A 57,671-nucleotide genomic window follows, 5' to 3' on the forward strand; every position below is an offset into this window, starting at 1 on the left:
ATTCTCTTCGCCGGTATTGATGTGCCAGTCGGCGACTTCTTCGTAAATCGTATTGGTGTCGTTGACAGTATTGGCTTGTTGCTCTGACATCTGGTTACCTGCCATTTCTGGATGGTGATTTATATATTAGTATTTTCTGATATTTGTTTGTGATAAAAAAGCCGACACCGGGTCGGCTTTTCATCCTTGATCAGACGATCAATCCTGTTTGTTGTCGTCGCCCATCTGCTTCATGATTCTGTAGGCAATCACACCAACCACAATGATGGCAACCACCACACTGGCGATAGAGCCAATCACAACTGCATCAAATCCCATCTTGCTTCCTCCTGAGGAATTTAACATGGCCCTGATTCAAGTCAGGGCCATTATTCTCTAACTACTGACCACCACCAAACTGGTGAACATACACAGCCAGTTTTTTGATTTCAGTTTCTGTCAAACGTTGGGTTTCAGTACCGTCGTATTCCGGTTCTTCTTCCCATTTCAGCGCTTCCAGCTTCACTGCCAGTTTTTCATTCCAGGCAGGCATCACTGCAACACGGGTTTTCGGATCGGAAGGATCGTTCACACCGTGCAGTATGGTGTAGCGAATTTCTTCCGGTTCGCCCGAGAAACGCCAGATCTGATCGGTCAGATTGGCAGAACCCAGCGCGTGAATACCTTTAGCATCAGCACCATGACAACCGACACAACCTTTTTCATTGAACAGTTTCCAGCCGGCTTCAGTGGCTTTGCCTTCGGCAGCATTCACCACAAACTGAACCAGACCATCCACTTCTTCGGGTTTGAGCGTATCTTTGTGCGCCATCATCATGCCCTGACGGCCTTTGGCCAGGGTTTCTACGATGGTGTTTACATCGCCACCATAGAGCCAGTCATCATCAGCCAGAATCGGATAGCCGGAACCCGGAGCCGGAATACCACCGGTGCCGTGGCAGGCGGCGCAGTTGTCACCATAGAGCACTTTACTAGAACCGACTGCATAGTTACGCATGTCCTGATCAGCCAGAATTTCTTCTGCGGTCATGGCTTCCAGTTTTTCTTCAAATGGTGCCCGTTTCGCCTCCACTTCAGCCAGGTTTTCCTTGTACTCCTTGATCATAGTCCAGCCCAGCAGACCTTTGGTGCTTTCGTTAATCAGCGGCAGCGAAGGATAGAGGATGAAATATACCAATACCAACAGACCGCTCAGATAAAGCGCGTTGGTCCACCAGCGCGGTGGGGGATTTTCCAGCTCTCTGATACCATCCCATTCGTGTCCGGTATCAGACACTTCATTAGGATTCTTTTTGTTATCAGCCATCTTTTTTCTCCGAATTTGTCTCGTCGTCGTCATCCAGCGGCATGGAACGGTGGGACTCAATTTTGTCTTTATTTTTCGGGTTCAACACCCAGAAATAGAGTCCCACCATCAGTAGAAATATCACTACTGTAAATACCAGGCCGAACCAGTCGGTTCCAGTCATCGCGCTCCAGTCAGTATGAAAATACTCTTGAAGTTTACTCACGATAATCTCTGCCCGGCTCAAATTTCACCATGGTACCCAGCACCTGCAGATAGGCCACCATCGCATCCATTTCAGTTTTGCCTGCGACGGCTTCTGCAGCCCCCTGGATCTGCTCGTCGGTATAAGGCACACCCAGTGCTCTCATCGCGCGCAGACGTTTTTCCATACCTTTGCCATCAATCGTGGCGTCGTTCAGCCATGGATAGCCAGGCATGACTGATTCGGGCACGACGGAGCGGGGATCTTCCAAATGCTGAATATGCCAGTCATCGGAATATTTACCACCAACACGGGCCAGATCAGGACCGGTACGTTTGGAACCCCATTGGAAAGGATGATCGTACTTGGACTCAACCGCCAGTGAATAATGACCGTAACGGTCCTTCTCATCACGGAACGGACGCACCATCTGAGAGTGACACAAATAGCAGCCTTCACGCTGATAGATATCACGACCGGCCAGCTCAAGGGCTGTGTACGGGCGGACACCTTTCAGTTCTTCATACTCCGGAAACACATCATCTTCAAACGTCGTATCCAGATAGAACAGTGGGACGATTTCAACAATACCGCCTACCGAGACCACCAGGGCTGTTGCCAGCACCAGGGCCCAGATATTTTTTTCCAGTTTCTCCTGGAAGGTAACTGGTTTATTAGAATTATGATCAGACATTCCAGTCTCCTTAAATGTTAGCCGCAGTCGCCATTTCGACAGACGGCTTGGCAATCGCGCGACGGATAGTCACGGTAACGTTAAACAGCATAACGCAGGCACCCAGGAAGAAAATCAGGCCACCCACTGCACGCATCGCATAGTAAGGATGCATCTGGGCGACTGATTCGACAAAGGTGTATGCCAGGTTGCCGTATTCGTCATAGGCACGCCACATCAGACCTTGCATGATGCCGGAGACCCACATGGCGGTAATGTAAACCGCAGTACCGATGGTTGCCATCCAGAAGTGAATATTGACCAGACGGACTGAGTACATAGTGGTTCCCCACATGCGTTCGACCATGTGGTACAGCGCACCAATCGATACCATGGCGACCCAGCCAAGTGCACCCGAGTGTACGTGACCGATAGTCCAGTCAGTGTAGTGAGACAGGGCATTAACTGTTTTGGACGACATGACCGGACCTTCGAAGGTCGACATCGCATAGAAAGCCAGTGACACGATAAGGAAACGCAGAATGTAGTCGGTACGGAGTTTGTCCCAGGCACCACTCAGAGTAAACATACCGTTGATGGCACCACCCCAGGAAGGAATGATCATCGCCAGTGAAATCGCGGCACCCAGCGAGCCGGTCCAGTCTGGCAAAGCAGTATATTGCAGATGGTGCGCACCCAGCCAGACATAACCGAATACCAGTGCCCAGAAGTGAATCACTGACAGACGATAAGAATAAACCGGACGGTTAGCCTGTTTCGGTACGAAGTAATACATGATGCCAAGGAAGCCCGCAGTCAGGAAGAAACCCACCGCGTTATGCCCCCACCACCACTGAATCATCGCATCCTGAACACCGGCGAAAATGGAGTAGGACTTGAACAGTTCAACCGGAATCGCCAGGCTGTTGACCACATGCAGATAGGTGATCATGATCATCATTGCCAGGAAGAACCAGTTAGCCACATAGATGTGGGAAACCTTACGGATCGAAATGGTCATGATGAAGTTGAAGGTGTAGGCCAGCCAGACAGCAGCAATCAGAATATCGATAGGCCATTCCAACTCAGCATATTCTTTGGATTGTGTGTAGCCCAGCGGCAAGGTAATCACCGCAGCGAGGATAACCAGATTCCAGCCCCAGAAGGTGAACCAGGCAAGTTTGTCACTCCACAGGCGGGTACTACAGGTACGTTGTACGATGTAATAAGCTGTCGCCATCAACGTTGAACCACCAAATGCAAAAATAACCGCATTGGTGTGCACCGGACGCAGACGTCCGAAGCTGATATAAGGATTGTCGAAGTTCAAAACCGGCCAGGCCAGTTCCGAAGCGATATAAACACCGACACCGGTGCCGATGACCAAGTAGACACACGCCATATAGGCGAACCACTTGACCACCTGATAGTTATACTGCTGTTGTTCCGCTTGCATAGCGACCACACCTTCTCTCTTTGGAAAACTCTCTCTCAGCCCCATTATTGTTTTGTAGAGGCTAGGACCCTTTTCATTACGCCTTTATAAATAAAGCATGCTGAATTTTACCTGAACGAGCACTTTTTCATGGAGATGATCCTTTGATCTGGATCAATCATTCGTTAAATGCCTACTCATCTATGGCAAATGCCTTATTTATTCTGCGTAACCGCGAATTTTCCTAAGAACCATCTGGGTGGTCAAGTTCTGACCATCTTAAAGCATGGCACTTCATGCTATGGCGCTAAATAAAACAGTGACTTAGCCGCATCGCTTAAGAAAAAATCAATGAATAATATCGTGGCTTTGAGAGATGTTGCGGACGAAGTGCGAAGCGGATCACAGCGCGTCAAAACTGACGGCCAGCAGTACCCTGCGTTGTTCACTCACCAGTAAGTTGAATGTGCGGCAGGCCGCACCGAGATCCATAAACTCGACACCGATCTGCGACTGCATAAATTGATGGGCAATTTTGTGGAATTCAATACAGAGACCGGACCCGGTCGCAAAGAGAATAACTTCCGGATCCAGTCGCTTGAGGTCGGCCAGATGTTCTGCCGATATATTGACTATCTCCGTCACCGGCCAGTCAGGAATGAGCTGGTTCCGGGTCAGGATGAAGTTCGACTCGATGGTTTCAAGCCGGTTTTGATCTTGGCGACGAATGACCACATGGTCATTATCATAACTGTGGATTTGGTTATATTCAGTAACCGCTTCCTGGCTCAGTTTCATTTCTGCTATTAATAACCGGCCGCGTCGTTAACACGGTCACGAAGTTCTTTGCCAGGTTTAAAGTGCGGAACGTACTTTTCGTCCAGTTTTACCGATTCGCCACTTTTAGGGTTACGACCGACACGAGGTGGTCTGTGGTGCAGTGTAAAACTGCCAAAACCGCGAATCTCGATGCGATCACCTCTGGACAGGCTGTCACTCATTTGTTCGAGAATCAATTTTACGGCCAGCTCAACATCGCGATAATTCAGTAGAGATTGTTTGTCAGATAATGCTTCGATCAAATCTGATTTGGTCATGTCTTTATTGTTCCTGGAATAATGCGCCAAACACCGATGTTAAGAGGGGTATAAATCCGTTGACTAAAAAGCAGCACACCCGGCCGGAGCCGGGTGCACCTGATACAGTCAGATATTAATTATCTTTCTGATCCATTTGCTCTTTCAGCAGATCACCCAGTGTGGTGTTGCCTGAAGTGACGTTGCTGTACTCCTTGACAGCTTCTGCTTCTTCCTTCTCATCCTTGGCTCTGATAGACAGCGTCAGGGTGCGATCTTTACGAGACATACCGGTAAATTTCGCTTCCACTTCTTCGCCTACAGCCAGGACTTTACTGGCATCATCAATACGCTCACGCGCGATGTCAGCGGCACGGATGTAACCTTCGACACCTTCAGCCAGTTCCACAGTGGCGCCACGTGCATCAACGGCACTGACGGTGCCTTTGACGATGCTGCCGCGTGGATTTTCAGACAGGAATGAAGAGAATGGATCATCCTGCAATTGCTTGATACCCAGAGAGATACGCTCACGTTCAGGATCAATTGCCAGGACAACGGCTTCAACCTCATCACCTTTCTTGAAGTCACGAATCAGTTCTTCATTGTCTTCTTCCCAGGAGATATCTGACAGGTGAATCAGACCGTCAATACCGCCTTCGAGACCGATGAAGATACCGAAGTCAGTGATTGACTTGATGGCACCTTTCACCTTGTCACCCTTGTTGTGAGTCATTGCAAACTCTTCCCAAGGATTGGCTTGGCATTGTTTGATACCCAGTGAGATACGACGACGTTCTGCATCAATATCCAGCACCATGACTTCAACTTCATCACCCAGAGAAACCAGCTTGGATGGGTGAACATTCTTGTTGGTCCAGTCCATCTCAGACATATGAACCAGGCCTTCAACGCCATCTTCGATTTCAACGAAGCAGCCGTAATCAGCGATGTTGGTCACTTTACCGTGGATACGGGTGCTGTTCGGATAACGGCGTGCGATGTCTTTCCAGGGATCGTCACCCATTTGTTTCAGACCCAGAGAAACACGCTCACGCTCTTTATCAAATTTCAGAACCTGAACTTCGATTTCGTCACCGATGGCAACCACTTCAGATGGGTGTTTGACACGTTTCCATGCCATATCGGTGATGTGCAGCAGACCGTCAATGCCGCCCAGATCAACGAAGGCACCGTAATCGGTCAGGTTCTTAACGATACCTTTAACGACTTTACCTTCTTCCAGGGTTTCCAGCAGTGCTTCACGTTCGGCACTGTTTTCTTCTTCCATGATCGCGCGGCGAGAAACAACGATATTGTTGCGCGGGCGATCCAGTTTGATCAATTTGAATTCGAGATCTTTACCTTCCAGGTGGGAGGTATCACGGATAGGACGAATATCAACCAGAGAACCCGGCAGGAACGCACGGATATTTTCCAGATCGACTGTGAAACCACCTTTCACCTTGCCGGAAATCATACCGGTCACGGTCTCACCCGCTTCATAGGCATGTTCCAGTTTGGTCCATGCTTCCGCCTGTTTGGCCTTATCACGTGATAGCTGAGTTGCACCAAAACCATCTTCCAGGGATTCCAGTGAGACATCGACCAGATCACCGATAGAAACGGTCACTTCACCGTTTTCATCCATGAATTCTGAAACCGGAATCGCGCCTTCAGATTTCAGGCCGGCATTAACCATAACAACATCAGGACCGACATTGACTACCGTACCGGTAACAATCTTGCCTGGTTGCATGGGGGTTGAATTTAAACTCTCTTCAAAGAGATCAGCAAAGCTTTCGCTCATGTTAGTTATCCTTGACCTTGCTTAGAGATAACAAGATCACCAAAAGTTATCACCTGCGACATGCAGGATCGTTAAAAATCCCAACCGGCATGGCCGACCGGGGCCCTCAATCACACGTCAGTGCAAAATGCGCTGACTTGTTCGAATACCGCATCAATTCCGAGTTCGGTAGAATCAAGAATAAGCGCACCTTCAGCCGGCCTCAGCGGGGCGACCTCGCGTTCACTGTCTCGTCTGTCACGCTCGGAGATTTCTGCGATCAGATCAGAAAGGTTACTCTCAATTCCTTTCTGTTTCAACTGCTTATAACGTCTTTGCGCTCTTTCCTCAGCGCTGGCGGTTAAAAAAACTTTAAATGGCGCATCCGGAAACACCACGGTGCCCATATCGCGGCCATCGGTCACCAGACCGGGCATTTTCCTGAAATCGCGCTGACGCTGCAACAAGGCGCTGCGAACCGAAGCAATCGCCGCCACTTTTGAGGCCGCGTTGCCCGCCTCTTCACTCCGGATAAGAAGGCTGACATCTTCACCTTCCAGCAGCACTTTGAGTTCTGCATTATCAAAGTCAAAACGTACATCCAGCTGTTCCGCCAGCCTGGTCAACGCGTTCTCATCAGCAAGATCCAGCTTATGTTTGATGGCTGCCTGTGCCAGCACCCGGTAGATAGCGCCACTGTCGAGATAATGCCAGCCGAACTTGCGGGCAATCATCTGGGCGATAGTGCCTTTACCGGAACCACTGGGACCATCAATCGTCAGGACCGGGATATTACTCATCAATTACCTCAATATTGAGGCCGGCTTGCGACGCCAGTTCGACAAAGCCAGGGAAGGAGGTTGCCACATTGGCACAGTCATTAATCTGAATCGAACCGCCTGCCTGCAGCGCCGCAACAGCAAACGACATGGCAATACGGTGATCGCCATGACTATCCACCTCACCACTGCCGATGATGCCACCGTTGATGACAATACCGTCCTCTGTCGGCTCGGCATCAATGCCCAGCGTCTTTAAACCGTCAGCCATGACCTGAATACGATCACTTTCCTTGACCCGTAATTCCTCTGCACCGGTCAGGACTGTCTGGCCCTCGGCACAGGCTGCCGCAATAAACAAAGCCGGAAATTCATCAATGGCCAGCGGCACCTGATCTTCAGGGATCTTAATGCCTTTGAGTGGGGCATATTTCACCCGAATATCAGCCACCGGTTCACCACCGGTTTCCGCTTCATTCATCAGCGTGATATCGGCCCCCATCTGTTTCAGTATGTTGATCACACCAATTCGGGTCGGGTTGATACCGACATGTTTCAGGGTCACATCACTGCCAGGCGCGATAGCAGCAGCCACCATAAAGAAGGTGGCTGAAGATATATCGGCCGGCACATCGATCCGGGTCGCACTCAGTTTCCCGCCGCCCTCGATCGAGACGGTGCTACCTGATTTTTGCAGCGCATATCCCATACCGCCAAGCATGCGTTCAGTATGATCGCGGGTTGGTGCTGGCTCAGTGACAGACGTTTTGCCTTCTGCGTACATGCCGGCCAATAGCAGACAGGATTTGACCTGGGCGCTGGCCATCGGCAAATTGTAATCAATGCCTTTAAGCTGTCTGCCACCGTGAATTTTCAGTGGCGGTTTACCTTCGTTGGTTTCAATTTCAGCACCCATCAATGACAATGGATCAGTCACCCGCTTCATCGGCCGGCCTGATAAGGATTTATCGCCGGTCAACGTCACATCAAAACTTTGTGCTGCCAGCAGGCCACTCAAAAGCCGCATGGAAGTGCCGCTGTTGCCCAGGTATAAATCCTCATCCGGGGCTTTGAGCCCTTTCATCCCGACACCGTGAATGGTGACCCTGCCCTTATCCGGGCCGATAATATGAACGCCCATCGCACGGAACGCAGCCAGTGTGGCCAGCGCATCTTCACCTTCCAGAAAACCGCTGACTTCCGTGGTGCCTTCTGCCAGTGCACCCAGCATAATACTGCGGTGCGAAATCGATTTATCGCCGGGAACACGCAGCTCACCGCTGATCATGCCGCCCGGTTGGACAATATATTTTTTGTTGTTTTCGCTAGACACGGTTGCTTGTGCTCTCAAACTTCGCTGTTATCGATTAAATCAGGATCGGCAAAACGGGTATCACGGGCTTTTTTGGCGCGCGAAAAAACGTCAATCAGATAATCACCGTCGCCGTCACGAATCGCTTTTTCAATCCGGTTCATGCCCTGATGATATTGTTCCAGCAGAGCCAGGATCGCCTCACGGTTACCCAGACAGATATCGCGCCACATCACGGCATCACTGGATGCTATCCGGGAAAAATCACGGAAACCGCCGGCCGCGTAACGCAGCACTTCATCGCAATCATCACGCTCGGCCAGCATGCCCACCAGATTAAACGCCAAGACATGCGGTAAATGGCTGGTTGCTGCTAATACGGTGTCGTGATGCGCCACATCCATTTCAAACACTTCGGCACCAGTCAGCTGCCACATCGCCTTCACCTTCGCCGTGGCGGCGGAATCCGTCTCCGCAACCGGGGTCAATACAATCCGGTGCGCCTGATACAGTTCCGCAAAAGCAGCCGATGGCCCACTTTTTTCGGTGCCGGCTATTGGATGACCTGGTACAAACTGGCGAAACTTACCACCCAGAGCCTGCCTTGCCGCTTCAACGACCTGGGACTTGGCGCTGCCGCCATCAGTGATAATCGCTTCTGGATTCAGGTGTTCAGCAATGCCTTCGAATACCTCGGCCATCGCGCCCATGGGCACAGCGACAAAAATCATATCGGCATTGTCGACAGCTTCGGCCAGAGAGCCTGCTGCCCGATCAATAATCCCCAAATCCAGTGCCTGATTTCTTGCCGCTTCACTGCGGGCATAACCGACCACTTCATTCACGGCACCCTTGTTTTTGAGTGCCAGAGATAGTGAGCCGCCGATGAGACCCACACCGATAATTGCCAGTCGGTTAATCATCAGCCGCGCCCCAGAACACGGGATAAGGCTTCAAGAAAGCGCTGGTTTTCCTGTTCAAGACCGATGCTGACCCGCAAATGCTGGGGCAGACCATAGCCTGCTATCGGCCTGACGATAACCCCTTCATAGAGCAATTCGTCATAGACTTCAGCCGCATTGGTATGCACGTTAACAGTAATGAAATTGCCTTTAGACGGAATATATTTCAGTCCCATTTTGTCAAATTCGCCTGTGAGTTGTAGCATTCCGGTCTGATTCACTTCCCTTGATTGCTGCAGATATGACTCGTCACCCAATGCGGCTACTGCGGCAGCCTGCGCCAAACTGTTCACATTAAATGGCTGACGGATACGGTTTAATAGATCGGCGATTTCCGGATGTGACAAGGCATAACCAACCCGTAACCCGGCCAGGCCATAAGCCTTGGAAAAGGTCCGCGTAATGATCAGGTTGTCGAAACTCTGCAACCAGTTAACTGAACTTTCCGTCTGTTCGAGATACTCAACGTAAGCTTCGTCCAGCACCACCAGAACTTTTTCCGGCACTTTATCCAGAAAAGCCTGGACTTCTGCGGACTCAATCCAGGTACCGGTAGGGTTATTGGGGTTGGCAATAAAAATCAGTTTGGTGCGTGGCGAAATCGCCTTCAACATCGCCTTGAGATCATGACCATAATCTTTCGCCGGTGTGGCGATACCAGTCGCACCAATCGCCTTGACTGCCAAGGGATAGACTGCGAAGGCATGTTCAGAATAAATGACTTCGTCGCCATGGCCGGCAAAAGTCCGAGCCAATAGCTCCAGTACATCATTGGAACCATTACCCAGCGTAATTTGCTGAGGCGACAGGCGCAGTTTTTCCGCCAGCGCCATTTTCAATGTGTAGCCATTGCCATCAGGGTAACGCGTCATCTCTTTGGAAGATTTGGCTACCGCCGCCAGTGCTGCCTTCGATGGACCCAGCGGGTTCTCATTCGAGGCCAGTTTGATGACATCATGCACACCATACTGGCGTTGCAGTTCTTCGATGGGTTTACCCGGAACATAAGGCTGCAGATCAGCGACGCCGCTGACTGCGAGATCACAAAAGCTCATTGGGGCTCCGTTTTGCTTCTGAAGCTGTCAAAGATCAGCAGGACTGCACCGACACATATCGCCGAGTCGGCAATATTAAAGGCCGGCCAATGATAACTGCCATAATAGACATCAAGAAAATCGATCACATAACCGTGGACAAGCCGGTCAATCACATTACCAACTGCACCACCCAGAATCAAAGCCAGCGAAGCTGCCTCGAGCTTGGCGTGGTCCCCCAGGCGTTTGAGCCAGATGATCAGCACCGTGCTGATCGCCAGCGCCAGAGCCACAAAAAACCAACGCTGCCAACCACCGGCCGAAGCCAGAAAACTGAAGGCGGCGCCATAGTTATGTGCCAGTGTCAGGTTGAAAGATGGCAAGACCGCGACGGTCTCATGCAAATCCAGCCAGCTCAGCATCAGCCATTTGCTGATCTGATCCAACACGATGACAACAGCGGACAAATTAAGCCATTTCAACATAGTGTCAGGCAAACTGGCGCTGTTCGCCAGCCCCTTCAATATTATCAACACAGCGGGCACAAAGTTCGGGATGATTCGGGTTCTGACCTACCGACGGCACCTGATGCCAGCAACGGTCACAGCGGGCATAAGAAGAGGCCACGATCTGTACAGCTAATCCCGGCACACTGGTCTCGACCGCATCAGCCGTCTTCTCCGCGGCGGACTTGAGGTAAGCCGCTGAGGTAATCAATACAAATTTCAGTTCATCGCCCAGTTTATTCAACTTGCTGAATAAGCCTTGCTCAGCAAACAGGGTCAGCTCAGCCGTCAAACCGCCTTTAATATGACCAGCGTTTCGCTGATTTTCCAGTTCCTTGGCAACCGCATCACGGACAGCAAAAACCTGGTTCCAGAAAGTCAGATCAAAACCTGAATCCGCATCCAGCGGCGCCAGTTGCTCATACCAGCTATTAAGAATCACCGACTCATTACGCTCACCCGGCAGACACTCCCACAGCTCATCAGCAGTAAACGTCAGGATAGGGGAAATCCAGCGCACCAATGCTTCGATGATGTGATACATCGCTGTTTGTGAACTGCGACGGGCCAGGCTGTCAGCCTTCATCGTGTACTGGCGGTCCTTAGTAATATCCAGATACAGACTGCCCATTTCATTGGCACAGAAGTTATGGACTTTCTGATAAATCAGATGGAACTGATAATTGTCATAGGCTTTGAGAATATCCTGCTGCACCTGATAAGCACGATCCAGCGCCCAACGATCCAATGGCAGCATATCGGCACTAGCCACCGCGTTTGTGGCCGGATCAAAGTCGTTCAGATTCGAGAGCAGGAAACGCGCGGTATTGCGGATACGGCGATAAGAGTCAGCGGTACGTTTCAGGATCTCATCTGACACATGCATTTCACCGCTGTAGTCGGTGGCGGCCACCCAAAGGCGAATAATATCGGCCCCCAGATTGTTCATGACCTTCTGCGGTGCGACGACATTGCCCTTGGATTTGGACATCTTCTTACCTTGCGCGTCCACAGTGAAACCATGGGTCAGCACAGCCTTGTAAGGCGCGGCATTCGTCGTCGCCACCGACGTCAGCAACGAAGACTGGAACCAGCCGCGATGCTGATCACTGCCTTCAAGATAAAGGTCCGCAGGCCGACGCAGATAATCACGGCGCGCCAGCACACAGGCATGCGACACACCGGAATCAAACCACACATCCAGCGTATCGGTGACTTTATCGTAGTCTGCCGCCTCGTCTGCCAGCAGCTGTTCGGCATCCATTTCAAACCAGGCATCGATGCCTCCCGCTTCGACGGTTCTGGCCACCTGCTCGATCAGGCTTTCTGTTTGCGGATGCAATTCACCCGTCTGTTTATGTACAAACAGTGGAATCGGCACGCCCCAGGTACGCTGACGGGAAATACACCAGTCGGGACGGCCTTCGACCATGCCTTCAATTCGTTTCTGCCCCCAGTCCGGCATCCATTCGGTATCAGCAATCGCCTTCATTGCGGCCTGACGCAGACCATTCTGATCCATGCTGACAAACCACTGCGGTGTGGCACGGAAAATAATCGGTGTTTTATGTCGCCAGCAATGTGGGTAACTGTGCTGAAGATCCTGGTGCGCGAGCAGAGCGCCCTTCTCTTTCAACAATTCAATCACCTGCGGATTGGCCTTGAACACCGACTCGCCGGCAAACAACGGCGTATCAGGCAGGAAGCAGCCGTTACTGCCAACCGGGTTATCGACTTCCAGCTTGTATTTGAGGCCGACGGTGTAGTCATCCTGACCGTGACCCGGCGCAGTGTGCACCGCGCCGGTACCACCATCACTGGTGACATGATCACCCAGAATTACCGGCACCTGGCGATCATAGAACGGATGTTGCAGTAACAGGCCTTCGAGCTGTTCACCTTTGAGCCTGCCGATCACATCGCCTTCAAGTTGATAGCGTTCCAGTGCTTTTTCATACAGGGCTTCGGCAATCACCAGGCGTTCATTGGCGGTTTGAACGACCACATAGATCAGTTCCGGATTCAACGAAACAGCCTGATTAGCAGGAAGGGTCCAGGGCGTCGTGGTCCAGATAGGGAGACTGACAGCGCCCTCACCGGTCACACCGGATGCCTTCTCAAAAGCTGCTGTATCAATCAGCTCAAAGCGGACATCAATTGCCGGTGAGGTTTTGTCTTCATACTCCACTTCAGCTTCTGCCAGCGCCGAGCCGCAATCCACACACCAGTGCACCGGCTTGACACCTTTATGCAAGTGGCCCTGTTTGATGATTTGACCCAGGGTGCGAATGATATCGGCTTCAAAACTGAAATCCATCGTCAGGTAAGGATTATCCCACTCACCCAATACACCAAGGCGTTTGAAGTCTTCGCGCTGGCCATCCACCTGCTTGGCCGCATACTGGCGGCAGGCTTCGCGGAACTCCTTGGCAGAGACTTTGACGCCCGGTTTGCCGACTTTCTTCTCAACATTGAGCTCAATTGGCAGACCGTGGCAATCCCAGCCTGGGACATAAGGCGCGTCATAACCACTGAGGGTTTTGGACTTGAGAATAATATCCTTGAGAATCTTATTAACCGCATGGCCGATATGAATGTCGCCATTCGCATACGGCGGACCATCGTGAAGAATAAACTGAGGACGGCCTTTGGCCTGCTCTCGCAGTTTATTGTAGAGGTCGATTTCCTGCCAGCGCTTAAGAGTTTGCGGTTCGCGGTTGGGCAAACCCGCCTTCATCGGAAAGTCGGTTGCAGGTAAATTCAGTGTGTGTTTGTAGTCGGCCACAAGCTTCCCGTGATTCTCGAAAAACCAAAAGCGGTAATTATACGGATTTTTTAATGGGCTGTTGAGCCATCGCTTGATGATATAAGGATTTATTGTTCCTTCCCGCTTATGCAAGGCCGTCGAATTGCAGTAGAATATCGGCCTTGTAACGTCTGAGTTTTCGAGCAGAAATTTTATGGCCACATCGGAAAAGCTGATTATTCGCGGTTTGACGCAGGACGGCGGCAAATTCAGGCCCAGTGACTGGGCCGAGCGCTTATGCGGCGCGGTGGCCTCTTATGGACCGGGTAGAAGAATTATCTTTCACCCCAATGTCAGACTGGCTTCGATTGACGGCGTCAAATGCGTGATTATTGACGCTGTCCTGGAACACAAAGATGAGATGCTGTTTGATTTTCTGATGGATTTTGCGCGGGATAATAAACTGCAGACCGAGCGCACCAGCGAATACTCGACCGACGAGGAGTAAACGCGCCTACTCCCCCTGCTCGTGTTCGGCATCCGGCCAGTTCTGAATGTAGTTTTTCAGCAGCTTGTTTTCAAATTTGGCCTTATTCAGCAACTCTTCCACAATATCAGTGATTGACAACATGCCTTCCAGCTTGCCTTTGAAAACAACGGGCAGGTGTCGGATATTATGGTCAACCATCATATTCATGCACTCTTCCAGACTGTTATCCGGCTCGCAGACATAAGGATCGGGGGTCATGGCATCGGCGACGGTGACCGGACTCCACATGGCATGTTTCTGATGCAGGATATTGAGCAGATCGCGCTCGGACAGAATCCCGACCAGTTTGCCGCCGTCATCGGTCACCACCAGGGAGCCGATACGGTGTTCCATCATCAAGGTCACTGCCTTGTCCAGCGAATCCGAAGGGGATAAGCCAATGACCGGCTTACCCTTGTTCTTGGTGATCGACCTGACTTTCATCCGTTCGTCCCTTTCAGCAGAGTGCCTGTTGCTATTCTGCTTGAGTTCAATCTACAAGTGCAAGTGTTCGCCGCCCATAATTCAGGCGGCCATCAAAACGGCTAAAGATGTTCGCGGGTTGCGCGGAAGTCGATATCCGGCCAGCGTTCCATGGTCAGGTCCAGATTCACCCGTGTCGGAGCAATATAAGTCAGGTTACCTGAACCATCGTAGGCCAGATTGGTGGAGGCTTTTCTCTTGAATTCTTCCAGTTTACGTTCATCATCACAGTAAACCCAGCGGGCGGTATGAACCTGCACCGGTTCATAGGCACATTCGACGTTGTACTCGCCCTTGAGACGATGCACAACAACATCAAACTGCAGCACACCCACCGCGCCCAGAATCAGATCATTGTTGTCCAGCGGACGAAACAACTGGGTAGCGCCTTCCTCGCTGAGCTGCTGCAAGCCCTTAAGCAGGGCCTTGTTTTTCATTGGGTCTTTTAGCCGGACGCGACGGAACAGTTCCGGTGCAAAATAAGGAATACCGGTGAATTGCAGAGCCTCACCCTGGGTAAAGGTATCGCCAATCTGAATGGTGCCGTGATTATGCAGCCCAAGAATATCGCCCGGCCAGGCTTCTTCTGCCTGTTCGCGTTCAGCCGCCATGAAGGTCACCGCGTTAGCGATGGTGACATCCTTGCCGATACGGGTCTGGTGCATTTTCATGCCTTTGCTGTATTTGCCCGAACACACACGCATGAAGGCAATCCGGTCACGGTGTTTGGGGTCCATATTCGCCTGGATTTTGAACACAAAGCCGCTGAACTTTTCTTCTTCGGCTGATACTTCTCGGGTTTTGGTTTCCCTGGGTTGCGGCGCCGGTGCGTACTCGACAAAGGAATCCATCAATTCGGTAACGCCGAAGTTGTTCATCGCCGAACCGAAAAACACCGGCGTCAGTTTACCGGACAGGAATTCGTCCAGATCAAACTCGTGACTGGCACCCCGCACCAGTTCAATTTCATCGCGCAGATCCTCGGCCATATTGCCGAACAGTTCATCCAGGCGCGGATTATCCAGCCCCTGAATGATTTCACCGGCGTCTTTAGTGTGTGGCTGGAACAGATGCACACTGTCATTCAACAGGTGGAAGATGCCCTTGAAGCCTTTACCCATGCCAATCGGCCAGGTAATCGGTGCACACTGGATGTTCAGAATCGTCTCGACTTCATCCAGCAGTTCAATCGGCTCGCGGCCTTCCCGGTCCAGTTTGTTGATAAAGGTCAGGATCGGTGTATCGCGGAGACGGCAGACTTCCATCAGTTTGATGGTGCGCTCTTCGACGCCTTTGGCGCTGTCAATCACCATCAAGGCCGAGTCGACCGCGGTGAGGGTCCGATAGGTATCTTCGGAGAAGTCGGCGTGCCCCGGCGTGTCGAGCAGGTTAACGATGCGGCCGTTGTAGGGAAACTGCATCACCGACGAGGTTACCGAGATGCCCCGCTCTTTCTCCATTTCCATCCAGTCCGAGGTCGCGTGCTTGTCCGTTTTGCGCGATTTGACGCTACCGGCCATCTGAATCGCGCCACCGAAATACAGCAACTTTTCGGTCAGCGTGGTTTTACCGGCGTCGGGATGCGAAATAATCGCGAAGGTTCGCCGCTTACTGGCAGCTTCTTGAACGGGACTGGACATGAATAACAGCTCTACATTAGAAAACGGTTTGCCGCACAAAGTCGGCAAACCGCATATTTTCACCCATATTCAAGGCTGAAACAATCAGCCCGGTGCTCTAGGCAGCATCCGCCTCACGGCTGGCCTGCAGCTTGATGGCGATAAACTTGGATGTCGGGGTAAAGGTTTTGTCACCGACACTATCCAGTGGCACCAAAGGGTTGGTCTCCGGATAGTAGGCCGCCGCCTGACCTTCAGGGATATCATAACTGAGCAAGATAAAGCCGTTGACACGACGCTCCTTGCCATCACCCCAGAGAGAAATCAGATCCACTTTCTGGCCGGGTTCAAGACCCAGCTTGCGGATATCGGCTTCATTGGCAAACACCACATCACGCATGCCATAAACACCCCGATAACGGTCATTCATACTATATATGGTGGTGTTGTACTGGTCATGCGAGCGCATGGTCTGCAGTATCAGATCCGGCTTGTCGCCCTTGGCAGTGATATCGGCATGGATCAGATGCGTTGGTAAGGCATTGGCCTTGAAATTCGCTTTGCCGCTGTCGGTGTACCAGATGCGGTCCCGCGCGTTGTTGCCGAGGTAAAAACCACCGGGCAGGTCAACGCGTTCATTAAAGTTGGCAAAGCCGGGAATGGTGTCATCAATCAAATCCCTGATACGGCTGTAATCCTCCACCAGCCAGCTCCAGTCGACCGGGTACTTGCCGAGAGTGGCTTCTGCAATACCGGCAACAATAGCGGCTTCCGATCTAAGCAGTGGTGAAAACGGCTTCAACTGACCATAGGAAATATGCACCATGCTGAAGGTATCTTCTACGGTCACGCCCTGCTTGCCGTTTTTCTGGTAGTCGATTTCGGTTCGACCAATACAGGGCAGAATCAACGCCTGTTTACCGGTAATCAGGTGACTGCGGTTAAGCTTGGTCGACACATGCACGGTCAGGTCGCAATTTTTCATTGCAGCGTAAGTACGCGGTGTATCGGGAGCCGCCTGGACAAAGTTACCGCCCAGACCAAAGAAGACCCGGGCCTCGCCCGACTCCATGGCAGCAATGGCCTTCACAGTGGTATGGCCATGATGGCGTGGTACTTTGAACTGAAAACGTTGCTCCAGTGCATCCAGCAATGAAGCCGGCGGCTGTTCATCAATGCCCATTGTGCGGTCGCCCTGCACATTACTGTGGCCCCGAACCGGCGACAGACCGGCACCGGGTTTACCGATATTGCCGCACAGGAGTTGCAGGTTGATAATTTCCTGTACTGTCGCCACCGAATGCAGATGTTGAGTCACGCCCATGGCCCAGCACATAATGACCCGCTCAGCCTTACGGTACATATTCGCGGCAAGCTCAATATCCTGGCGGCTCAGTCCGGACTGATCTTCAATCTGTTCCCAACTGGTGTTATCGACTTCCGTCAGATAATCGTCGAGGCCATTGGTGTGTTCGGCGATAAACGCATGATCAAACACTGCCGCTTTGTTTTGCGCCTGCGCTTCGCGTTCCCACTGCAACAGGAACTTGACCATACCCCGAATCGCCGCCATATCGCCGCCCAGCGCAGGGCGGAAATAAGCACTGGTGGTCGGTTCGGATTCATTGGTCAACATTTCCAGCGGGTTCTGCGGATGCTGAAAACGCTCCAGCCCCCGTTCTTTCAGTGGGTTAAAGCAGATTACTTGAGCACCGCGCTGAACAGCCTCACGCAGTGGCTCGAGCATGCGAGGATGATTGGTGCCCGGGTTCTGTCCAATCACAAAAATGGCATCAGCTTCGGCAAAATCTTCAAAGGTGACGGTGCCCTTGCCCACGCCGATGCTTTCCGACATACCAATACCACTGGCTTCGTGGCACATATTGGAACAGTCCGGGAAGTTGTTGGTACCGAAAGCCCGCACAAACAACTGATACAAAAAGGCAGCCTCATTACTGGCACGGCCGGAAGTATAAAACTCGGCCTGATCCGGTGATTCCAAGGCGTTCAGGTGCTTGGCCACCGTCTCGAAAGCCTGTTTCCAGGTGACCGGTTCGTAATGATCGGTTTCCGGATTGTACTGCATCGGGTGTGTAATGCGTCCCTGTGATTCCAGCCACCAGTCATTCTGCTCGAGTAACTCTGTGTTGCTGTGAGCAGCAAAAAAGGCAGGGGCGACCCGGCGGCTAGTGGCCTCCCAGTTTACCGCCTTGGCGCCATTCTCACAGAACTTGATGAAATGCTTTTCCGGTGTTTCCCCCCAGGCACAACCGGGACAGTCCAGGCCATGATCCTGATTGGTTTTCAACATGGCGCGGATGTTTTTTATCGCATTTTTACTACCCAACCAGTTACGGGTCACACTGAGCAGTGCTCCCCAGCCTGCGGCTGGTCCGTTATATGGCTTGTAATGACTCACAGGAATACGTTCTCCGAGACGAAGCAAAACAGGCACAGCTTTTCCTGACCTTACTGAAAACAATCAGCAAAGCACAGGCGGCGTTGGCCTGAAAAATTAAAAAATTGAGAGATCAGAACGGCATGTTCTGCATGATGAAACAGACTTTTGCCTGTCATCCTTCTGATCATTGCGATCACGACATATTATAAGTTTCCCGGCGGTGAACATCAATATGCACCACAGTGCAAAATCGATAAACCACGTTATTTCGCCAGCTAACTGTTAATTAAGTTATACATTTTAAATCAATTAACTACGTTATTTTATCTTTATATAAAGATTGTTTAATGAAAGATAAAAAGCTAGACTGAAACAAGTCTTTAATAACAATGCCACATCATGAGAAAAAATAACGCACCGGATGATATCGATGTCATCACCGAACAATGGCAGGCCCGAGGGCTTGAAACGGATTTCACCGCCATGCAGATAGCAGCCCGCCTGCTGCGATTGAGCAAGACGCTGGAAACACGGATTGGAACCTTACACGCACGCTTTAACCTTAAACCGGGAGAGTTTGATGTGCTCGCCGCATTGAAACGATCCGATGCAGACGCACTGACACCTTCTGCACTTTATCAAAGCATGCTACTCAGCTCCGGTGCGATGACCAGCCGGCTGGATCGGCTGGAAAATAAAGGGCTCATCACAAGAACCCACTGCACCCGGGACCGGCGCAGTGTGAAAGTGTCTCTCACTACACAGGGGAAAGCACTGATTGAACAGGTCGCGCCAGCACATTTTCAATTACTCTGCACCCTGCTGGCAGGGATGACTGATAGCGACAAAGCGCAGTTTGCCAATTTACTGAAAGGTTGCCTGCAACTGATTGAACCCCGGACTGCAACTACGGAATGAATTCATCTCAACCTGATATCCGCTCGCTGATTCTGTTTCTCGCCGCTTTAACGGCGATGACACCGCTGGCTATTGATGCCTATCTGCCGGCCATGCCCGAAATGTCAGCATTTTTTAATGTCAGCATTCATGACACTGAGTTGTCCCTCAGTCTGTTTCTGGCCGGCTTTGCTGTCGGTCAGATTGTAGGAGGTCCCTTTTCCGACCACTTCGGCCGCCGTGCTGCCACGGGTATCGGCATCAGCCTGTTTTGCCTGGGGACGCTGGGAATTATTTTCAGTCCGACCATGGAATGGGTCTGGGCCTGTCGTGTACTGGAAGCCTTTGGCGGTGGCCTCGCCGTAGTGAACTCGGCCGCGGTAATACGGGATTTAAGTAAAGGCCAGGAAAGCGCGCGTCATCTGTCGAATATGGCCATCATTATGATGCTGGCCCCCCTGCTGGCCCCCCTTATCGGCATGTTGCTGTTGAAGTTCAGTGGCTGGCGGCTGATTTTTGACTTCCTGCTGGCTTACGGACTCATTATCGGCAGCACACTGTTTTTCAAGCTTCCCGAAACCCGGCGCATCGGCAACGAGAGGCCCAGTGCTTTCAGACGCTACAAAATGGTTCTCAGTAATCGCTTTGCTGTGGGGTTTATCTTTTCTCAGTGTTTTGCGCTAGGTGGCATGTTTGCTTTTATCACCGGCTCTCCAGCAGTGTATATAGGCTATTTCGGGGTCAGCGAAACGGTGTATCCGTTTCTGTTTGGTATCAATGTGGTCGCCATGATGCTGTTTAACCGGCTTAATCTGCGCCTGTTGCACAAGTACCGGCCCCAGCAGATCCTCAGTGTGGGGCAGACAGGCCAACTGCTGACAGCCTCATTGCTGTTGCTTTATATCAGTCTCAGTCCGGCGCCTTCGCTCATTATCGTCATTCCACTGATTATTGTGTTTATCGGCATTATGGGTCTGATTGTTTCCAATGCGACCTCAAGCACCGTGGAATACTTCCCGACCAACAGTGCGACCGCAACAGCTTTGCTCGGTGCCTCCGGTTTTGCCACCGGCGCCGTCAGCGGCTCTCTGGTCGGTATTCTGGGTGATGGCACACCATGGCCAATGACCCTGGTGATGTTCAGTTGCGCATTAACCGCACCTTTGCTGCGCTGCTTGATGCAGTGTGGTGCAGCTAATGAGGAAGACGCAAAGACTAGCCACTAATTCTGGCACGGTAATATTGATAAAACTGTTTCGCGGTGCGGCCACTGTGACTACCCCTTCCCATCGCATACAGTCTCGCGGCTTCGTGGAGTTGCTGCTGATCGATCTCTAGCCCGGCGAACAGGGATTCAACAATCGCGAAGTAGTTCTCCCAGTTGGCCGGATAGAAGGACAGATTGAGTCCGAACCGATCCGATAAGGCGAGTTTATCTTCGAGGCTGTCAGCATAATGCACTTCACCATCAACCAGGCCACTGAGCTGATTTTCCGAGCGTTTTTCCGGCAATAGATGACGACGGTTGGAAGTCGCATAAAGACGAACATGCTCTGGTGGCAGTTCCAGTCCGCCTTCCAGCAGGGACTTGAGCGGTTTGTAGGTCGACTCCCCTTCTTCAAAAGATAAATCATCACAGAAAACCACAAACCGAAACTGATTGTCGGCCTCTTCCAGTGAGTCCAGAATTTCCGGCAGATGACCGACCTCATCTTTATCCAACTGCAACATGCGCAGTCCATCACTTGCCATTTCATTCAACATGGCTTTGATCAAGGAAGATTTACCGGTGCCGCGTGCACCCCATAACATCGCGTGATTGCTGGTCTTTCCCTGAATAAAGTGCCGTGTATTATCCAGTAATGCCTGTTTCTGTTTGTCGATGCCTTTAAGTTCTGCCAGCCGGACTGGATCCAGCCGTTCTACCGGTTTCAGCTTCTGACTGTGACTACGCCATACCGCAGCATAATATTGATGCCAGTCAACACGCATAAAGACCTCAAACATGAATATAAATGTCTTAGCATAGCATCGACGAATACGATTTAAGCGATTGCCATCAAAAAATGAATGATTTGCGCTCAGATGAGAGCGTAACAAGGCTTTTGTGACGTCCCTAAGTTTTTGATTGGGACTGAAATGCAATACACCACCGGGCGTTACCCCGGTGGTGTGATGATTTTTTACAGTAAACCACTTAACAGCGGGCCGGTTGATAATGCCGAATCACCTGAAGCTGAGACTTCGGCATCCGCATCAGCACTGGCGCTGCCACTCACATCCAGCAATCCGCCTGTCAGGCCATCGGCAGTATCAGTCACCGTACCCAGTACTTCAGTCCCTGGCAAAGCACCACCTGTCAGTCCACCTACAGTACCGGTGACAGTATCAATAACGCCAGTGCCCGGCAGTTCACCACCAGTCACACCGTCCACAGTACCCGTTACTGTACCCAGTACATCTGTACCCAGCAGGTCCCCACCAGTGACGCCAGCAACGGTGTCATTGACGGTACCGACAGCATCAACACTTCCGACCAGACCAGTCGCAGTATCAACAGTGGCATCAACCAGACTCACAGAGGTATCAACGGCACCCCCGGCCAACACTGTCACGTTATCGACAGTATCGGAGGCCAGGCCAGTCGCACCATCAGTAAGACCACTGACACCAGCCACATCCTCAACGCCGCTCAGAGCACCACCGGCAACGGCTTTGGTCTCCTGAACCACCGTACCAGTAAGGGCGACGGTGTCATCTGCTGTTGTCTTAACAACCGTTTTGGTTGCTTCGACTTTTGACACGACACCTGCTACGCGGTCTTCAGCACCAATTAAGGATTTAGTGTCACCGACTGCACCTTCAACGATGCTGACGGCGCCGCTCACGGTATCTTCTTCACCAGTCAAAGCGACGACACCGGCAACGGTTTCTTCGGCAACGGCTTGCGTGTCAGCCACTAAACCGGTTGCCGCCTGCTTGCCACCTGCAACCGTGCCTTCAACAGCAGCAACGACATCATCCGTTGGCAGTCCACTATCCAACTCCACCGCAGAAGCGGTAAAGGACAGGGAAAGTCCTGCAGCAATAAGACAGGACGATAAAATACTTCTTTTTTGCATCTCTCACTCCTCATTTCTCAACTTAGCCATGAGACATCATGACCGGTGCACAAACACCAATTCCGTTTTTAACATATCTACGCTACAAACAAAACGAAAATACGGAATAATGAGAAACTGTTGGCTGTTTTTTTCTGAATATCAGAATTGCCAGCGAAGCTTGATGTTGTAAATCGGGCTTCGGTCCCCCGTTTCAAAGTGGGCATCCCCCAATGGCTTGGCATACTCCAGTCCCAGCGTGTAGGTATTCGTGTCCGTGATATCAATACCAGCTGCAGCAGACACCAGTTCCTGTTCTATGTCGCTGGCGCGGAGTTCAGTGCGGGCCACATCAAACACGAGGTAAGGTTCTATGCGTTTGATAACCCGCATGGGGATGGCTTGCAGGTATCGTAACTCCAGTTCCCCTGCCATGCCTTTATCCCCCTGTGCCTGACCATCGGGATAACCACGGCCATATCGGGGACCACCATAACGAATCTGCTCAGCGGACGGCAGGATATCGTCAGACCAGAATAAATTGGCCTTGGTCTGCACCCGCCATTTCGGGCTAATCATATATCGCCAGAGACCATCCAGCCTGACGCTATTGAAATGAATCGTCTCGCTGCCCGAGCGGGTGCCATTGGCATCGGTGATACTGTTTTTACTTTTACCAAGTTCAATACCCTGCTTAATACTGCCGGATAGGCTGAAGATCTGGCGAGTTAACTGTTTAGTCCATACCGTATTCAGTTCCAATGCGGAATAGCGCAGTTCCTTCTCTATTTCCACGGCCTCCCCCAAACCATCCTCGCGCTGCAATTCATAAAGCGCTTCCTCATCCAGATATTGCAGATTGCTGCCAATCCACCATGAGGATTTTTTGGATAAATGCAGTGGATATTTCACCCCGGCCCGCAGCCTGTCACGATCTTTGTTTTCCTGATAATTCAACGGAATATCCGCTACAAAAATTCGATCATCGCCTTCACTTTCAAAGTGATTGCCGGCTACTTCCAGCTTTAGTCCATCAGTTCCCAGGTCCTGCTGATAATTTAGCGCATAATATTCTTCGACAGTATCGTTGGGGAGTAAGGTTGTCAGCGTTAATTTATCGCCATAAGCCGTTAATGAATTAAATGTCACACCGGGTAAAAGCTTGAGTTCTTCATGCTTGCTATCATCGAAACCAAGCGAAGTCTCGAACCAGTCAGCACTGACTTCCTCCACCCGCACCGTTGTCGCGCCCCCCAGGGTCTTGGGCTTCGGCACACGGATTTTAAACTTGTAGCCCGGGGTCGCTTCAATCAGACGGACATAACGCTCAAAAGTCCTGAGCGTGAGCGGTTTTTCTCCCTCCATCCGCGCTGCCAGTTTTTCTACCCTTAACCTGACGTCTTCATCTGCTATAACGATTTCTTTACGGGCGATATAGCCTTCAACCAGCACAATGGTTAACACGCCGGAGGCGGTGTTCTGTTTGGGCAAAAAAGCAAATGATAGGGCGTAACCGGCTTCTTTGTAGCGCGCCGTAATAGTTCGCAATACAGCAACAATCTCTGCTTTGGTCACATCCTGGCCGATAAGGGGCTTCACCATTTCAGCCAATTGCTCCAGAGAAAACACGGTGCCACCCTGAAACTGGATTTTTTCGACTCTTACCGTATCGACCTGCTTTGCCGTGCTCAGGCTCTCATCTGCCGGTAAATCAATCTCTGTTTTCTCTTTTTCAATAAATTCCTGCCCTGCCTCATCCACAATAAAGGGCGGTTCCACTGCCCAGACAGAGCCTGTTATCAATAAGCTGAAAAAAAGTGTCTTTGTTAGCATTGATTTCATCATTAACCTGGTCTTCCGTGAAACAAAAGAATACTTAGGCAAAAAAAAGGTGTGGCAACAGGGACCATTGCCACACCCAGTGAGGCTATGAGGCTCAACAAACTGTGCCTTCACTCTGTTTGATAGCATCGCAAGCAAGGCGGTGAGAACAGCTTGTTAACGCAATCTTCAATGTTCGCCTGTGAATGATTAAAGAACGCCTCCCAGTATCGGATCCAACAGCGCATCATCGACTTGATCGACAAGACCATCATCACTGCCATCACCGCCGCCAGTATCAAGCAAGCCACCGGTGACGCCATCGACCGTATCAGTCACACCGCCAAGTAAGTCATCACCGCCGGTCAGACCATCGACTGTGTCTGTCACACCGCCAAGTAGCTCATCACCACCAGTGAGGCCATCAACCGTATCGGTAACCGTGCCGACTACACCATCTGTGCCACCCAGCAGGCCGCCCTCATCACCGGTCAGACCATCCACCGTATCGGTGACTGTGCCGACAATACCTTCAGTGTCACCCAGCAAACCACCTTCACCACCGGTCAGACCATCAACGGTATCGGTGACTGTGCCGACAACACCATCTGTGCCTCTCAATAGATCACCATCACCCGAGCCAGGCACCGGCAAGCCACTGGTATCCAATAAACCTGCCAGATCAAACAGTTCGCCCTCACCGGTTTCACTAACTGATAAAATGCCACCGGTATCGATGACAAGTTGACCGACACCTTCAACAGTGCCACCGACCCCAGCTAATACCGCATTATTTTCGTCTTCAAGATCATTGCCCAACACGACGACCGCTGTGTCGGCTTCGGTCAGTATATTGTTGGCAATAGGCCCCACAACCAGTGCTTCACCAACCACTTGCGTTGTGCCACCAATATTGCTGACCAGTGGTCTGACTACAGCGGTCAGTTCAGTTGTCAAGCCGCTTAAATGACCATCTTCCTGGGTAAATGCCACGGTCAGCGTCTCTCCTGTTTCGGTGACTACTCCGCCCAGTGAATCTACGCTGCCACCTAACTCTGTCAGCAAACCGGTAGACTCATCAATTTGAGCAAAAACCGGTAAAGTGTTCAGACTCTCGACAGTATTTCCGGTAGAAGAAACGGCCTCACCGGTTTCAGACACAGCACCTGAAACGCCAGCCAGCGTAGTACCGATGGCATTGTCATTCTCGCTCAGTGAGCCAAGCCCATCACTCAGGCCATCTCCAATACTGCTCACTGCCTCACCAGTGTTACTCAAAATTTCACCGGTACCACTGGTCACTTCACCAGTTCCCAGTATGTCTATCTGGCTCACAGTGCCGCCCAGTGTTGTTACTGTTGTCCCCACACTGTCAACAATACCACCACCATCATCAACCAAAGTTTCGACCCCTGTGGTGGTACCGTCACCATCGCCACCGCCGCCACCTGTGTCGCCACCACCGTCGACCATCTCACCGCCGCCAGTGTTTTTGACTGATTTACTACTACTGCCGCTACAACCTATTGCTAAAGATAAAAGCAAGCCTATTGTTATGATTTGAGCTAATTTCGTTTTTTGCATCTCTCCACCCTCTACAAAGGATTAATTACTCCATTAAAACGAATATTTGATATATTCGATACCTTCATTGGCGATAATAACGAAAACTTTAGCAATATACTAACTGTTTTTCCGTTTTGTGAGATAAATCACATTTCGTTTAAATTCATAGGAACATCAGATTTATAAGTAAAAATGCTATGCCACTGAATTCAAGGCAAAAAAAAGCCCCGGCTATTTAGCCGGGGCTTTTCTGGTTTAGCTGATTAGCAGATCAATCAGTCTTCGGCAGTCTCATTAACCGCTTTCATGCTCAGGCGAATACGTCCCTGACGATCCACTTCCAGGACTTTCACTTTGATCATATCGCCTTCAGACAGCTTGTCACCGACATTCTCAACGCGTTCTTCAGAAATCTGTGAGATATGCACCAGGCCATCTTTACCCGGCAGGATAGTGACGAAAGCACCGAAGTCCATCAGTTTGGCAACACGACCTTCGTAGATTTTGCCAACTTCCACTTCTGCAGTGATGTCTTCAATACGGCGCAGGGCAGCCTGACCGGCATCATAATCTGCAGAGAAGATCATCACGGTACCGTCATCCTGAATATCAATGGTAGCACCGGTTTCTTCTGTAATGGCACGGATTGTGGCACCACCCTTGCCGATAACATCGCGGATTTTCTCTGCATTGATCTTAACGGTAATGATACGTGGCGCAAATTTCGACATCTCGGTACGATGCGTGGAAATAACGGCATTCATCTTGTCGAGAATGTGCATACGGCCATCGCGCGCCTGTGCCAGTGCAGTACGCATGATTTCTTCGTTGATACCTTCAATCTTGATATCCATCTGCAGCGCGGTCACACCTTTTTCCGTACCGGCCACTTTAAAGTCCATATCACCGAGGTGATCTTCATCACCGAGGATATCAGTCAGTACTGCATAACCGTCTGTTTCTTTAATCAGCCCCATGGCAATACCGGCAACCGGGGCTTTAATCGGCACACCGGCGTCCATCAGTGCCAGACTGGTGCCGCAAACAGAAGCCATAGAGCTTGAGCCATTTGACTCGGTGATTTCAGAAACCACCCGAACGACATAAGGGAACTCTTCGGCTGTTGGCATCACCGCAGCGATACCACGCTTCGCCAGTTTACCATGGCCGATTTCACGGCGTTTCGGTGAACCGACAAAACCGGTTTCACCAACACAGTATGGCGGGAAGTTGTAGTGCAGCATGAAACGGTCACGATATTCACCTTCTACCGCGTCAATCATCTGTGCATCACGTTCCGCACCCAGAGTCGCAACCACCATTGCCTGAGTTTCACCTCGGGTAAACAGGGCAGAACCATGGACACGCGGTAACAGCGTTGTTTCTACAAAGATAGGACGCACGCTGCTGGTGTCACGACCATCGATACGCGGTTCACCGGCGATGATTCTGCCACGAACCAGTTCTTTCTCCAGTTTAGAGAAAACATTCTTGACCTGTTCTTCAGTCACCTCTGACTCTTCGGTCACCAGCGCTTCAACAGCCGCACTGCGGACCTTGCTCAATTGATCCAGACGAGCCAGTTTGTCACTGATGGCATAGGCTTCTTTAATGCCTTCATAAGCCTGTGCTTTAACTGTGTTGTAAAGTGTTTCGTCTTTCTCCGGCGCAGTCCAGTCCCAGGCAGGTTTGCCGGCTTCAGCCTGCAGTTCCTTGACCAGGTTGATAGCGGTCTGCATTTGTTGGTGGCCGAACATAACCGAGCCCAGCATGACTTCTTCAGGCAGTTCTGAAGCTTCTGATTCCACCATCAACACAGCGCTTTCAGTACCGGCAACAACCAGATCCAGGGCACTGTTGTCTAACTGTGCTTTAGCAGGATTCAGAACATATTGACCATCAACGTAGCCGACTCGGGCCGCACCCAATGGGCCGTTGAATGGGATACCGGATATAGCCAGTGCCGCAGAAGCACCGATCATGGCAGGGATATCAGGATCAATTGCCGGGTCCAGTGCGACCACAGTGGCAATGACCTGAACTTCATTAAGGAAGCCTTTCGGAAACAAGGGACGCAGCGGACGGTCGATCAAACGGGAAGTCAGCGTTTCTTTCTCGCTAGGGCGACCTTCACGTTTGAAAAAGCCACCAGGAATTTTACCGGCAGCATAGGTCCGTTCCTGATAGTTAACGGTTAAAGGAAAAAAATCCTGGCCGGGAGAGACTTCTTTTTTACCGACCACAGTTACCAGTACCGATGTTTCGCCAAGGCTGGCAATAACGGCACCGCCTGCCTGACGGGCAATTTTTCCGGTTTCCAGACTTAGCTGGTGTTCACCGAATTGAACTGTCTTCTTTACTGAGTTCACTCTTCTTTCCTTATCTTTCTTCATTTTCAGTCCCGAACCTGTTCCGGCACTGATTAAAAACGACAAACTGTATAAACGAATATGCCCCTGAAACTGCAACAGCTTCAGGGGCATATCTTATATCTTCAACCCCGGCCTCTGAATGGCGATTGTGGGTCGTTGCATATAATCGGTCACTAGCTTCAACTTAGCGACGCAGGCCTAATTCAGCAATCAGGGCACGGTAACGCTCGATATCGGTTTTTCTCAGGTAATCAAGCATTTTACGACGGCTGCTGACCATTTTCAGCAGACCCTGGCGTGAATGGTGATCGTGCGCATTGGTTTTGAAATGATCTGACAGATTGTTGATACGTGCAGTCAGCAGGGCAACCTGGACTTCCGCAGAACCTGTATCACCTTCAGAACGTGCGTGTTTGCTGATAATTTCTTTCTTTTGCTGTGCAGAAATTGACATTGAATACTCCAACTTTTTGCGGCCTTATGGGCTCGCAGTTAAATTCTGAACTGTTCCAGCCGATCTCAACCAGAACAGCCAACCCTTCAAGAGCTGCGAATTTTACCGACATTCTCGTTGCTAAACAAGGAGAACGTCATCAAACCGCAGCGACAAATAAACGTTTTGGCTTGACTACACCATCTGGCGACATCTCGCCCAGGCCCATAAATTTCTCATTCTGGTCAAACAGGCGCACATTTGCGCATTCATAGTTCTGTTCGACCTGAATTGACTGACCAAAGCTCAGCGTTTTACTGGCCGCTTCGTCCAGATTAATCACTGGCCAATCCGGCAAAGCATTTTCCGCGGCTTCCAGTTGTTCATCAAGCGCAGCCAGTTCGCCTGCTTCACGGCTTTCTGCCAATTGTTCAAGACTGACCGTATCGCTGAGCGCGTAACCGGCGACTCTGGTTCGCCGCAGCATGGTAACGTGGCCACCGGTGCCCAGTTTGTGGCTGATATCTTCAACCAGGGTACGAATATAAGTGCCTTTGCTGCAAAGTACTGACAGGGTGAAACTGTCCTGATTGCAGTCCAGCAATTCAATTGCATAGATTTGTATGCGGCGCGCCTTGCGCTCAACTTCTTTGCCCTGCCGGGCCAGCTTGTAGAGGGGCTGTCCCTGATATTTAAGTGCGGAGAACATCGGTGGCACCTGATCCTGCTCGCCGATAAATTCCTGCAGAATCTGCTTCAGTGCTTCTTCATCAAATTCGGGAACTGGCTGTTCGTCGATGATTTTGCCATCGGCATCGCCACTGTCTGTCGTCACACCGAGTTTGCAGGTCACCGCATATTCCTTGTCGGCATCAAGCAAATAACCCGATAACTTGGTCGCTTCCCCCAGGCAGATAGGCAAAACACCGCTGGCCAGCGGATCAAGACTGCCGGTATGACCGGCTTTTTTCGCATCAAACAGGCGTTTAACCTGTTGCAGTACATGGTTGGAACTGTGACCACTGGGTTTGTCGACAACCACAATACCTGTGATGTCACGTCCTTTTTTATTACGTCTTGCCATACTGGTTAAGATGAATCAGTCGTCTTCCTGACGGTTGGACGCATTGGCCCTGGCAATCAGATCATCCATTTTAAAGCCCTGCTCCAGGCTTTTATCATAGACAAACTGAAGCTCAGGAATATTACGCAGCTTGACCCTGCCGGCCAGGCCACGACGCAGATAACCGGCAGCACTGTTGAGCCCCTTGATACATTCTGCCGCATCCTGTTCAGACTCAAAACCGTTGAAGCGTGTCACGTAAACCTTGGCGTACTTGAGATCAGCGGTGACATCAACATGTGAAACGGTGGCCATACCTACCCGTGGATCCGAGACCTCACGCTGAATCATCAGCGCGAGTTCGCGCATAATGACTTCACCAAAACGATTTGTTCGACTGTATTCTCTTGCCATTATAGTGTTGGCTTAACCTCAACCCGTTCGTAGACTTCGATCTGGTCCCCCGGTTTGACGTCCTTGTAGTTCTTGACACCGATACCACACTCGACACCGGCATTGACCTCATTGACGTCATCCTTGAAGCGGCGCAGCGATTCCAGTTCACCTTCATAAATCACGACGTTATCGCGAAGGACACGAATCGGATTGTTACGTTTAACACTGCCCTCAAGGACCAGGCAGCCCGCGATGTCACCGAATTTCGGTGAGCGGAAGACATCGTCCACCCGGGCAAGACCGATGATCTCGTCACGGAACACGGGTTCCAGCATACCGGTCATTGCCTTGGTCACGACATCCAGCAAATCATAGATGATGCTGAAGTACTGCACATCGAGGCCTTTCTCGGCGATCACTTTGCGGGCAGCATTGTCTGCACGCACGTTAAAGCCGATGAGAATCGCATCTGAGGCCGCGGCAAGCTGGGCATCAGTTTCATTGATACCACCGACACCGGAGCCGACAACACGGACTTTTACCTTATCGGTAGACAGTTTCTGCAGCCCTTGACTGACCGCTTCCACAGAACCGTGGACATCCCCTTTGATGACAACATTCAGGGTTTTTACATCACCCTCTTCCATCTTATTGAACATGTCATCCAGTTTGGCTGCCTGTTGTTGCGCCATTTTCTGTTCACGCGCCTTGGTATGGCGGAAATCAGCAATTTCACGAGCGGTTTTATCATCCGGTGCCGCCTGCAGTTCATCACCCGCTGCCGGTGTACCTGAAAGGCCCAGCAACTCAACAGGGGTAGACGGACCGGCCTTGTCGACCTGTTCGCCCTTTTCATTGAACATGGCCCTCACGCGACCATATTCCTGGCCGACGACAACAATATCGCCTTTGTTCAAGGTGCCTTGCTGTACCAATACGGTGACAACGGTACCACGGCCTTTATCCAAGCGTGCCTCAATGACAGTACCGTGTGCAGGACCGATTTCAGGGGCTTTCAGCTCCATAATCTCAGCCTGCAGTGAAATGGCTTCCAGCAGATCTTCGACACCTTCCCCCGTCAGGGCTGACACTGGTACAAACTGCACATCGCCACCCCAGTCTTCAGGAATAACTTCGTGATTGGCCAGTTCCTGCTTAACGCGGTCCGGATTGGCTTCCGGTTTATCCATCTTGTTGATGGCCACAATAATCACCGACCCAGCCGCCTTGGCGTGCTGAACCGCTTCAATCGTCTGCGGCATGACACCGTCATCGGCAGCGACCACCAGAATAACGATATCCGTGACTTTGGCACCACGAGAGCGCATTTCGGTAAAGGCGGCGTGGCCGGGAGTATCGAGAAAAGCAATTTCGCCGCGGCTGGTTTCGACGCGGTAAGCACCGATATGCTGAGTGATGCCACCGGCTTCACCTGAAGTCACTTTGGTGCGGCGGATGTAGTCAAGTAATGAGGTCTTGCCGTGGTCGACGTGGCCCATGACGGTCACAACCGGTGCACGGGTCACAGATTCACCCAACTCTTCATCAGAAACCTGCAGGGCTTCTTCCACCACATTTTCGCGGATCGGCTTGGCCACATGCCCCATCTCTTCAACCACGATAACTGCAGTATCCTGATCCAGCACCTGGTTGATGGTGGCCATCGTACCCATGCCCATCAGGGCTTTGATGACTTCTGCAGCCTTGACTGACATGCGTTGAGCCAGCTCTGAAACATTAATCGTTTCAGGGACATTCACCTCACGCACGACCGGTGCAGTTGGTTTCGAGAAACCATGCTCCTGATCCCGGACCGAAACCCGGCCGCCGGACGCCCCTTTTTTCTTCTTGCGACGACCGCCTTTACCTTCACTCACGTGCAGTTCTTTACGCTCGAAATCATCGTCTTCACGACGACCACGACGGCCTGACTTGCCACGTTCATGCTTGGCTTCGGCATCTTTCGTTTTGCGGGCGGCCGCTTTCTGTTCTTTCGCCTGCGCTTCTGCAGCTGCTGCTTTGGCTTCTTCTCTGGCTTTTTCCAGCGCTTCCTCTTCCTCGCGTGCTTTACGCTTGGCTTCCAGCGCTTTCTCAGCTTCGACACGGGCCAGGTTGGCTGCACGACGCTTGGCATCAGCCTCTTCCAGCTTTTTATGTGCCAGTTGTGATGGGGTCAGCTCTTCTTCTTTCTTTTTACCTTTGGCAGCCGGCTTTTTAGCTTTCGCCTCGGCTTCCAGCGCTTTTTGCTCTTCTTCTGCAGCACGTTGCGCTTCTTCGTTAGCCTTATTCTCGGCTTCAATAGCCGCAGCCACTTCTGCCGCTTCCTGTTCGTCCAGCTGTTGTTTCAGCCGCGCAGCTTCTTCCTGCTTACGCTTGGTTTCCTGCAGGCGCTGTTCTTCCTGTTTTGTCACTTCAGCGGCATGTTCTTCTGCGGCTTTCTGCTTCAGCAGATCTTCGGCTGCACCACTCGGCTCAGTATCACTACGTTTAACGTAGGTACGCTTCTTTCTGACTTCGACGCTGACACTCTTGCCACCACGTGCGGCACCGCCCAACTTGATTTCGCTGACCGATTTACGCTTCAGTGTAATCTTTCTCGGCGATGAGGCATCGCTGTCTTCTGCTTTGCCATGGCGTTGCTGCAGAAACTTGAGCAAGCTTTGTTTTTGCTCTTCCGTAATCAGATCATCAGGCTTTGAGACGTTAATCCCCGCTTCATTCAGCTGCTCTACCAATCGCTCAGCTGTGATTCCGACTGTGCCAGCCAGGTCTTTAACCCTCATGTCACTCATTGGTTACTCCCCTGCATCTGTATTTTCGTCTGCAAACCATGACTCTCTGGCTTTCATGATCAATGCTGCAGCTTGCTCTTCGTTCATACCACCGATTTCGACCAGTTCATCAACGGCCAGCTCTGCCAAATCGTCCAGTGTGGTTACTTTATTACTGGCCAGTGTCAGCGCCAGATCACGTGTCATACCTTCCATATCCTGCAAATCCTGACTCGGCGCTGCAGATTCCAGTTGTTCTTCACTGGCAATGGCACGGGTTAACAGAACATCACGTGCTCTTGAGCGCAGTTCAGCCACAATATCTTCGTCAAACTCATCGATGTCGAGCATTTCCTGTTCAGGCACATAGGCGACTTCTTCCAGAGAGGAAAAGCCTTCCTGTGCCAGAATCAATGCAACATCTTCATCGACATCCAGATCCGTCATAAAGGCCTGGATCAATTCACCGATTTCGCTTTCAGCTTTCTGATCCGCCTCTGACGCAGACATCACGTTCAGTTCCCAACCGGTAAGCTGGCTCGCCAGTCTGACATTCTGACCACTACGGCCGATGGCCTGTGACAACTGTCCATCTTCAACCGCGATATCCATGCTGTGTGCATCTTCATCAACGACAATCGACAGCACTTCTGCCGGTGCCATCGCATTGATGGCGAAACGTGCCGGGTCCTCATCCCAGAGAATAATATCAACCCGTTCACCGGCCAATTCATTCGTTACCGCCTGAACCCGTGAACCGCGCATGCCAACACAGGCACCCACCGGATCAATACGTGATTCTTTGGCTTCCACGGCGATTTTGGCACGCAGGCCCGGGTCACGGGCCGCGCCTTTAATTTCAATCATGCCATCACTGATTTCCGGTACTTCCAGGGTGAACAGTTCAATCAGCAGTTCAGGTGCAACGCGGCTGACAATCAGCTGCGGACCACGGCCTTCAGGGCGGATTTCTTTGAGATAACCACGAATACGATCACCGGCCCGGAAGGTTTCCCGTGGGATCATTTCTTCACGTGGCAGGAAGGCTTCGGCGTTGCCCCCCAGATCCAGCGTCACGTTGCCGCGGTCGACACGCTTAACGGTGCCGTGAATCATCTGCCCGACTTTTTCACGATATTGTTCAACGACCTGGGCGCGCTCGGCTTCACGGACCTTCTGAACAATGACCTGCTTGGCGGTTTGCGCCGCGATACGACCGAATTCAACTGATTCCATTGGTTCCCGGATATAGCCACCGACCTCAGCTTCCGGGTCTTTTTTCTTGGCTTCTTCCAGCGTAATCTGGGTTTCTTCGGATTCCAGTTCTTCTTCGTCTTCGACGATTAACCACTGGCGGAAAGTGTCGTAGTTACCGGTGACGCGATCAATTCTGACAGCCGCATCCAGTGCCATGTCATAACGTTTGCGGGTCGCCATCGCCAACGCAGCTTCAATTGCCTGAAAAATGACTTCCTTGCCTACGCCCTTTTCGTTGGACATGGCATCGACCACCAATAAAATTTCTTTGTTATTCATCACGCCCCCAGTGGATTACGCTGCAAACTAATCCAACCCAGTTTTCTATTATTAACCGACAATAATACGCTTTTTTCAGGCAACAAGTCTTGCTTTACCCAACTTTGCCAGTGGCAATGCGTAGACTTCGCCATCCACTTCAATCAATATTTCACCGTTTTCAAATCCCTGAAGCACACCTCTAAAATTACGTCTGCCGTTTACCGGCAATTTCATACTTATTTTTGCTTCCACACCGGCGAAACGTTCAAAATCCCGCGCTTTGAACAGGGGTCTGTCAAAACCGGGCGAGGAAACTTCCAGCAAATAGGCTGAACGAATCGGTTCCTCAACATCGAGAATCCCGCTCACCTGATGACTGACACGTTCGCAATCTTCGATGCTGATGCCTTGTTCGGCGTCAATATACACCCTCAGAATGGGATCAGGACCGCCCTGGATGTATTCCACCCCAACCAGCTCGTAGCCAAGCGTCTCGATAGATGACTCGATTAATTGTTCAACCTGATCGGTAATGGCCATAGTTGTCTCTTTACACCTGGAAACAGAATCAAATCTCCAGAAAAACAAAAACCCCTTGTAGGGGCCCGGAATATACAAACATTGTGTTATGCGGGCGTTGCCAGTCCCGCTCTGTCTCGAGTCAGCGCAACGAGTAATTCCCGATGCCTGTATCACTGACTTCCCAGAAAGCACAGAATAGTAACAAAACCAGCAGTTAACAGCAACTAAAACCCGCTATGTATCAGTAGGCTTGCGCTATGGCGTCCAGGAATAAAACCCGGACAGGGGCGGGATTGTTTCCTTTTACGCGCAACCCTGAAACTCGCTTGCATTACTCCCTGTCATTTTGACAGCAGTTATCTACTCGCCCGGAGAAAAAATGTTCAGCCGAATTCTTCTTGTGATTTCATTCATGCTGGTTCCGGTTTCAATTATTCAGGCCCAGTCACCGGAAGCGGATCAATTCATTAAATTTGTCAGTGAAGCAGACGCCGATAGCCATAGTGACTGCAATCAACGTGGCGGCTTACGGATTTTTGTCGTCAACCAGCATCCCAGCAACATTATTGATATCCATATTGATCGCTATTTCTCTGATATCAGGCAGGGTGGCCGCTCCATGCTTGCACTCGGAAACGGTCACAAACTGGCTCTGGGATGCAACATTGTTATGGACAGTCCTCAACACTGGGCGCTTGTCAAAGCCGAGTTTATCAGTCCTGAACAGGCTCAACAGCGTTACGGTGTGGTCTATTAAACTAAACTGTCAGCCTGTGGTGACAAAGCATCGACAACTAAAGATTCCATGATGCCATTTGCCGGATGCAATCCTGATTAAGTCTTTTCGCTGCCTCGCTGGTACCGGATTCAGTATAACAACGTAATTCGGGCGCGTTACCGGAAGGCCTCATATGGATGACATCCTCATTTTCCAGTGAAATTCTGACGCCATCCGTCACATCCACCGACACCGGTCTTGAAATAAACGGGAAAGCTTTTTGGATATTATCCCTGTCCTGTGGCCAGTCACCACTGCTGAATTCGGCGAGTTTGTGCTGACTGAGCGCCGTCGGGAAACTTTTTAAGCGATCACTGTAGGTGTAGCGTTCCGGTAAAGTCTTAACTAACCCGGATAACGTCAAGTTTTTCTCGAAAGCGGCCATCATGACCGACAAGACCACGATCATCGCATCTCTGGTCGGCAAGGGCGACAACGTCTTGCCATCACGTGTGACTTGGGTCTGCTGGAGAAATCCGCCATTGGCTTCATATCCGACTACATCAGCAGATGCTGCTGCCTGCTGTGCTTCCTGCATTGCTGTAATCACAAATGGAGAGCCGATTCGGGTTCTGATCACTCGCTTGAAGAGCTGGCTTTTCTCAACAGCACTATTGCAGCTCACCGGTGTAACCACGGTGTCTGCCTTGAGGTAGGCTGCACACAAAATGCCGACAATATCGCCCCGCAGCCACTGACCATGTTCATCGCTGATTAAAGGCCTGTCACCGTCACCATCGGCTGATACGATGCAATCAAAACGCTGCGATTGAGCCCAGCGACTGGCTAATTCAATGTCTTCTGGCCGAATAGCTTCGGTATCAACCGAAATAAAAGCCTCAGAGCGACCCAGAGAGGTCACCTTCGCACCCAGTTCTTGCAAAATGGTTTTGAATACTTCCCTCGCAACGGAAGAATGCTCATAAAGGCCGATATGTTTACCTTTGAGACAGTGCCTGGGAAAAAACGCCGTATAGCGTTCTACATAATATTGATAAGCCGCCGGCGCGGCTGCCGGTATCTGCGCCGGCGCTGACAAATAGCCCGAATCATCGAACAGTGTGGCGTCGACATCCACACATTGCTGCCTGATTTCCGCCTCATCCTGTTTCAGGATCTCACCCCTGGCTGTATTAAATTTAATCCCGTTACGATCATCCGGGATATGGCTGCCAGTGACCATAATGGTCGGCATTGACTGGCTGATCCCATGCAAGGCAATTGCCGGCGAAGGAATCAGGCCGTAATAAACAGGCACAAAGCCCATCTCACGACATGCAGTCACAGCGGCATTGATAATCCTTGGCGTACTCTTACGCAAATCACCAGCAATGCCTACCTGTCCACCCGGTAAGAGTAACGACTGTTGCGCCATATACTGCAAAAAGGCCGATACGTAGCTAAAACAGACCTGATCTGTCATGTCACTAACCAGGCCGCGCACGCCGCTGGTTCCGAAGTGGACACCACTGTCATCCATTAATGTTTCAATCTTGATATTCATGCCCTGCTTATTCAATTGCGATGGTAGTTGTCATCAAACCGGATAATGTCATCCTCACCGAGGTAGCTGCCTGATTGTACTTCAATGATCTCCAGCGGAATTTGTCCCGGATTATGCAAACGGTGTTTTTTACCAAGGGGAATATAGGTCGATTCATTTTCAGTCAGTAAGGTAACTTCTTCATCACAGATCACCTGGGCCGTACCACTCACCACAACCCAGTGCTCGGCACGATGATGATGCATCTGCAATGACAGTGAAGCCCCGGGTTTGACACTGATCCGTTTCACCTGGAAACGGTCCCCGTTATCTATAGAATCATAGTATCCCCAGGGGCGATAACATAGTCGATGATTCTCGGCTTCTGGGCGTCCGGCCTGATTCAGGCTTTGAACAATATTTTTCACATCCTGTGTTTTATCTTTACTCGCCACCATCACCGCATCGGCTGTTTCCACCACGACCACATTTTCCAGACCCAGCACGGAAACCAGCCTGCATTCGCTATGAATGTAGGAATTGCTGACTTCATCCAGAATGACGTCTCCCCGGGTCACATTATTATTCTCGCCCTGTTGTTCACACTCCCACAGAGAGGACCAGGATCCGACATCACTCCAGCCGGCATCCAATGGCACAACAATAGCGTTATCGGTCTTTTCCATCACCGCGTAATCGATAGAAATCGCACTGCATGCTTCAAAGGTTTCCTGATCCAGCCGGATAAAGTCCAAGTCCGGTGTCGCCTGATTCAAAGCTTCACGACATGCAGCCAGGATATCCGGTGAATATTTTTCAAGTTCCGCTAGCAGCGTGGAAGCTTTGAACATGAACATGCCGCTGTTCCAGTAATAATTACCGGACGCTACATAGGTTTGTGCCGTATCGAGATCGGGTTTTTCAACAAATGCTTCAACACGGCTGACCACATCTTTTTCACTGGCCTCGATGTAGCCATAACCGGTGTTGGGATCCGTCGGAACGATACCGAAAGTCACCAGATGACCTTTATCTGCCTCCACTTTGGCAGTATCAATAGCAAGATGAAAAGCCTCAATATCGCTGATGATATGATCGGCTGCCAGTACCAGCAGAATGGGATCATCCCCCTCCTGAATGGCCTGTAAAGCGGCAATCGTGAGTGCCGGGGCTGTATCTCGTCCCACCGGCTCCAGAATGATAGTTGCTGACGAAACTCCAATTTCATTCAACTGCTCTGCCACCATAAATCTGTGCTCGTTACTGCAGACGACTGTCGGTGGCGCTAACTCACTGACTCCATTCAAGCGCATCAGCGTCTGCTGGAACATGGTTCTGTCACCGAATAATGCCAGAAACTGTTTAGGCTTGTGCTTGCGGGAAAGCGGCCACAATCGTGTGCCGTTGCCGCCTGACATGACTATTGGAATCATAGTTACTCCTGTTAATTTAGCCTCTAAACCCTGTATCTGAAACTGGCATTAGTCATTCCCGAACAAGTCGCGCGTATAGACTTTGTCAGCAACGTCTCTGATTTCCTCGACCATGCGGTTTGCAATAATGACGCTACTGCGGGCTTTAAACTCATCAAAGTCCCGAATCACTTCTGAGTTGAAAAAGCTGTCTTCTTCAAGCACGGGCTCATAGATAACCACCTCGACCCCTTTTGCCTTGATACGTTTCATGATTCCCTGGACAGAAGAAGAGCGAAAATTATCTGACCCCGACTTCATAATTAAGCGATAAATACCGACGACGCGAGGTTTCAGTTTCAGAATACAAGCAGCCACATGATCTTTACGCGTGGTATTGGCCTCAACGATGGCGTGTATGAGGTTGTTGGGTACATCCTGATAGTTGGCCAATAACTGCTTGGTATCTTTAGGCAGGCAATAACCGCCATAGCCAAAAGAAGGATTGTTGTAGTGATCACCGATGCGTGGGTCTAAGCAGACACCTTTGATGATCTGTCTACTGTCGATGCCATTGATTTCTGCATAACTGTCCAGTTCGTTAAAGTAAGCCACCCGCATCGCGAGGTAGGTATTTGAGAATAACTTCACCGCTTCTGCTTCGGTAGACTCTGTAAACAGAACAGGAATATCCTTTTTCACAGCCCCCTGTACCAGCAGATCAGCAAAGCCAGTCGCCCTCGCTGATGACTCCCCTAAAATGATGCGTGACGGGTACAGGTTGTCATGCAACGCCTTGCCTTCACGCAAAAACTCCGGTGAAAAAATAATATTATCAGTACCGAATTTCTGTTTGATGCTTTTGGTGTAGCCCACCGGCACGGTTGATTTGATTATCATCACCGCAGCAGGATTGATCGCCATAACATCACTGATAACGGCCTCAACCGAACGGGTATCAAAGTAATTCGTTTCAGGGTCGTAATCGGTCGGCGTAGCAATCACAATATAATCCGCATCGTAATAAGCCTCATGCTTATCCAGCGTAGCCTTGAGGCTGAGATGCTCATTGACAAGAAAATTCTCTATATCCGCATCTGAAATCGGTGACTTTTTTGCATTAATCAGTTTCACTTTTTCGGCTATGACATCCAGTGCCACAACTTCGTTATGCTGTGCTAATAACACAGCATTCGACAGTCCAACATAACCCGTACCTGCTATCGCTATCTTCATAAATGACTGTTCCTGTTAAAAATACAGAGGGGTTCAGTGGATGCTTCTGAGCCAGTCACTGGCAGGAAAATCCACTTAGGAAGAAATCAAATGCAAGGGTATCAGTACGAAAATTTGAAAACTTTAGAACGCAGCAAAAAACCGCGTATTTTTTGAAAATTATTGTGTTTCGAACATTTTATTGAACATCGGCAGCAATAATTTATTGCCATGTTCATTGAAATGGTCTTCATCCGTAACTATCGGCAATCCCTGGATTATCCCTGGGCAAACACCGTTGTCGCACAGGTAGGGGATGGGATCGAGCAAGGCTACATTGCACTGTTCGCTGGCGCTATCCAGCGCTCGTAACACAATGTTATTTTTATCATGGTAAGCATCCAGAGAAATTGCGTAATTTCTCATTTCTCCATAAAAAAGTAATTCTCTTGAGGCTTCCTTGGCAACATTGTGCCGCTGCTCAGGTGTCGGTTTCATGACAAACAAGGGTCTGTCTGCAGCAAACTCACAATAGGTCTCGACAAAGGCATTGCTGACCTCGTTTATAAATAGGGGGTCATCACTATTTTGATAATAAGTGTCAAAATAAACAGCGGGCTTTTTTTCTTTTGTGGAACCAAAAATGAAAGAGAAGCGGTTAATCACAATCATGGGAATTTCTGCAGGGTAAGCGTTCAGCTCCGACTTCACCCAGGTCACAAAATCAGCACACTTATCATTGGGATAAATCTGCAACCACTTAGCCAGCTTAACGCCAGCTAAGGTGGGGCAACTATCATGATAATAATGCGCTACCCCCATACCATGACGCTGTGCGGCTTCAGCAATCGCCGTCACCTGCGCCGTAGAATGGCTGTCTCCAATCACAATAGCGCCAATGTTTTCTTTATCACCATAGAGGCAGCCCGGCATTTCTTCATTGAATGAGGGTAGTTTTTCACACTGAAATCGGTTTTTGTTCTCTGACTGAAATGCGATGGTCTCTATCCTGTCATCAATACGTCCCTTGATTTGATGGCTGGTTAGATAAATGGCCACCGCACTCAGCATGACAGTAATTGAAAAAATCACTACCACTTCCCGCTTCAGCGATAAGCCGGAAAAGATTTTCCGCGTCGGTGCTTCTATAAACTGGTATGAGCAGTGAGCCAACACCACACTCGCTAATAAGGCAAGCCAGACTGCTGCTGCATTGGTTTCCAGTGACAAGAAATAAAGCAACACGATGGCAGGCCAATGCCACAGGTAGAGCGAATAGGAGCGATCACCCAGCCATTGGAAAACCACATTTTTTGTCATCATGGACTGCTGATTATTGATAAAGATCAGTAATGCGGCTCCGCTGACCGGTAATAAAGCCCAGTAGCCCGGCCACAACACGTGCTCATCAAGAATAATCACGCTGGCCAGAATCAAAGCCCAGGCCAGATAAAACAGCAGTTTCTTGTCCCGGTAGCGTTGTATGTCAGGCCATATTTCAGGCGTCAGATAAACCAGTCCACCGGCAAGCAGTTCCCATCCCCTTGATGGCAGGAGAAAAAACGTGGGAATGGGATAAAGGTGAACAACCACAATGTTGAGCAACAAAGAGGACAAGAACCCCAGCAACACCAGGAACCAGAGCACTTTGGCCGATGTTGTGAAGGCCCTTATCGCCAAGAGAAACAGCGGATAAAGAAAATAGAACTGAGCCTCGATGCCCAGTGTCCATGTATGCAGCAGCCACTTCTCAAAAGCACTGGAATCGAAATAGCCTGAGTGATCCCAATAATGAATATTGGAAATGAATGCCAGCGCTGCTGCCACCTCTTCCGAAAGCTTTTGATAATCCGGCGTCGTCAGGAAAAACCAGCCCAGCAATAGCAAGACGCTGACCAGAAATAACAGTGCCGGCAGGATGCGTCTGACCCTGGACATGTAGAACTTGCCGAGCGAAAACTGACCGTTCTTATTGCCGCCAAGAATGATGGATGTCATCAGGAAGCCGGAAATCACAAAGAAAATATCGACGCCGGCAAAGCCGCCGGGCAGTTGATAAGTGAACGGCAGATGATAAAAAACGACGGCAATTACCGCCCACGCCCTCAGTCCATTGATATCTTCCCTGAATGGCACTTTACTGGGTAAATGCTGCAAAGATTTAAACTCTGAATACGATTCTGAATAAAAAGATCGGAATACCAATGACATAGCGCCTGAACAGGCGCTTGGGCTCTTTCAGAAGCCGGTATAACCACTCCAGAGAGCATTTTTGTACCCAGGCGGGCGCCCTTTTGAAACGTCCAGCCTGAAAATCAATGATGGCGCCGCCACAAATGATCAGACCTCGTCCCTGCAGTTCCTGTTTAATTCTCTCTGCCAGAATCTCCTGCTTGGGCATGCCCATCGCCAGCACGATCAGACTAAAGCGTCCGGGTTCGATATGATGACGGAGAAAACTGATGTAGGAATCGAGCGAATGAAAGCCATCCTTGGTGGCTTTGATATTTTCACCAATCAGCTTGTGGCTGCCCTGCTCAAGCCAGGGGGACTGAGTCCCCAGTACAAAGCAGTCTGTACAATCGGTATTGAATCTGTTGACCATTTGCGGAATCAAGTCGGTACCGTTCAGGTTCGCCCCCTGAGGCATGGAGAAGTATTTCAAAGCCAGACTGATGCCGATACCGTCTCGCAACAAATAGTCCAGATTCAGGAAAGCATCAAAGGTCGACCGGTCCTTCAACATCAGGTTGAATCCATGCTGATTGAGAAAACCCACCGTTTTGAAATCAGCCTGTGCCTGAAACTGCTGCTGCAAATCACTTAGCAAAGCTTCCGCGTTGTCATAAATTGCCAGTTTCTGCAGAATTTGCTGCACTGGCACTGTTGCAGGAGAATCAGTTTGCATAACCATGTACGATGCTCCTCGCTACCGATTTCCAGGAAAAGCGCTCGGCAAATGTTTTTGCCTTGTTTTTTTCTTCTTCAGACCATTCCCTTATCAGCGTCAGATAGCCTTTTTCAAAATCTTGCTGTTCATAGCTGAACAGCGTGCCGACACCGGACTGCTGGACAAACCCTTTGAAGGAATCCGGCGCACTCGACAAAATCGGCACCAGACCATAAGACATCAACTCAATAACACTGAGCCCGAAGCCTTCATACTCCGACGCACTGACCACAAAGCGTGATGAGGCTATATGATGCAAAATTTCTTCATCAGGGATATTGAACAGCAACTCGACGCGATCTTCCGCATTCAATGCCGTGACCAGCTTTTCCAGTTGCCCGGCATCGCCCGTCGCACGGTTGCCAATAATTCTGAGCTTGCTATCGGTGCCATCAATACGGCTGAAGGCCTCGATAAGCCAGTCCAGCCTTTTATTGCTGCTGAGACGACCGAGATAAACCATATCATTACTGTCAGCAGCCTGATTGGCCTGCCCGAATTTCTGATAGGCCACGCCATTCTCAATCAGCTGGCAACCTGCTCTGACCTGCTCAAAAAGCTGCCTGTCATTGCTACTGATGGTGAACACCACATCAACCGGCTTTAAGGAAAAACGCGTAATCGTTTTGAAAAACAGCTTTTTCAGTGCCTGTTGCTGCGGCGTGTGGAAAAAGCCGCCGTGAGTGGTTAAAACCAGCTTTGATTTCAGCAATCCCAGGCGTTTGAGTAAAGACAGGTAGTCAATAAAGAAGTCCACCGCATGCACATGAACAATATCGAATTCATTCAGTGAGTTCAGCGGAAACCGGCTGATGGGATAACGTTTTGAGCCCAGCCAGCTGAACCTTTTCACGGGCAGATCTTTGATAGTCGCTGCCGCTGGAAGCCTTTCTCCGGTTTGGAAATTGCTGTTGAGCGTGTAGATAACCACCTCGTGGCCCATGCCCTTCTGTTCTGTCGCCAGGTTCAGCACATAATCTTCAAGCCCGCCAATGCTCGGCGCGAATTGACGCACAATATGCAAAATTTTCATCGACCCTTTTCTCCGGAAAATCGTCATCTTTTGGCTGGAATGCGCTTTGGCGTGAGTCTAATCAGACATCGCAGCGCTCACTGCCGAACACACCACAAAAAAACCGCTTCAGTGATTTATCAGGCTTAATTGATGAACTGCTTCAAAATTCCGACCTGAGGAAACTGTTGCGGGTCGGGTGGATAAATGTTGAAGATATAGTCCCTGAACCAGGGGTCGGCCACCCAGTAAGTCCAGCCGTACCAGACTTCTTCGTTGGCCTCGATATAATCAAGCATGTTTTTTAATGCCTGCTGACAGGTTTCACTGGCACCAGCGGCAAACTCACCCAGGAAGCCTTTATAGCCATTCTCCTTGAGCCAGCCTGTAAATGCCGTCAGGCGCTGCACGCCAATATCCGCACTGACACAGTCAGCTTCGGTGCCGGTGGAATATTTATCGAGATATTGATGTGCCTCAAACACCATATTGTTTTTCGGATCATCAATCTTTTTCAAAGCCTCGCCGTTTGAGTAATAACCATCCTTATGCAGCCAGCGCGCCGCGCTGGAATAAAACGTGGCTGGCACCAGTATGGTTTGACTGGCATTCGCTTCGCGAATCGCATTAACCGCTTCCTGTGCAATCACGGACCAGGTCATCGCATCCTGTTTGTTAGGCTCGTTCATCAGGCCAAACAAGACATGTCGGTCATCCCGGAAGTGCTCCGCAAGCCCATACCAGAGCTTTTCAAAATCTTCTGTTGTGACGGCATCGGTCCCGATTAACTGTCCTTTGTATTTGCCATAATTATGTACATCGATGACCACACGCAGATCATGCTTCGCGGCTTCCTGAACAAAATCCTGAACCCGGCGAAGGTAATCCGTAGCAAAGGGCTGGCCCAGTTCAGGCTGAAGACGCTCCCAGGTAATCGCCAGACGAATCATGTCAAAGCCCGACTCGGCGTAGGTTTTAACATCCGTCGCTGACGGAAAATGATAGTTTTTATTGATTGTTCCCGGATAAACATGACCGGCGATAGCCGGGCCGGGAAAGTTAATGCCTTTCAGTGTGGCATGGTCATCAGCAGCAGCGATGCCGTTGTAGCTCATTGAAACAACACTGAGGATCATCAACACAAAGTGGCCGATCTTCAGTTTATTCATATTTAAGCCTCCTAACGGGAATAAAATATCTTGCCAAGCGCCAGTAGCGCATCAAAAACACATTCAGCGGCACAAGAAGAAGCGGCAGCAGCAGGCCAGCAAGGTTACCGGCTGCGATATGCAACAAAGCATCGGACAGTCCCAGTTTCAGCAGCACAACCCTGATGCCTGCCTCCGGGATGATATGGGCCAGATAGATAATAAAACTGTTCATGCCCACAAAAATGAAGAAACGATGCAAGGCTGACAGAAGAGCGTGGTTTTGCTTCGTTTCGGTCAACCGCTTTTCCATAGACTCGCCGACAAAAGCGATGCACTGGTAGCTGGTGTAAACACAAAACATTGAAAACAGATAATAAAATGCGTTGGACTCCTGATATAGCAGCAGGTAGCCAGCAACCGCCGTCAGGAACAATATAAAAGTCTGAACCAAGCCCGATGTGCGCTTAATGAAAACAGATGCAGACAGCAACAGCCCCATCACAAAATAGGGGAAGAAAAAGAAGGCTTCGCCAAAAGTCATGCCGGCCATCTTGTAGTTAATCAGACTGCTGTCCAGCTGCGTGCCGACACTCATGACAGCCACAGTGACCAGTGCCAATGCTGTTAAAACCGGTTTACCCCAGCCTGTTTTAAGAACAGGGGCAGAAAAACAGGTAATTAAAAACAGGCTCCACAAAAACCAGAACTGTTGTTTTGGTGGAAAAGGAGCGAATAAGACGTATTCGAGCGACCGCTCAACATTGACGTTGGAGGACGCAAGAAACTGAATACCTGATTGCGTGTAAGACCAGAAAATCAGTGGCAGGATAAATATCAGAATATTGCGTTTAAGAAAATCAAATAAGCTCAGTTTGACCAGAGTTTGCTGAATGAACATGCCGGACAGGAAAAAAAACAAGGGCATATGAAACAGGTAGATCGCCCTGTCCAGATTGATCCAGAAAGCGCTGTCATCCGGCAGTATGCCTGCTGAAATCAGCCCTCTGATCGTGTGTCCCCACACCACCAGAACAATGCCAAACATCTTGGCATAATCAGGACCAAGCTGGCGCTGCGGGGCTGTCATACCCGCTTATCCCCTTGCTTGTGATGATAAGTTCTGGCTTGCATCTCAGTCATGACTGACCGCCTCTTTTTCATCAACTTTCAGTTGTGTATAGAGATAGCCCACCATGACCCAGAGTGGTGCTGAGATCTTGATGGTGAAGATCGCCGCACCGATCATCAGGTTGATGCCAATGAAAGCATTCATAGAGAAGACATAACGCTTGTCTGCCGGATGATCTGAGCGGATGACCAGCGCTGTGTATAACCAGTACAGAATGAGACCAAATAGCGTAGTGGCGTAAACCATATAGGCATAACCGCTGTCAGCCACGCTGTTAACACCGGCTAAATTTCCCATCAGCAAGGTATTGAGATCGGCATCTGCCAGCAAATACAGGGTGAAACCAATCCGACCCGCGAAATCATCGGTCATGGAAGTCAGGTTGGGGTCATAAAAAAATATGGCTGAAATCAGCAAAAGTCCGGGAATAAAGGTCACGGCAAACCATCTGGGCAACATCGGAAAGATAAAAAAACCGGGGATCAGTGCCAGCGCAAAAAGAGCGCCGGTGCGAGTATCGTTGGTCAGGATGAGAAACAGTACAGAAAGCACGAAAAAAAGCACTTCCCGTTTACGCATGATTTTGCCGAACCCCATCAAGAACACCAGTGTGACCATCGCAAAGTTAGCCAGTGAGACCTGCTCCAGGAAAATCGACGATATCCGGTGTGAGGACAGAAAGTTAAAGGAGAAACGAGCACTGTAACCCAGTGAGTTCCGGAATAAGCCCGAGTCACTATATTGGAAAGGTTCAATCCCCCTCGTGCTCTCGTAATATTTGGCCGGCTCAAACAGCGTGACATAGAGTTCAGTGAAGAAAATCTCGATCATGGCAACTGACAGCACGGCCAGCATCAGGATTTTAAAAATGTTGATAATGTGCCGACTACTGAGGAAGGTCCCGAGCAGCACAAAGGCGACAATAATCAGGCAGTCCCGGAGAATTTTAATAAAGGTACCGTCATTGGTCAGCATCACCCAGACTGACAAGGCTGCCATGCCCAATAAAAACAGCAGGTGAGGATAAATATGGGGTACTTTTTTCAGGTTGAGGGCGAGATAGCCCATGACACCCAGCATAATCAATGATTCTGTGAGCGCCACATGCGTAGACACCATGGTCATGACATGGGCATTAATCACGGCCAGAAACGCATTGTAAGATATCGCGAAAAGCACCAGCCAGGCAGGCAGATTCAACCGCGCCTTACTCAGCGCATCGGGCCGGGCTTGATTAATCGCTGTCGAGTTCACGGTTTGCATTCGCGCGCTCAGCTGGCCTGCATGATGTTCTGTGTTGCATGCTCATTGAGCATGGCATCGATAAAGGCATCATATTGAGCGGAAATCACATCCACGGAAAAACGCTGTGCATATTTCTGTACCGATAGACTCACTGCTCTGCTGGCAAGCTGGTTTTTCACCGCCGCCTGGCAGGCTTGTCTGAAATTGGCAGGATCATCAGGCTCAAAAAGTTGACCGGTTACCCCCTCTTCTACCAGTTCCTTAAGTCCGCCTCTGGCAGAGGCGATCACAGGCACCCCATGGGAATAGGCTTCGATCACCGTTCTGCCGAAGGGTTCATGCCACATTGACGGCACCACAACAAAGTGGACTGAACGATAGACCTCTTCGGGCGAAACCCAACCCAGAAAATGGATCCTTTCCGAAGGATATTTATCACGCAGGTATTTAACATAGTCTTCTTTGCCGGTACCGGCGATCTTGATTTGGTAGTCATCAGGCAAGGTTTGAAATGCCTCTAGCAGAAGTTCTACGCCTTTTTCAGGTTCTATTCGTCCCAGATAACCAAAAATGTATTGCTCACCTTCAGGCAGCGCATTGACTGAAGTCTCAACCTCAACGGGGTTAAATATCCTCTGGCTTAAGGCCTGAGTGAAATACGGTTCGTGCCGGTTAAGGATGAAATCACTGATACCAATCAGGCCGTTGACTTTAGCCGCGCTTCTGACCCGACCGAAGGTTGCTGCCCGGCAGCTGTGACAGCGCTGCTCACAATTATGACCATCTCGAAACATCGTGCCTTTGAAGCACAAGGTGTAATAACTTCGGAGAATGTGGGCAACCGGAATGTTCAGCTCATGACAAGCTTCCCAGGCAGCATTACCAAAATTCTCTATGGTACTGGTGATAACGGCTTCCGGTTTAATCCGCTCCAGCTCTTCAACAATTATTTGTTTAGCCCTCGGATTAAAGTTTTCCCTGAAATGCCAGATCAGTTTCCTGAAAGCCGGCTCGCTGTGTTTGAAATTCCAGTAAACATTGGGGGAAAGAATCGTCCTGACCCGGACCGTATCGTCCTGAAATTCATTATCCCTGTGATCAATAGTCAGCACAGTGACCTCATTTCCCAGAGCGGATAAACCTTTTGCCAGCAGCTGGGTAGACTTCTCGCCACCGCCCTTAACATTGGGAGGATAAGCCGCCGCGATAATGCATAACTTTTTCATCTCAGTTCCTCTTCCAGTTTGATTCCGCGGTTTAACTCATTCAGCAAACTGGTCAGGCTTGCCTGGACCACTTGCTCCCCGAACAGTCGATCAGATTCGTTTAGAACGGCTTGTTTACTGGTCGTGATTGGCGCTTTTAATAGCGCGGCAAGTGCCTCCATCGAGCTGAACAAAGTCAGCCCACTGAACTGCATGTCCTGCTTTAGCCAGCACAGGAAGGCCTGTTCGGAGGCGATGACCGGCAGACCGTAACTGATAGCGTGAAAAAAACTGCCACTGACAATCATTTCATCTCCGGCATGGGAAAGAATAATGGCGCTGGCATGACTCATAATTGCATCAACGTCTTGGTTGGGCAGGAAACGAATATCAAACTCAATATCCAGGCCTTGAGCGCGGGTTTTGAGTTCTTCCACATAGGCTGAATCTGACGCCGGCCCGGCAATCAATAACTTCTCGCTTTGTGGCCAGTTATCGATAAGCTTATGGAGCTGCTTGTATCTCGCGATTCGGCCGAATACCAGGTAGTAGTCCTGCCTGTCATCTGCCTTGGCAGTTAATAAGCCGGTGTGTGTGTCATAAAGCGGGTGAGGCACATAAAAGTATCCTTCATCGACCAGATGGCCTGAATGTGACACTTTCTTGTCAAACAGGCGCTCAGCAAAATCAATGATTTTCCTGGCTGTCTTGCTTTGCCGGGATGGGATATCGTGCGGGTAGACATTGTGTCTTACATACACTGTTTTTCTGGCAGCCAGTTTGAAAAACAGGATATAAACAAAAAACTTCAGCACCCCGAAAGCAAATAACTTGTCGCCTTCACTTCTTAAGTTGTTCTCCAGCCAGTTAATCACCGCAACATCATATTTTTTAAAGCAGAAGGTTTTAAACGGCCTTAACACGATCGCTTTGATATTGGGTGAAAAATGCACAGGCTCACCCGCCACGGCCTCAAGGTTTGCAACCATGTTGGAAGTGTATTCATTGGCCCCATCGGGCTCCGGGTAGAAAAGTATTTTCATCCTTCAACTCTGTTGCTTAACAAGATTCGCTGAGGAAAGCCGTGCACAGCTTATGATCCTGTCTCTGGGCATGCTGTGATAAGTTGCACTGTTCTTATGACTCAAGCTTGGAAGATCAGCGTAAAGCGACTTGTTTCACGCTATTTAACGACGCTGCAATACGTCGATGCTTCTGATAAGCAGGCTTAGAAGTTTTTTGCTGCTAACTGACGTACAGGCTCAATGTTTTCAGCGATACGGGTTTTGTAACGGGCGTAGTCGTTTTGCAACTGATCGATTAAGGTCACGACTTTGTGACCAAAACCGGGCTGTGGTTCAAGTGACAACTCAGGCAGCGAAAAGAATTTCATCAAGCCGTCGACTTTACCCTGCGTCGACAAGACAATGGCGGGGACACCGGCATTAATCGCCATAATCGATAAATGCATGCGCCCGGTGACCACCAGCCTGGCGGTCTTCGCCAGCCGTTTTATCTGGTCTGGTTCAAGCAATCTGTCGACAAAATAGACCTCCGGAAACAGGGAGGCGATCGCGGTACAGACATTTAAATCGTTGGCGCCATCTCTGATGACATGTGGCAAAAGTACAATGGCATACTGTTCATCGAGCAGTTTACCGATGATAGTTTTATATTCTTCTATCTGATCAATATCCTTGGCAATCAAGCCACTGGCATTGACGATCGCCACCTTTTTTCCATGGCAGAATTCCAGAACGTCGGCAATTCCCTCCTCCTGCTGAGTCCCGTTAGCAAACACCACATCCGCCGTTAAAGCGATCTGAGTGATGCCGGCTTCCTGAATACGTGCCTGGGAAATGGTGTCCCGCGCCAATAACTGAACCCCTTGCTGTGCTGCCTTTTTCAGTGCCTTAACAGCCTTTTTATGTGGCTGTGTGTTCCAACTGAAGCCGAGAATCCGTGCCTCAATACCGGCTTTGGCTGCAAACCCTGCCACATAGGATCGCATCGCTGAGGCATGCGGGTTATAGCCGCCATCCATTACATCCGCACCAATAATTGAGAGTGACTGTAAGTTGGGCATGAGCCGGGTCAATTTGAGAAAATCACGCAAAAAAGCATGCGGTTCGCCGTAAATTAAACCCGGCATCTTTATCACTTCAGTATCCAGCCTGTATCTGTCGGGAATACGGACATCATTATTATTGGTGGTGATAATCAGCTTCTTACCGGCCACATTATGGAGAAACGATTCCAGCATGGCCTGATCACCAATGTTACCGCCCCCCGGGGCGGCGATCAGGGCTGATTCATCGGGGCTGATCAGCCTGCGCTTTCGCCATTGCAGCAAGAAAAGCACACAACGTCCCAGCATCACGTTGATAAAAGTACTCGGAATACATTTTTTAATGAGCTGTTTCATTAAGCCTGCTTGCCCTTATTGAGGTAATTACGTAACTGAAAAAGCTGATTCACACTGATTCTGAAACTGGGCAACAACCCGTAGGCCACTGCGAGTAACAGGAAGAACACCAGCCATCCGTAGAGAACCCCCTCAAGCAGTCCTAGTTGAAAAAGTGATATCAACTGATGTGAAACAAAGGCCGCAAAAAAATAAACCAGAGCGACCATCATGGGGTTCAGCAGCATGCGCCTGACCGGAATACCGGTATTTTTTAACCAATACATCCCCAGTAACCAGGAGCAGCCCAGCCCCAGCGAGTAGCAGAGCGCTACCGTCGCTGTATTCCCCACAAGCCCGGCCGCCGTGATTGCAATAATCAACGGCCTGGTGATCAAGCTGAGTTTGAGCAAGCGGTTGGTAATACCTTTGCTGAGAAACACCCAATAGCTGCTGTAACCCAGGACCAGAAACACGCCGCCCAGAGACAATGCCTGGAATATCGGTACCAGTTCCACCCACTGTGCGCCCAGCACTAGCGTCACCAGTCTTTCTGTCTGGGTGGCAATGAGCATCAGACCAAAGGTAATCAGATGCACAATGATGTTTTGCCCAAAAACCAGAAACTGATTGTATTTCGCTTCATCATCCAGTTGCAGCTTTGACAGAATCGGTACCGCTACCGCCTGCGAGGGAGCACTGAGCTGGTTTAACGGCATCATCAGAATCTGCATGGCCCGCTCAAAATAACCCAGCGGTGTTGCCCCGAACTTGTAACCAATCAGCACCACCGGCATATTTTTTGAGAAGTAACCCAGCATCTGCGCGCCCATCAGATTCCAGCCGAATGAGAACAATTGCTTTGTCCCCTCATCCCGCTGAGGCAGGCTGGGCCGCCAACGGGCCAATAAGGAATACAGCAGCAGAAACATGAATGCCTGCACTATCTGCTGGTACACAATCGCCATATAGCTATAGCCACTGTATGCCAGATAAATACCGGCGCCGATGCCGATAAGCGTCCCCAGTAATTCGACCGTCACCAGGAAGCCGAACTTCAAATCACGGTTCAGTTTGGCTTTGAACTGTGATGCAGCGCCATTTAACAAAAAAATGAGCGACAGGAACTGTGCGATTTCAACCAGTTCAACCCGACCGTAAAAATCAGCAATCAACTGCGCCAGGAAATAGGCAGTCAGGGTCAACAATGCCCCAATCAACAGATTAGCCCAGAACAGATTGCTCGCCTGTTTCTGTGTCAGCGTCTTTGCCTGTATCGCTGCGGTGGACAGACCGCAGTCACGGATAATTTCACCAATACCGAATAGAGCAACAATCATGGCTACAAGACCGAAGCTCTCCGGCTTTAACAGCCTGGCCAGAATAATCAGGTTCAGCAATTGCAGAACCACTTTGCCCATCTGGCCAGACATCATGACCACGCCGCCACGTGCTGCTTTCGAGGCTAGACCCATTCATTCATCCTGCAGGGTTGGCTAAGTATTAAGTTCAAACGGAAGCTCAATGGGCTACAATCAGATCTGATAAAGGTCTTCTGGCAGACAGCGGCACCACGGTGTCATCGGCGGCATAACCAATCGCCAGAAAAGTCAGGATCTTTTCATTCTGGGGAATATTACCGACCTGATGCCCCTGCTGATCGACTCTCGGATCCACGCACCAGTTTAAGCAACATGTCGCCAGCCCCAGGGATTGCAGTGCCAGCAAAAATGACATCAAAAACAAGCCACCATCCAGCGGTGGTTCATTTCTCTCGGTTGAATCAAAGAAAGCACCCATATCGCAACACACCACTGCCAGCATGGGGATGGTATGTCCAAAACCGCGATTGCCATTCTGCAGTTTCAGCATCTGTTCGATATGCGTTTTATCGTCGTATATATGCAGTCGCCAGGGTTGCCTGTTACAGGCACTGGGACTGAGTTGAGCCAGCTTCGCTGCCTTTTCAACTATATCCATAGAAACACGCTGGTCTCTGAAGTTACGCGTACTGCGTCTGCTCAACGAGAGTGAATACAAGATGTCATAGGTATCTTCCGGAAGATGCTTGAACTGAATCGGCGTCCGGTAAATGTCTTCGCTTTGCTCGTGCCCCCCCAGAAACGCCTCAAGCTCCGCCAGTGTCTCAGCGACTTGCGGTTTAGTGGTGTCCTCGGTGGCTACAAAATCACGATAGGCTTCCAGGACACCGACTGCAGCTTTGTAAACCGTCGTTTGTTTGGACAGACCGTCCTGTTCCCATTTTTTCAGTAAAGCCAGCGTCTGCTGGGCAGGATAGCGGCCAAAGAAGCGTCGGTTTTCAAGTGGCAGACACAAGCCCTTCTCCAGTTTGTGATACCAGAAAATCAACTCTGCACTGCGCCTGGAGTATTCCATATTATTGGCTCGATGCCAGCCCATGTGCGCTGCATTACGCTTTTTTTCGTAACTGTAACAGCGATACCTGAGCACACTGCGCCTGTAGCCATCCCGGCTCCTTTTAAGAAATTGCTTGAGGCCCGGGCTCAATGAGATGACATTTTTAATTAATGTAACCATAAAATTCTTCTTGATTCAGGGTAGATGAAAAGCTGATGAATCAGGGGCGTTCAGTGAGGCATTACCGTCGACTCAGTCCCGAAAAATCGGGATTGTTCGGTTTGAGCCAGACTGTTGTGAAAGTCCCGGATAAAGTCAGTGATAACGTTCAAGGCAGCTGCTTCGTCAGCCTCAATCGTGGAAACCCTGAAGATCAGGCCGTCAGGAATAATATTATTCAGTGCGTACTGAATAGAAACCTGCTTCCTTTCGAGGTTATTCCGGTAAAGCTGCTCACCCGCCATTGTCCAGTACACCAGCGGCTCAATTCTCTTCCCGCGTTGTGTTTTCATGTACCTGACGGTGATTTGTTTGCCATCATTCAGTGTCATGGGAAATTGTTTCCTTTCCAGAATCTCAAAACCCTGAGCCGGATAACAAGCCTCTGGCGAGTGTACCGCCAGTCCGTTACGCTGGTTATCTGAGTAAGCCACAGACAGCATCACTTTCTTGTTCTCCGCATTCTGGTAGGTCTCACTAATAAGATCGGAATAAGCACTTTCCAGTTTTTCATCCAATACCGCATTGGTCACCAATACGCGGCTTCCGCGGTCTAGCTGCCAGTCATCAAGACGGGGTTCTATATAACTTTCTAGTGGGTCTCTGTGTTTAATGTTGGCCAGGTAGTCTGTGGGCGTTGCCAACACTGCCATGGTGGCCGTGAGTATCATCAGAACGCAGAGCGTGCTCGCCTTCAACCAAGACATAAATCATTCCCAAATGCTTATTTGGCATCTCTTAAATACTTCGACAACAAAGTATCAACAGAGATGATCAGGGTTAGTGCCACGATGAATAAAAACAATCCGGCAAAGTCATGGAGATAAGATTGACCTACCTCATCGCCAAAGTAATAAGTTACAAGGATTAATGCTAATACACGTGTCACATTAGCCGTAAATGAGATGGGAATAATGGCCAGAGCCAACAGGCAATTTCGTAAAAATGAGTCATGCTTCACTAAATGCAGATAGAGCAAGCCCAGCGCTTCCAGTGAAATTAATGTTTGCAGGCCGGCACAGGCATCAGCAACTAACAGCTGGTATGGCCCCACATATAACACCACGCCGTTTCGAGCTACCGGATAATCAAACCAGTAAAGGATGGACTCCGCCACATAGGACACGGCGATTTTCATCGGTAAGGTAACGGCATCAATAATAAAGCCGGGTATCGGCAGTAAAAATAAAAGAAAAAAGATCGGGAACCACAATGACAGCAGAGTCTTAAACCCTTTCGTCATGAGGAGAAGGCCGATGACAACGGGCACCATTGAGCCGACATCAAAAATCAGAATATCCTGAGACCGGCCGAGTAAATATATAAGCAGGCCCAGTGCAAAAATGACTGAGCCGAGAACGGGATAAGGCCTTTCATCCTGTTTGGTTAACAGTGCATCGCGTTGTTGCCAGAACAAAAACAGGGTAATCAGTAATACAAAAGGCCCGTGTGCATGCTCTTCCGACTGCCAGAGCCTGTCCGATAAATTGAGAAACGTGGGCAGATACATGGCAAACAAGCCAAAAATAATGAATATCCATTTCAGATTTTCATTGTCTTGTTGAAAGGAAAAAAGTCTTGTTGTCATGCGTCAGCTCATGTTTTCAGGTAATGATGCCGCTAATGATTCTGTTCACAACAGGGCTCAGCTTATTAAGCCTGCTGTGAAAATAAAAAAAGGCGATAGAATCGCCTTTTTTTATTGTTCATCCTTGTATGAAGTGAGTTCACATTAAACAAATTGACGACGACGATTACTCATGAAGCCGACCAGGCCAAAACCCGCCATCATCAGAGCCAATGTGCTGGGTTCCGGCACCGGAGAAACTGAAGAGGACAAGGTATAAGAGCCCTCGTTCAGCACCCGTGCGTCCACTTCCAGCAAGTAGGTATCGGGAGACAGATCGGCAAATGTAATTGAACCATCTTCGCCATTACCGATGGTCTCTTCGACACCATTTGGACCCATCACACTAAAATTCAGGCTGCCTTCGCCACCATCAGGGCCATCCGTATTAAAACTGAATGTGACATCCTGAGTTGTTGGCACAGTAAAAGAGTAAAAGTTGGTGTAATCTTCAACTGTGTCAGTCTCGTTTTCGAAATTGGCAACTACCGCTTCATCACCGATTTCAAATGCCATTTCTTCTGTGGTGTATTCCGTAGTGCCATCAAACTCTACCGCCGCGTTGGCAAACGGGCTGATCAGTAGAAACAAGCTCATTACACAATATTTCTTCATCGCTATCTCCTCTTGTTGGTAGCAACGTTTAATATGTTAATGAGGCTGGTTCCGGGAATATATGCTCCGATCCCCTAAAAATCTCTGAGTACTACACCGACAGTTTCTGCTTTTGCAATAGCGAACTGCGCCTTGAGTTTTTCCAGCTCTCTGGTTTTGGTCACGTTCTTACGCGCCACGATGACTCCGCCACCCACTTTCGATGCGATCAGCTGCGCATCAGAATAATCGAGGGCTGGGGGGGAATCGATCAGCACGATATCGAAAGCTCTCTCTGCCGCGGCCCAGAAGCTATCTATCGATAATAATTCCAGTGGATTTGGCAATCGGGGACCCGCAGTCAGCACATGCAGGTTCTCAAAGCCTCTGATCTTCTGAATATTGTTGCCTTCCGTCCTGCGGGCCAGCAAATCCGAGAGTCCGTGAGTGTTATCCAGCCTGAACAAATCATGCTGCGCTGGTTTTCTGATGTTGGCATCAATCAGCAGGGTTTTGTGTCCCATCTGTGAGAACAGAATGGACAGGTTTGCTACCGCTTGACTGGCGCCTTCACCTTCCCGGGCGGAGGTAAACAGCAAGCACTTATTGACATCAAACCAGCGTAGCAATAGCTGGGTTCTCAGTGCCCTGTACTCCTCAACCTCTTGTCCATCCAGCGTGAAAGCGACAAATACTTCAGGATCTATTGCGGCACTATCGGGTGGCAGGATTCTGTATGTCAGCTCCGTGGAACCGGCTCTCATGAAATCTTCATCATTCGTGATCGATTGCTTGATATTTGAATCTGATTTCATGAAATCCTCACCATCATTGTTGATTGCTTTGTTCATATCAATTGAACCTTTGTGCTAGCAAATTACGTGCTGACTGAGCGTGACATCCAGTCACCTGCTGGCCGGGACAAGCAAGAAATTGCCAGTCCTCATCAGCATGCAGCATGGTGTTAGGGTTAGGGCTTATCGTCACTGCTGACTCAATAATTGAGTTTTCGGTGCAGGCAATGCCTTTTGACGATAGCCTCTCTTTTTGAGTTCACCCAGTACGGGTATTGAGAGATCTTCTCTTGAACGAACACGAGGGTTGAGCAGCTCCAGCAATAAGGCCATGCCTGCTGCCAGAATGAACCCCAATACTGCCGCTAAAAAGAGATTGCGTTTCACATTGGGGGAACTGGGAAAGAGCGGTGGCGTGGCACGGGTCAACACAGAGACATCACTCTGATTGGTGTTGCCTTCCATCGATGTCTGACTGAATCGTTCCAGCGCCGTATCCAGTGTTTGTTGCGCACTCTCGACATCAAGCTGCAACACCGCCAGCTCATCCCGGTGTTGATTCAGTTTCAGAATCTTTTGCTTCTGTTTCTGCACTGCAGCTTCCAGTTCGCTGACTCTTTTATCAGAGAGTCCAGCCGAATTGGAAAGACCGCCTGTGACATTCTCAATCTCTCTTTGAAGCTCCGCTCTGAGGTTGCTCACTTCAGCCTGCGCCGCCTGATACTTGGGATGATTGGCAGCATAGCGCTGTCTCATTTTTGCCAGGTTCGCCTCGGCGCT

General features: G+C 50.0%; 50 protein-coding genes (1 of these 50 running past the window's edge). 4 read left to right on the forward strand and 46 right to left on the reverse strand.

The features are described from left to right. Positions 1-379 precede the first annotated feature (379 nt). From ccoP to ileS, 13 genes are all read right to left on the reverse strand, one after another. Complete coding sequence (gene ccoP, locus FH755_RS01455; protein ID WP_292437971.1) at positions 380-1,306, reverse strand: cytochrome-c oxidase, cbb3-type subunit III; 927 nt, start codon at positions 1,304-1,306, stop codon at positions 380-382. Next, positions 1,299-1,511, reverse strand: a complete 213-nt coding sequence (locus tag FH755_RS01460; protein WP_292437973.1) for a cbb3-type cytochrome c oxidase subunit 3 — start codon at positions 1,509-1,511, stop codon at positions 1,299-1,301. Before FH755_RS01460 ends, ccoP begins: the two co-directional genes overlap by 8 nt. After that, positions 1,504-2,184, reverse strand: a complete 681-nt coding sequence (ccoO, locus tag FH755_RS01465) for a cytochrome-c oxidase, cbb3-type subunit II (protein WP_292437975.1) — start codon at positions 2,182-2,184, stop codon at positions 1,504-1,506. Before ccoO ends, FH755_RS01460 begins: the two co-directional genes overlap by 8 nt. A 10-nt stretch (positions 2,185-2,194) precedes the next feature. Next, on the reverse strand, positions 2,195-3,619 hold the full coding sequence (gene ccoN, locus FH755_RS01470) for a cytochrome-c oxidase, cbb3-type subunit I (protein WP_292437977.1): 1,425 nt from the start codon (positions 3,617-3,619) through the stop codon (positions 2,195-2,197). Between the two features lie 381 nt (positions 3,620-4,000). After that, positions 4,001-4,396 carry an MTH938/NDUFAF3 family protein gene (locus tag FH755_RS01475; RefSeq protein WP_292437979.1) on the reverse strand — a complete coding sequence of 132 codons (396 nt, stop codon included), beginning with the start codon at positions 4,394-4,396 and terminating at the stop codon, positions 4,001-4,003. Between the two features lie 8 nt (positions 4,397-4,404). Beyond that, positions 4,405-4,695 (reverse strand): integration host factor subunit beta, encoded by a 291-nt coding sequence (locus tag FH755_RS01480; RefSeq protein ID WP_292437982.1) that lies wholly within the window; start codon positions 4,693-4,695, stop codon positions 4,405-4,407. Positions 4,696-4,810: 115 nt separating this feature from the next. Beyond that, complete coding sequence (rpsA, locus tag FH755_RS01485; RefSeq protein WP_292437984.1) at positions 4,811-6,484, reverse strand: 30S ribosomal protein S1; 1,674 nt, start codon at positions 6,482-6,484, stop codon at positions 4,811-4,813. 110 nt (positions 6,485-6,594) lie between these two features. Next, complete coding sequence (gene cmk / locus FH755_RS01490; RefSeq protein WP_292437986.1) at positions 6,595-7,263, reverse strand: (d)CMP kinase; 669 nt, start codon at positions 7,261-7,263, stop codon at positions 6,595-6,597. Beyond that, positions 7,256-8,575, reverse strand: coding sequence for a 3-phosphoshikimate 1-carboxyvinyltransferase (gene aroA, locus FH755_RS01495; protein WP_292437987.1), 1,320 nt, complete (start codon positions 8,573-8,575; stop codon positions 7,256-7,258). Before aroA ends, cmk begins: the two co-directional genes overlap by 8 nt. Positions 8,576-8,589: 14 nt before the next feature. Beyond that, on the reverse strand, positions 8,590-9,477 hold the full coding sequence (locus FH755_RS01500; protein WP_292437989.1) for a prephenate dehydrogenase/arogenate dehydrogenase family protein: 888 nt from the start codon (positions 9,475-9,477) through the stop codon (positions 8,590-8,592). Continuing rightward, the gene (hisC, locus tag FH755_RS01505; RefSeq protein WP_292437991.1) at positions 9,477-10,571 is read right to left on the reverse strand and encodes a histidinol-phosphate transaminase; all 1,095 of its coding nucleotides are present in this window, start codon (positions 10,569-10,571) and stop codon (positions 9,477-9,479) included. The genes FH755_RS01500 and hisC overlap by 1 nt, the downstream gene beginning before the upstream one ends. Then, the gene (gene lspA / locus FH755_RS01510; protein WP_292437993.1) at positions 10,568-11,035 is read right to left on the reverse strand and encodes a signal peptidase II; all 468 of its coding nucleotides are present in this window, start codon (positions 11,033-11,035) and stop codon (positions 10,568-10,570) included. Before lspA ends, hisC begins: the two co-directional genes overlap by 4 nt. 4 nt (positions 11,036-11,039) lie before the next feature. Further along, positions 11,040-13,841, reverse strand: a complete 2,802-nt coding sequence (gene ileS, locus FH755_RS01515) for an isoleucine--tRNA ligase (RefSeq protein WP_292437995.1) — start codon at positions 13,839-13,841, stop codon at positions 11,040-11,042. 175 nt (positions 13,842-14,016) lie between these two features. Here ileS and FH755_RS01520 point away from each other — a divergent pair, with 175 nt between their 5' ends. After that, a complete protein-coding gene (locus tag FH755_RS01520) occupies positions 14,017-14,310 on the forward strand; it encodes a DUF3579 domain-containing protein (RefSeq protein WP_292437997.1) in 294 nt (97 codons plus the stop codon). 6 nt (positions 14,311-14,316) lie between these two features. Here the strand turns inward: FH755_RS01520 and FH755_RS01525 are convergent, their stop codons facing one another. The 3 genes from FH755_RS01525 to FH755_RS01535 form a co-directional block, all read right to left on the reverse strand. Further along, positions 14,317-14,775, reverse strand: a complete 459-nt coding sequence (locus FH755_RS01525) for a CBS domain-containing protein (protein WP_292437998.1) — start codon at positions 14,773-14,775, stop codon at positions 14,317-14,319. Positions 14,776-14,876: 101 nt separating this feature from the next. Then, positions 14,877-16,454: a peptide chain release factor 3 gene (locus FH755_RS01530; protein WP_292438000.1), complete on the reverse strand. Its 1,578-nt coding sequence runs from the start codon at positions 16,452-16,454 to the stop codon at positions 14,877-14,879. A gap of 97 nt (positions 16,455-16,551) precedes the next feature. Next, positions 16,552-18,888 carry an FdhF/YdeP family oxidoreductase gene (locus tag FH755_RS01535; protein WP_292438002.1) on the reverse strand — a complete coding sequence of 779 codons (2,337 nt, stop codon included), beginning with the start codon at positions 18,886-18,888 and terminating at the stop codon, positions 16,552-16,554. 345 nt (positions 18,889-19,233) lie between these two features. Between FH755_RS01535 and FH755_RS01540 the strand changes: the two genes are divergently transcribed. Together FH755_RS01540 and FH755_RS01545 are read left to right on the forward strand one after the other, a co-directional pair. Then, a complete protein-coding gene (locus FH755_RS01540) occupies positions 19,234-19,752 on the forward strand; it encodes a MarR family transcriptional regulator (RefSeq protein ID WP_292438003.1) in 519 nt (172 codons plus the stop codon). Next, positions 19,749-20,957 carry a multidrug effflux MFS transporter gene (locus FH755_RS01545; RefSeq protein ID WP_292438005.1) on the forward strand — a complete coding sequence of 403 codons (1,209 nt, stop codon included), beginning with the start codon at positions 19,749-19,751 and terminating at the stop codon, positions 20,955-20,957. Before FH755_RS01540 ends, FH755_RS01545 begins: the two co-directional genes overlap by 4 nt. Here FH755_RS01545 and FH755_RS01550 read toward each other — a convergent pair. The 11 genes from FH755_RS01550 to rimP all read right to left on the reverse strand — a co-directional run bounded on the left by FH755_RS01550 (position 20,947) and on the right by rimP (position 35,312). After that, positions 20,947-21,723, reverse strand: a complete 777-nt coding sequence (locus FH755_RS01550; protein WP_292438007.1) for an ATP-binding protein — start codon at positions 21,721-21,723, stop codon at positions 20,947-20,949. The two genes, FH755_RS01545 and FH755_RS01550, sit on opposite strands and share 11 nt — an antisense overlap. A gap of 191 nt (positions 21,724-21,914) precedes the next feature. Beyond that, positions 21,915-22,853 carry a hypothetical protein gene (locus FH755_RS01555; RefSeq protein WP_292438009.1) on the reverse strand — a complete coding sequence of 313 codons (939 nt, stop codon included), beginning with the start codon at positions 22,851-22,853 and terminating at the stop codon, positions 21,915-21,917. Between the two features lie 141 nt (positions 22,854-22,994). Continuing rightward, positions 22,995-24,611 (reverse strand): POTRA domain-containing protein, encoded by a 1,617-nt coding sequence (locus tag FH755_RS01560; RefSeq protein ID WP_292438011.1) that lies wholly within the window; start codon positions 24,609-24,611, stop codon positions 22,995-22,997. 252 nt (positions 24,612-24,863) lie between these two features. Continuing rightward, positions 24,864-26,126 (reverse strand): collagen-like triple helix repeat-containing protein, encoded by a 1,263-nt coding sequence (locus FH755_RS01565; protein ID WP_292438013.1) that lies wholly within the window; start codon positions 26,124-26,126, stop codon positions 24,864-24,866. A gap of 368 nt (positions 26,127-26,494) precedes the next feature. Beyond that, on the reverse strand, positions 26,495-28,588 hold the full coding sequence (pnp, locus tag FH755_RS01570) for a polyribonucleotide nucleotidyltransferase (protein WP_292438015.1): 2,094 nt from the start codon (positions 28,586-28,588) through the stop codon (positions 26,495-26,497). Positions 28,589-28,775: 187 nt separating this feature from the next. After that, positions 28,776-29,045 (reverse strand): 30S ribosomal protein S15, encoded by a 270-nt coding sequence (rpsO, locus tag FH755_RS01575; RefSeq protein ID WP_292438017.1) that lies wholly within the window; start codon positions 29,043-29,045, stop codon positions 28,776-28,778. Positions 29,046-29,184: 139 nt separating this feature from the next. Further along, positions 29,185-30,108, reverse strand: a complete 924-nt coding sequence (gene truB, locus FH755_RS01580) for a tRNA pseudouridine(55) synthase TruB (protein WP_292438019.1) — start codon at positions 30,106-30,108, stop codon at positions 29,185-29,187. A gap of 15 nt (positions 30,109-30,123) precedes the next feature. Then, on the reverse strand, positions 30,124-30,501 hold the full coding sequence (rbfA, locus tag FH755_RS01585) for a 30S ribosome-binding factor RbfA (protein ID WP_292438020.1): 378 nt from the start codon (positions 30,499-30,501) through the stop codon (positions 30,124-30,126). Next, a complete protein-coding gene (gene infB, locus FH755_RS01590) occupies positions 30,501-33,275 on the reverse strand; it encodes a translation initiation factor IF-2 (RefSeq protein ID WP_292438022.1) in 2,775 nt (924 codons plus the stop codon). The genes rbfA and infB overlap by 1 nt, the downstream gene beginning before the upstream one ends. Positions 33,276-33,278: 3 nt before the next feature. After that, positions 33,279-34,790 carry a transcription termination factor NusA gene (gene nusA / locus FH755_RS01595; protein WP_292438025.1) on the reverse strand — a complete coding sequence of 504 codons (1,512 nt, stop codon included), beginning with the start codon at positions 34,788-34,790 and terminating at the stop codon, positions 33,279-33,281. Between the two features lie 75 nt (positions 34,791-34,865). Beyond that, positions 34,866-35,312, reverse strand: a complete 447-nt coding sequence (rimP, locus tag FH755_RS01600) for a ribosome maturation factor RimP (RefSeq protein ID WP_292438026.1) — start codon at positions 35,310-35,312, stop codon at positions 34,866-34,868. Positions 35,313-35,673: 361 nt separating this feature from the next. Between rimP and FH755_RS01605 the strand changes: the two genes are divergently transcribed. Beyond that, on the forward strand, positions 35,674-36,051 hold the full coding sequence (locus FH755_RS01605; protein WP_292438028.1) for a hypothetical protein: 378 nt from the start codon (positions 35,674-35,676) through the stop codon (positions 36,049-36,051). A gap of 37 nt (positions 36,052-36,088) precedes the next feature. Here FH755_RS01605 and FH755_RS01610 read toward each other — a convergent pair whose 3' ends face one another. The 19 genes from FH755_RS01610 to epsF all read right to left on the reverse strand — a co-directional run. Continuing rightward, entirely contained in the window at positions 36,089-37,576 is a 1,488-nt protein-coding gene (locus tag FH755_RS01610) for a phosphomannomutase (RefSeq protein WP_292438029.1), read from the reverse strand. 11 nt (positions 37,577-37,587) lie between these two features. Further along, positions 37,588-38,988 (reverse strand): mannose-1-phosphate guanylyltransferase/mannose-6-phosphate isomerase, encoded by a 1,401-nt coding sequence (locus tag FH755_RS01615; RefSeq protein WP_292438031.1) that lies wholly within the window; start codon positions 38,986-38,988, stop codon positions 37,588-37,590. A 48-nt stretch (positions 38,989-39,036) separates the two neighbouring features. Next, the gene (locus FH755_RS01620) at positions 39,037-40,203 is read right to left on the reverse strand and encodes a nucleotide sugar dehydrogenase (protein ID WP_292438033.1); all 1,167 of its coding nucleotides are present in this window, start codon (positions 40,201-40,203) and stop codon (positions 39,037-39,039) included. Positions 40,204-40,362: 159 nt separating this feature from the next. After that, positions 40,363-42,339: an acyltransferase family protein gene (locus tag FH755_RS01625; RefSeq protein WP_292438035.1), complete on the reverse strand. Its 1,977-nt coding sequence runs from the start codon at positions 42,337-42,339 to the stop codon at positions 40,363-40,365. 4 nt (positions 42,340-42,343) lie between these two features. Next, positions 42,344-43,096 carry a WecB/TagA/CpsF family glycosyltransferase gene (locus FH755_RS01630; protein WP_292438038.1) on the reverse strand — a complete coding sequence of 251 codons (753 nt, stop codon included), beginning with the start codon at positions 43,094-43,096 and terminating at the stop codon, positions 42,344-42,346. After that, the gene (locus FH755_RS01635) at positions 43,080-44,165 is read right to left on the reverse strand and encodes a glycosyltransferase family 4 protein (RefSeq protein WP_292438040.1); all 1,086 of its coding nucleotides are present in this window, start codon (positions 44,163-44,165) and stop codon (positions 43,080-43,082) included. The genes FH755_RS01630 and FH755_RS01635 overlap by 17 nt, the downstream gene beginning before the upstream one ends. A 125-nt stretch (positions 44,166-44,290) precedes the next feature. Then, on the reverse strand, positions 44,291-45,313 hold the full coding sequence (locus FH755_RS01640; protein ID WP_292438042.1) for a glycoside hydrolase family 5 protein: 1,023 nt from the start codon (positions 45,311-45,313) through the stop codon (positions 44,291-44,293). Continuing rightward, entirely contained in the window at positions 45,306-46,382 is a 1,077-nt protein-coding gene (locus FH755_RS01645; RefSeq protein WP_292438044.1) for an acyltransferase, read from the reverse strand. The genes FH755_RS01640 and FH755_RS01645 overlap by 8 nt, the downstream gene beginning before the upstream one ends. A gap of 45 nt (positions 46,383-46,427) precedes the next feature. Next, positions 46,428-47,687, reverse strand: coding sequence for a hypothetical protein (locus tag FH755_RS01650; RefSeq protein ID WP_292438046.1), 1,260 nt, complete (start codon positions 47,685-47,687; stop codon positions 46,428-46,430). Positions 47,688-47,695: 8 nt separating this feature from the next. After that, positions 47,696-48,895 carry a glycosyltransferase family 4 protein gene (locus FH755_RS01655; RefSeq protein ID WP_292438048.1) on the reverse strand — a complete coding sequence of 400 codons (1,200 nt, stop codon included), beginning with the start codon at positions 48,893-48,895 and terminating at the stop codon, positions 47,696-47,698. After that, positions 48,892-49,917 (reverse strand): glycosyltransferase, encoded by a 1,026-nt coding sequence (locus FH755_RS01660; protein WP_292438050.1) that lies wholly within the window; start codon positions 49,915-49,917, stop codon positions 48,892-48,894. The genes FH755_RS01655 and FH755_RS01660 overlap by 4 nt, the downstream gene beginning before the upstream one ends. Before the next feature lie 185 nt (positions 49,918-50,102). Beyond that, positions 50,103-51,299, reverse strand: a complete 1,197-nt coding sequence (locus tag FH755_RS01665; protein WP_292438052.1) for a polysaccharide pyruvyl transferase family protein — start codon at positions 51,297-51,299, stop codon at positions 50,103-50,105. Next, entirely contained in the window at positions 51,299-52,753 is a 1,455-nt protein-coding gene (locus FH755_RS01670; protein ID WP_292438054.1) for a lipopolysaccharide biosynthesis protein, read from the reverse strand. The genes FH755_RS01665 and FH755_RS01670 overlap by 1 nt, the downstream gene beginning before the upstream one ends. 46 nt (positions 52,754-52,799) lie before the next feature. Beyond that, positions 52,800-53,699: a nitroreductase family protein gene (locus FH755_RS01675; protein ID WP_292438056.1), complete on the reverse strand. Its 900-nt coding sequence runs from the start codon at positions 53,697-53,699 to the stop codon at positions 52,800-52,802. 188 nt (positions 53,700-53,887) lie between these two features. Next, a complete protein-coding gene (locus FH755_RS01680) occupies positions 53,888-54,583 on the reverse strand; it encodes an exosortase C-terminal domain/associated protein EpsI (protein ID WP_292438057.1) in 696 nt (231 codons plus the stop codon). Positions 54,584-54,600: 17 nt separating this feature from the next. Beyond that, positions 54,601-55,464: an exosortase B gene (gene xrtB, locus FH755_RS01685; RefSeq protein WP_292438058.1), complete on the reverse strand. Its 864-nt coding sequence runs from the start codon at positions 55,462-55,464 to the stop codon at positions 54,601-54,603. Between the two features lie 144 nt (positions 55,465-55,608). After that, positions 55,609-56,118: an FxDxF family PEP-CTERM protein gene (locus tag FH755_RS01690; protein WP_292438061.1), complete on the reverse strand. Its 510-nt coding sequence runs from the start codon at positions 56,116-56,118 to the stop codon at positions 55,609-55,611. A gap of 74 nt (positions 56,119-56,192) precedes the next feature. Then, positions 56,193-56,912: a CpsD/CapB family tyrosine-protein kinase gene (locus FH755_RS01695; RefSeq protein WP_292438063.1), complete on the reverse strand. Its 720-nt coding sequence runs from the start codon at positions 56,910-56,912 to the stop codon at positions 56,193-56,195. 168 nt (positions 56,913-57,080) lie between these two features. Continuing rightward, on the reverse strand, positions 57,081-57,671 hold the 3' portion of the coding sequence (gene epsF / locus FH755_RS01700; RefSeq protein WP_292438065.1) for a chain length determinant protein EpsF. 819 nt of this gene lie beyond the right edge of the window; 591 of the gene's 1,410 nt are visible here — the last part of the coding sequence; the start codon falls outside the window, past its right edge; its stop codon occupies positions 57,081-57,083.

This window comes from Methylophaga sp. (genome assembly GCF_009711715.1).
Taxonomy (GTDB): Bacteria; Pseudomonadota; Gammaproteobacteria; order Nitrosococcales; family Methylophagaceae; genus Methylophaga.

Excerpts from the sequence above, each read along its gene's own strand:
- FH755_RS01695 (WP_292438063.1), bottom strand. The coding sequence starts at position 56,912 with ATGAAATCAGATTCAAATATCAAGCAATCGATCACGAATGATGAAGAT.
- truB (WP_292438019.1), bottom strand. The coding sequence starts at position 30,108 with ATGGCAAGACGTAATAAAAAAGGACGTGACATCACAGGTATTGTGGTT.
- nusA (WP_292438025.1), bottom strand. The coding sequence starts at position 34,790 with ATGAATAACAAAGAAATTTTATTGGTGGTCGATGCCATGTCCAACGAA.
- FH755_RS01650 (WP_292438046.1), bottom strand. The coding sequence starts at position 47,687 with ATGCAAACCGTGAACTCGACAGCGATTAATCAAGCCCGGCCCGATGCG.
- FH755_RS01620 (WP_292438033.1), bottom strand. The coding sequence starts at position 40,203 with ATGAAGATAGCGATAGCAGGTACGGGTTATGTTGGACTGTCGAATGCT.
- FH755_RS01640 (WP_292438042.1), bottom strand. The coding sequence starts at position 45,313 with ATGAATAAACTGAAGATCGGCCACTTTGTGTTGATGATCCTCAGTGTT.
- FH755_RS01615 (WP_292438031.1), bottom strand. The coding sequence starts at position 38,988 with ATGATTCCAATAGTCATGTCAGGCGGCAACGGCACACGATTGTGGCCG.
- rpsO (WP_292438017.1), bottom strand. The coding sequence starts at position 29,045 with ATGTCAATTTCTGCACAGCAAAAGAAAGAAATTATCAGCAAACACGCA.
- FH755_RS01605 (WP_292438028.1), top strand. The coding sequence starts at position 35,674 with ATGTTCAGCCGAATTCTTCTTGTGATTTCATTCATGCTGGTTCCGGTT.
- FH755_RS01555 (WP_292438009.1), bottom strand. The coding sequence starts at position 22,853 with ATGCAAAAAAGAAGTATTTTATCGTCCTGTCTTATTGCTGCAGGACTT.
- FH755_RS01680 (WP_292438057.1), bottom strand. The coding sequence starts at position 54,583 with ATGTCTTGGTTGAAGGCGAGCACGCTCTGCGTTCTGATGATACTCACG.
- FH755_RS01550 (WP_292438007.1), bottom strand. The coding sequence starts at position 21,723 with ATGCGTGTTGACTGGCATCAATATTATGCTGCGGTATGGCGTAGTCAC.
- FH755_RS01630 (WP_292438038.1), bottom strand. The coding sequence starts at position 43,096 with ATGGTTATGCAAACTGATTCTCCTGCAACAGTGCCAGTGCAGCAAATT.
- FH755_RS01480 (WP_292437982.1), bottom strand. The coding sequence starts at position 4,695 with ATGACCAAATCAGATTTGATCGAAGCATTATCTGACAAACAATCTCTA.
- FH755_RS01565 (WP_292438013.1), bottom strand. The coding sequence starts at position 26,126 with ATGGTCGACGGTGGTGGCGACACAGGTGGCGGCGGTGGCGATGGTGAC.
- cmk (WP_292437986.1), bottom strand. The coding sequence starts at position 7,263 with ATGAGTAATATCCCGGTCCTGACGATTGATGGTCCCAGTGGTTCCGGT.
- FH755_RS01665 (WP_292438052.1), bottom strand. The coding sequence starts at position 51,299 with ATGAAACAGCTCATTAAAAAATGTATTCCGAGTACTTTTATCAACGTG.
- FH755_RS01655 (WP_292438048.1), bottom strand. The coding sequence starts at position 48,895 with ATGAAAAAGTTATGCATTATCGCGGCGGCTTATCCTCCCAATGTTAAG.
- FH755_RS01675 (WP_292438056.1), bottom strand. The coding sequence starts at position 53,699 with ATGGGCTGGCATCGAGCCAATAATATGGAATACTCCAGGCGCAGTGCA.
- hisC (WP_292437991.1), bottom strand. The coding sequence starts at position 10,571 with ATGAGCTTTTGTGATCTCGCAGTCAGCGGCGTCGCTGATCTGCAGCCT.
- lspA (WP_292437993.1), bottom strand. The coding sequence starts at position 11,035 with ATGTTGAAATGGCTTAATTTGTCCGCTGTTGTCATCGTGTTGGATCAG.
- FH755_RS01530 (WP_292438000.1), bottom strand. The coding sequence starts at position 16,454 with ATGTCCAGTCCCGTTCAAGAAGCTGCCAGTAAGCGGCGAACCTTCGCG.
- FH755_RS01525 (WP_292437998.1), bottom strand. The coding sequence starts at position 14,775 with ATGAAAGTCAGGTCGATCACCAAGAACAAGGGTAAGCCGGTCATTGGC.
- ccoP (WP_292437971.1), bottom strand. The coding sequence starts at position 1,306 with ATGGCTGATAACAAAAAGAATCCTAATGAAGTGTCTGATACCGGACAC.
- FH755_RS01635 (WP_292438040.1), bottom strand. The coding sequence starts at position 44,165 with ATGAAAATTTTGCATATTGTGCGTCAATTCGCGCCGAGCATTGGCGGG.
- FH755_RS01545 (WP_292438005.1), top strand. The coding sequence starts at position 19,749 with ATGAATTCATCTCAACCTGATATCCGCTCGCTGATTCTGTTTCTCGCC.
- FH755_RS01520 (WP_292437997.1), top strand. The coding sequence starts at position 14,017 with ATGGCCACATCGGAAAAGCTGATTATTCGCGGTTTGACGCAGGACGGC.
- FH755_RS01670 (WP_292438054.1), bottom strand. The coding sequence starts at position 52,753 with ATGGGTCTAGCCTCGAAAGCAGCACGTGGCGGCGTGGTCATGATGTCT.
- rimP (WP_292438026.1), bottom strand. The coding sequence starts at position 35,312 with ATGGCCATTACCGATCAGGTTGAACAATTAATCGAGTCATCTATCGAG.
- FH755_RS01645 (WP_292438044.1), bottom strand. The coding sequence starts at position 46,382 with ATGACAGCCCCGCAGCGCCAGCTTGGTCCTGATTATGCCAAGATGTTT.
- rpsA (WP_292437984.1), bottom strand. The coding sequence starts at position 6,484 with ATGAGCGAAAGCTTTGCTGATCTCTTTGAAGAGAGTTTAAATTCAACC.
- FH755_RS01540 (WP_292438003.1), top strand. The coding sequence starts at position 19,234 with ATGAGAAAAAATAACGCACCGGATGATATCGATGTCATCACCGAACAA.
- FH755_RS01690 (WP_292438061.1), bottom strand. The coding sequence starts at position 56,118 with ATGAAGAAATATTGTGTAATGAGCTTGTTTCTACTGATCAGCCCGTTT.
- ccoN (WP_292437977.1), bottom strand. The coding sequence starts at position 3,619 with ATGCAAGCGGAACAACAGCAGTATAACTATCAGGTGGTCAAGTGGTTC.
- xrtB (WP_292438058.1), bottom strand. The coding sequence starts at position 55,464 with ATGACAACAAGACTTTTTTCCTTTCAACAAGACAATGAAAATCTGAAA.
- FH755_RS01610 (WP_292438029.1), bottom strand. The coding sequence starts at position 37,576 with ATGAATATCAAGATTGAAACATTAATGGATGACAGTGGTGTCCACTTC.
- FH755_RS01475 (WP_292437979.1), bottom strand. The coding sequence starts at position 4,396 with ATGAAACTGAGCCAGGAAGCGGTTACTGAATATAACCAAATCCACAGT.
- rbfA (WP_292438020.1), bottom strand. The coding sequence starts at position 30,501 with ATGGCAAGAGAATACAGTCGAACAAATCGTTTTGGTGAAGTCATTATG.
- FH755_RS01660 (WP_292438050.1), bottom strand. The coding sequence starts at position 49,917 with ATGAAAATACTTTTCTACCCGGAGCCCGATGGGGCCAATGAATACACT.
- ccoO (WP_292437975.1), bottom strand. The coding sequence starts at position 2,184 with ATGTCTGATCATAATTCTAATAAACCAGTTACCTTCCAGGAGAAACTG.
- infB (WP_292438022.1), bottom strand. The coding sequence starts at position 33,275 with ATGAGTGACATGAGGGTTAAAGACCTGGCTGGCACAGTCGGAATCACA.
- FH755_RS01500 (WP_292437989.1), bottom strand. The coding sequence starts at position 9,477 with ATGATTAACCGACTGGCAATTATCGGTGTGGGTCTCATCGGCGGCTCA.